The 42,916-nt window shown below is 62.5% G+C and carries 52 protein-coding genes; 30 read left to right on the forward strand and 22 right to left on the reverse strand.

All coding sequences use genetic code 11. The features are described from left to right. Nucleotides 1-141: 141 nt before the first annotated feature. Entirely contained in the window at nucleotides 142-1,764 is a 1,623-nt protein-coding gene (locus CP49_RS17020; RefSeq protein WP_057851362.1) for an ABC-F family ATP-binding cassette domain-containing protein, read from the reverse strand. A gap of 235 nt (nucleotides 1,765-1,999) precedes the next feature. Here CP49_RS17020 and CP49_RS17025 point away from each other — a divergent pair, with 235 nt between their 5' ends. The 5 genes from CP49_RS17025 to CP49_RS17050 all read left to right on the forward strand — a co-directional run bounded on the left by CP49_RS17025 (nucleotide 2,000) and on the right by CP49_RS17050 (nucleotide 3,702). Beyond that, on the forward strand, nucleotides 2,000-2,449 hold the full coding sequence (locus CP49_RS17025) for a DUF2267 domain-containing protein (protein ID WP_057851363.1): 450 nt from the start codon (nucleotides 2,000-2,002) through the stop codon (nucleotides 2,447-2,449). A 97-nt stretch (nucleotides 2,450-2,546) separates the two neighbouring features. After that, complete coding sequence (locus CP49_RS17030; protein ID WP_057851364.1) at nucleotides 2,547-2,729, forward strand: hypothetical protein; 183 nt, start codon at nucleotides 2,547-2,549, stop codon at nucleotides 2,727-2,729. A 15-nt stretch (nucleotides 2,730-2,744) separates the two neighbouring features. Further along, the gene (locus CP49_RS17035) at nucleotides 2,745-2,969 is read left to right on the forward strand and encodes a hypothetical protein (RefSeq protein WP_057851365.1); all 225 of its coding nucleotides are present in this window, start codon (nucleotides 2,745-2,747) and stop codon (nucleotides 2,967-2,969) included. After that, on the forward strand, nucleotides 2,966-3,472 hold the full coding sequence (locus CP49_RS47445) for a hypothetical protein (RefSeq protein ID WP_245310732.1): 507 nt from the start codon (nucleotides 2,966-2,968) through the stop codon (nucleotides 3,470-3,472). Before CP49_RS17035 ends, CP49_RS47445 begins: the two co-directional genes overlap by 4 nt. 5 nt (nucleotides 3,473-3,477) lie before the next feature. Next, entirely contained in the window at nucleotides 3,478-3,702 is a 225-nt protein-coding gene (locus tag CP49_RS17050; RefSeq protein ID WP_057851366.1) for a hypothetical protein, read from the forward strand. 25 nt (nucleotides 3,703-3,727) lie between these two features. On the opposite strand, the gene CP49_RS17055 is transcribed toward CP49_RS17050, so the two are convergent. After that, complete coding sequence (locus CP49_RS17055; RefSeq protein WP_420807620.1) at nucleotides 3,728-4,102, reverse strand: response regulator transcription factor; 375 nt, start codon at nucleotides 4,100-4,102, stop codon at nucleotides 3,728-3,730. Beyond that, a complete protein-coding gene (locus tag CP49_RS17060) occupies nucleotides 4,099-4,971 on the reverse strand; it encodes a S1C family serine protease (RefSeq protein WP_057851368.1) in 873 nt (290 codons plus the stop codon). The genes CP49_RS17055 and CP49_RS17060 overlap by 4 nt, the downstream gene beginning before the upstream one ends. Before the next feature lie 327 nt (nucleotides 4,972-5,298). Between CP49_RS17060 and CP49_RS17065 the strand changes: the two genes are divergently transcribed. The 4 genes from CP49_RS17065 (at nucleotide 5,299) to CP49_RS17080 (ending at nucleotide 9,369) form a co-directional block, all read left to right on the forward strand. Beyond that, entirely contained in the window at nucleotides 5,299-7,542 is a 2,244-nt protein-coding gene (locus tag CP49_RS17065; RefSeq protein WP_057851369.1) for a TonB-dependent siderophore receptor, read from the forward strand. Between the two features lie 61 nt (nucleotides 7,543-7,603). Next, a complete protein-coding gene (locus CP49_RS17070; protein ID WP_245310733.1) occupies nucleotides 7,604-8,707 on the forward strand; it encodes a PepSY-associated TM helix domain-containing protein in 1,104 nt (367 codons plus the stop codon). Continuing rightward, complete coding sequence (locus CP49_RS17075) at nucleotides 8,704-8,904, forward strand: hypothetical protein (protein WP_057851371.1); 201 nt, start codon at nucleotides 8,704-8,706, stop codon at nucleotides 8,902-8,904. Before CP49_RS17070 ends, CP49_RS17075 begins: the two co-directional genes overlap by 4 nt. A gap of 90 nt (nucleotides 8,905-8,994) precedes the next feature. Beyond that, nucleotides 8,995-9,369, forward strand: coding sequence for an avidin/streptavidin family protein (locus CP49_RS17080; RefSeq protein WP_057851372.1), 375 nt, complete (start codon nucleotides 8,995-8,997; stop codon nucleotides 9,367-9,369). A gap of 63 nt (nucleotides 9,370-9,432) precedes the next feature. On the opposite strand, the gene CP49_RS17085 is transcribed toward CP49_RS17080, so the two are convergent. Continuing rightward, nucleotides 9,433-10,137 carry a GrlR family regulatory protein gene (locus CP49_RS17085; protein WP_057851373.1) on the reverse strand — a complete coding sequence of 235 codons (705 nt, stop codon included), beginning with the start codon at nucleotides 10,135-10,137 and terminating at the stop codon, nucleotides 9,433-9,435. Between the two features lie 84 nt (nucleotides 10,138-10,221). Beyond that, nucleotides 10,222-10,371 (reverse strand): hypothetical protein, encoded by a 150-nt coding sequence (locus CP49_RS44725; RefSeq protein WP_141686549.1) that lies wholly within the window; start codon nucleotides 10,369-10,371, stop codon nucleotides 10,222-10,224. 126 nt (nucleotides 10,372-10,497) lie between these two features. On the opposite strand from CP49_RS44725, the gene CP49_RS17090 reads away from it, so the two are divergent. Continuing rightward, complete coding sequence (locus CP49_RS17090) at nucleotides 10,498-10,950, forward strand: DMT family transporter (protein ID WP_057851374.1); 453 nt, start codon at nucleotides 10,498-10,500, stop codon at nucleotides 10,948-10,950. 3 nt (nucleotides 10,951-10,953) lie between these two features. Here the strand turns inward: CP49_RS17090 and CP49_RS17095 are convergent, their stop codons facing one another. From CP49_RS17095 to CP49_RS17105, 3 genes are all read right to left on the reverse strand, one after another. After that, complete coding sequence (locus tag CP49_RS17095) at nucleotides 10,954-11,640, reverse strand: substrate-binding domain-containing protein (protein WP_057851375.1); 687 nt, start codon at nucleotides 11,638-11,640, stop codon at nucleotides 10,954-10,956. A gap of 6 nt (nucleotides 11,641-11,646) precedes the next feature. Then, nucleotides 11,647-12,351: a hypothetical protein gene (locus tag CP49_RS17100; protein ID WP_057851376.1), complete on the reverse strand. Its 705-nt coding sequence runs from the start codon at nucleotides 12,349-12,351 to the stop codon at nucleotides 11,647-11,649. Between the two features lie 178 nt (nucleotides 12,352-12,529). Then, nucleotides 12,530-13,567, reverse strand: coding sequence for a glutamine synthetase beta-grasp domain-containing protein (locus CP49_RS17105; RefSeq protein ID WP_057851377.1), 1,038 nt, complete (start codon nucleotides 13,565-13,567; stop codon nucleotides 12,530-12,532). Between the two features lie 574 nt (nucleotides 13,568-14,141). On the opposite strand from CP49_RS17105, the gene CP49_RS17110 reads away from it, so the two are divergent. Beyond that, a complete protein-coding gene (locus tag CP49_RS17110; protein ID WP_420807621.1) occupies nucleotides 14,142-14,339 on the forward strand; it encodes a DUF2735 domain-containing protein in 198 nt (65 codons plus the stop codon). Nucleotides 14,340-14,433: 94 nt separating this feature from the next. Here CP49_RS17110 and CP49_RS17115 read toward each other — a convergent pair whose 3' ends face one another. Continuing rightward, a complete protein-coding gene (locus CP49_RS17115) occupies nucleotides 14,434-14,751 on the reverse strand; it encodes an MliC family protein (RefSeq protein WP_082646067.1) in 318 nt (105 codons plus the stop codon). Nucleotides 14,752-14,853: 102 nt separating this feature from the next. Then, nucleotides 14,854-16,419: a CYTH and CHAD domain-containing protein gene (locus tag CP49_RS17120; RefSeq protein WP_210180962.1), complete on the reverse strand. Its 1,566-nt coding sequence runs from the start codon at nucleotides 16,417-16,419 to the stop codon at nucleotides 14,854-14,856. Nucleotides 16,420-17,174: 755 nt separating this feature from the next. Between CP49_RS17120 and CP49_RS17130 the strand changes: the two genes are divergently transcribed. Next, nucleotides 17,175-17,930, forward strand: coding sequence for a tyrosine-protein phosphatase (locus CP49_RS17130; RefSeq protein ID WP_057851380.1), 756 nt, complete (start codon nucleotides 17,175-17,177; stop codon nucleotides 17,928-17,930). Between the two features lie 15 nt (nucleotides 17,931-17,945). Here CP49_RS17130 and CP49_RS17135 read toward each other — a convergent pair whose 3' ends face one another. Together CP49_RS17135 and CP49_RS17140 are read right to left on the reverse strand one after the other, a co-directional pair. Further along, nucleotides 17,946-18,632 carry a hypothetical protein gene (locus tag CP49_RS17135; protein ID WP_057851381.1) on the reverse strand — a complete coding sequence of 229 codons (687 nt, stop codon included), beginning with the start codon at nucleotides 18,630-18,632 and terminating at the stop codon, nucleotides 17,946-17,948. Between the two features lie 76 nt (nucleotides 18,633-18,708). Beyond that, nucleotides 18,709-18,909, reverse strand: a complete 201-nt coding sequence (locus CP49_RS17140; RefSeq protein WP_028346392.1) for a hypothetical protein — start codon at nucleotides 18,907-18,909, stop codon at nucleotides 18,709-18,711. 253 nt (nucleotides 18,910-19,162) lie between these two features. On the opposite strand from CP49_RS17140, the gene CP49_RS17145 reads away from it, so the two are divergent. Continuing rightward, nucleotides 19,163-19,843: an SDR family oxidoreductase gene (locus tag CP49_RS17145; protein ID WP_057851382.1), complete on the forward strand. Its 681-nt coding sequence runs from the start codon at nucleotides 19,163-19,165 to the stop codon at nucleotides 19,841-19,843. On the opposite strand, the gene CP49_RS17150 is transcribed toward CP49_RS17145, so the two are convergent. Further along, nucleotides 19,840-20,553 carry a hypothetical protein gene (locus CP49_RS17150; RefSeq protein WP_063791710.1) on the reverse strand — a complete coding sequence of 238 codons (714 nt, stop codon included), beginning with the start codon at nucleotides 20,551-20,553 and terminating at the stop codon, nucleotides 19,840-19,842. The genes CP49_RS17145 and CP49_RS17150 overlap by 4 nt on opposite strands. Nucleotides 20,554-20,745: 192 nt before the next feature. Between CP49_RS17150 and CP49_RS17155 the strand changes: the two genes are divergently transcribed. Both CP49_RS17155 and CP49_RS17160 read left to right on the forward strand, forming a co-directional pair. After that, the gene (locus tag CP49_RS17155) at nucleotides 20,746-21,432 is read left to right on the forward strand and encodes a DUF2161 domain-containing phosphodiesterase (protein ID WP_057851549.1); all 687 of its coding nucleotides are present in this window, start codon (nucleotides 20,746-20,748) and stop codon (nucleotides 21,430-21,432) included. A 142-nt stretch (nucleotides 21,433-21,574) separates the two neighbouring features. Further along, a complete protein-coding gene (locus CP49_RS17160) occupies nucleotides 21,575-21,877 on the forward strand; it encodes a hypothetical protein (protein WP_057851384.1) in 303 nt (100 codons plus the stop codon). Nucleotides 21,878-21,943: 66 nt separating this feature from the next. On the opposite strand, the gene CP49_RS17165 is transcribed toward CP49_RS17160, so the two are convergent. Further along, entirely contained in the window at nucleotides 21,944-22,564 is a 621-nt protein-coding gene (locus CP49_RS17165; RefSeq protein ID WP_057851385.1) for a GNAT family N-acetyltransferase, read from the reverse strand. A gap of 382 nt (nucleotides 22,565-22,946) precedes the next feature. On the opposite strand from CP49_RS17165, the gene CP49_RS17170 reads away from it, so the two are divergent. The 3 genes from CP49_RS17170 (at nucleotide 22,947) to CP49_RS17180 (ending at nucleotide 26,159) form a co-directional block, all read left to right on the forward strand. Continuing rightward, nucleotides 22,947-23,900: an AraC-like ligand-binding domain-containing protein gene (locus CP49_RS17170; RefSeq protein WP_057851386.1), complete on the forward strand. Its 954-nt coding sequence runs from the start codon at nucleotides 22,947-22,949 to the stop codon at nucleotides 23,898-23,900. A 165-nt stretch (nucleotides 23,901-24,065) separates the two neighbouring features. Then, nucleotides 24,066-25,079: a carbon-nitrogen hydrolase family protein gene (locus CP49_RS17175; RefSeq protein WP_057851387.1), complete on the forward strand. Its 1,014-nt coding sequence runs from the start codon at nucleotides 24,066-24,068 to the stop codon at nucleotides 25,077-25,079. Between the two features lie 30 nt (nucleotides 25,080-25,109). Then, nucleotides 25,110-26,159 carry a phenylacetaldoxime dehydratase family protein gene (locus CP49_RS17180; RefSeq protein ID WP_057851388.1) on the forward strand — a complete coding sequence of 350 codons (1,050 nt, stop codon included), beginning with the start codon at nucleotides 25,110-25,112 and terminating at the stop codon, nucleotides 26,157-26,159. Nucleotides 26,160-26,161: 2 nt separating this feature from the next. Here the strand turns inward: CP49_RS17180 and CP49_RS17185 are convergent, their stop codons facing one another. Beyond that, nucleotides 26,162-26,560 (reverse strand): PaaI family thioesterase, encoded by a 399-nt coding sequence (locus CP49_RS17185; protein ID WP_057851389.1) that lies wholly within the window; start codon nucleotides 26,558-26,560, stop codon nucleotides 26,162-26,164. A 165-nt stretch (nucleotides 26,561-26,725) separates the two neighbouring features. On the opposite strand from CP49_RS17185, the gene CP49_RS17190 reads away from it, so the two are divergent. Further along, on the forward strand, nucleotides 26,726-27,517 hold the full coding sequence (locus CP49_RS17190; protein ID WP_057851390.1) for a cobalamin-binding protein: 792 nt from the start codon (nucleotides 26,726-26,728) through the stop codon (nucleotides 27,515-27,517). Between the two features lie 128 nt (nucleotides 27,518-27,645). Here the strand turns inward: CP49_RS17190 and CP49_RS17195 are convergent, their stop codons facing one another. Both CP49_RS17195 and CP49_RS17200 read right to left on the reverse strand, forming a co-directional pair. After that, on the reverse strand, nucleotides 27,646-28,923 hold the full coding sequence (locus CP49_RS17195) for an ArgE/DapE family deacylase (RefSeq protein WP_057851391.1): 1,278 nt from the start codon (nucleotides 28,921-28,923) through the stop codon (nucleotides 27,646-27,648). Nucleotides 28,924-28,977: 54 nt separating this feature from the next. Beyond that, a complete protein-coding gene (locus CP49_RS17200) occupies nucleotides 28,978-29,691 on the reverse strand; it encodes a pyridoxamine 5'-phosphate oxidase family protein (RefSeq protein WP_057851392.1) in 714 nt (237 codons plus the stop codon). Nucleotides 29,692-29,766: 75 nt separating this feature from the next. Here CP49_RS17200 and pdxR point away from each other — a divergent pair, with 75 nt between their 5' ends. The 3 genes from pdxR (at nucleotide 29,767) to CP49_RS17210 (ending at nucleotide 31,776) form a co-directional block, all read left to right on the forward strand. Next, nucleotides 29,767-31,266: a MocR-like pyridoxine biosynthesis transcription factor PdxR gene (pdxR, locus tag CP49_RS17205; RefSeq protein ID WP_057851393.1), complete on the forward strand. Its 1,500-nt coding sequence runs from the start codon at nucleotides 29,767-29,769 to the stop codon at nucleotides 31,264-31,266. 88 nt (nucleotides 31,267-31,354) lie between these two features. Continuing rightward, entirely contained in the window at nucleotides 31,355-31,507 is a 153-nt protein-coding gene (locus tag CP49_RS46100; protein ID WP_197423140.1) for a hypothetical protein, read from the forward strand. 14 nt (nucleotides 31,508-31,521) lie between these two features. Further along, nucleotides 31,522-31,776 carry a DUF6719 family protein gene (locus CP49_RS17210; RefSeq protein ID WP_156438502.1) on the forward strand — a complete coding sequence of 85 codons (255 nt, stop codon included), beginning with the start codon at nucleotides 31,522-31,524 and terminating at the stop codon, nucleotides 31,774-31,776. A 96-nt stretch (nucleotides 31,777-31,872) separates the two neighbouring features. Here the strand turns inward: CP49_RS17210 and CP49_RS17215 are convergent, their stop codons facing one another. Then, complete coding sequence (locus CP49_RS17215) at nucleotides 31,873-32,271, reverse strand: hypothetical protein (RefSeq protein ID WP_057851394.1); 399 nt, start codon at nucleotides 32,269-32,271, stop codon at nucleotides 31,873-31,875. A 42-nt stretch (nucleotides 32,272-32,313) separates the two neighbouring features. Further along, nucleotides 32,314-32,475, reverse strand: a complete 162-nt coding sequence (locus tag CP49_RS46105; RefSeq protein WP_197423141.1) for a hypothetical protein — start codon at nucleotides 32,473-32,475, stop codon at nucleotides 32,314-32,316. A gap of 465 nt (nucleotides 32,476-32,940) precedes the next feature. Between CP49_RS46105 and CP49_RS17220 the strand changes: the two genes are divergently transcribed. Further along, the gene (locus CP49_RS17220; RefSeq protein ID WP_156438489.1) at nucleotides 32,941-33,150 is read left to right on the forward strand and encodes a hypothetical protein; all 210 of its coding nucleotides are present in this window, start codon (nucleotides 32,941-32,943) and stop codon (nucleotides 33,148-33,150) included. Nucleotides 33,151-33,208: 58 nt separating this feature from the next. On the opposite strand, the gene CP49_RS17225 is transcribed toward CP49_RS17220, so the two are convergent. Continuing rightward, on the reverse strand, nucleotides 33,209-33,757 hold the full coding sequence (locus CP49_RS17225) for a CreA family protein (RefSeq protein WP_057851396.1): 549 nt from the start codon (nucleotides 33,755-33,757) through the stop codon (nucleotides 33,209-33,211). Between the two features lie 345 nt (nucleotides 33,758-34,102). On the opposite strand from CP49_RS17225, the gene CP49_RS17230 reads away from it, so the two are divergent. The 7 genes from CP49_RS17230 to CP49_RS17260 all read left to right on the forward strand — a co-directional run bounded on the left by CP49_RS17230 (nucleotide 34,103) and on the right by CP49_RS17260 (nucleotide 41,370). Continuing rightward, a complete protein-coding gene (locus CP49_RS17230) occupies nucleotides 34,103-35,716 on the forward strand; it encodes a L,D-transpeptidase (RefSeq protein WP_057851551.1) in 1,614 nt (537 codons plus the stop codon). An 81-nt stretch (nucleotides 35,717-35,797) separates the two neighbouring features. Continuing rightward, on the forward strand, nucleotides 35,798-36,370 hold the full coding sequence (locus tag CP49_RS17235; RefSeq protein ID WP_057851397.1) for a glutathione peroxidase: 573 nt from the start codon (nucleotides 35,798-35,800) through the stop codon (nucleotides 36,368-36,370). Between the two features lie 154 nt (nucleotides 36,371-36,524). Continuing rightward, the gene (locus tag CP49_RS17240) at nucleotides 36,525-37,466 is read left to right on the forward strand and encodes a polysaccharide deacetylase family protein (RefSeq protein WP_057851398.1); all 942 of its coding nucleotides are present in this window, start codon (nucleotides 36,525-36,527) and stop codon (nucleotides 37,464-37,466) included. Between the two features lie 67 nt (nucleotides 37,467-37,533). Next, nucleotides 37,534-38,043, forward strand: a complete 510-nt coding sequence (locus tag CP49_RS17245) for a dihydrofolate reductase family protein (RefSeq protein ID WP_057851552.1) — start codon at nucleotides 37,534-37,536, stop codon at nucleotides 38,041-38,043. A gap of 162 nt (nucleotides 38,044-38,205) precedes the next feature. Then, nucleotides 38,206-39,294, forward strand: coding sequence for a TRAP transporter substrate-binding protein (locus CP49_RS17250; RefSeq protein ID WP_197423142.1), 1,089 nt, complete (start codon nucleotides 38,206-38,208; stop codon nucleotides 39,292-39,294). A 70-nt stretch (nucleotides 39,295-39,364) separates the two neighbouring features. Then, entirely contained in the window at nucleotides 39,365-39,955 is a 591-nt protein-coding gene (locus CP49_RS17255) for a TRAP transporter small permease subunit (protein WP_057851400.1), read from the forward strand. Continuing rightward, nucleotides 39,955-41,370, forward strand: coding sequence for a TRAP transporter large permease (locus CP49_RS17260; RefSeq protein WP_063791711.1), 1,416 nt, complete (start codon nucleotides 39,955-39,957; stop codon nucleotides 41,368-41,370). Before CP49_RS17255 ends, CP49_RS17260 begins: the two co-directional genes overlap by 1 nt. 27 nt (nucleotides 41,371-41,397) lie before the next feature. Here the strand turns inward: CP49_RS17260 and CP49_RS17265 are convergent, their stop codons facing one another. Then, nucleotides 41,398-41,850: a DoxX family protein gene (locus tag CP49_RS17265; protein WP_057851401.1), complete on the reverse strand. Its 453-nt coding sequence runs from the start codon at nucleotides 41,848-41,850 to the stop codon at nucleotides 41,398-41,400. A gap of 265 nt (nucleotides 41,851-42,115) precedes the next feature. After that, on the reverse strand, nucleotides 42,116-42,916 hold an 801-nt coding region (locus CP49_RS47450), incomplete at its 5' end, for a phosphate acyltransferase (protein WP_249762054.1).

Consider the following 42,916-nt stretch of genomic DNA (forward strand, 5'->3'; position numbering starts at 1 on the left):
ACATGCCCTGATCAATCATTCCCCTTGACAACCATATCCCCATACAAGCCCGGATGCAGCGGAGCGAAATCCGGGTTCTCTCCGTCAGACTGAACTATTCCCGGATTACGCTTACGCTCCATCCGGGCTACGATTTCCGGACTAGCTCCGCAACCCCGGCGCCTCATGCCCGGTGCGCGCGACGTATTCGGTGTACCCGCCGCCAAACTGGTGGATGCCCTCGGGCGTCAACTCCAGCACGCGGTTGGAGAGCGCGGCCAGAAAATGCCGGTCGTGCGAGACGAACAGCATGGTGCCCTCGAACTCGGAGAGCGCATTGATCAGCATCTCCTTGGTCGCGAGGTCAAGATGGTTGGTCGGCTCGTCCAGCACCAGGAAATTCGGCGGGTCGTAAAGCATCTTCGCCATCACGAGCCGCGCCTTCTCGCCGCCCGAGAGCACGCGGCACTTTTTCTCGACATCGTCGCCGGAAAAGCCAAAACAGCCCGCGAGAGCCCGGAGCGAGCCTTGGCCCGCTTGCGGGAAGGAATCTTCCAGCGACTGGAACACCGTGCGCTCGCCGTCGAGCAAATCCATGGCGTGCTGGGCGAAGTAGCCCATCTTGACGCTGCCGCCGATCGCCACCCTGCCGTCGTCAGGCTCGGCAGAGCCTGCCACCAGCTTCAACAGCGTCGACTTGCCGGCGCCATTGACGCCCATCACGCACCACCGCTCCTTGCGGCGGATCATGAAATCGAGCCCCTGATAGATGGTGCGGCTGCCGTAGCCCTTGTGGACGTTCTTCAGGCTGACGACGTCCTCGCCCGAGCGAGGCGCCGGCATGAATTCGAACGCCACGGTCTGGCGGCGCTTCGGCGGCTCAACGCGCTCGATCTTGTCGAGCTTTTTTACCCGGCTCTGCACCTGCGCGGCATGCGAGGCGCGCGCCTTGAAGCGTTCGATAAACTTGATCTCCTTGGCCAGCATCGCCTGCTGCCGTTCGAACTGGGCCTGCTGCTGCTTTTCGTTCAGCGCGCGCTGCTGCTCGTAGAACTCATAATTGCCGGAATAGGTCGAAAGCGTGCCGCCATCGATTTCGACGACCTTGTTGATGATGCGATTGATGAACTCGCGATCATGCGAGGTCATCAGCAGCGCGCCCTCGTATCCCTTCAAGAACTGCTCCAGCCAGATCAGGCTTTCCAGATCGAGATGGTTGCTCGGTTCGTCCAGCAGCATCACGTCGGGACGCATCAGGAGGATGCGCGCCAAGGCGACCCGCATCTTCCAGCCGCCCGAGAGCTCGCCGACATCGCCTTCCATCATCTCCTGGTTGAAGCCGAGCCCCGCCAGCGCCTCGCGCGCCCGGCCGTCGAGGGCATAACCGTCGAGCTCCTCGAAGCGGTGTTGAACCTCACCGTAGCGCGCGATGATATCTTCCATCTCGTCGGCGCGATCAGGATCGGCCATCGCGGCCTCGAGTTCCTTCAATTCGCCCGCCACGAGGCTGACGGGCCCGGCGCCATCCATCACCTCCGCCACGGCGCTGCGGCCCGACATCTCGCCGACGTCCTGGCTGAAATAGCCGATGGTGATCCCCCGATCGAGCGAGACCTGGCCCTCATCGGGCGGCTCCTGACCGGCAATCATCCGGAAAAGCGTGGTCTTGCCGGCCCCGTTCGGGCCGACGAGACCGATCTTCTCGCCCTTCTGGAGGGCCGCGGAGGCTTCGATAAAAAGAATCTGGTGGCCGACTTGCTTGCTGACGTTATCGAGACGGATCATTGGGGCCTGAAAAGGAGGAAATCGTTGCGGCCCGCTGCTTAGGACATCCGGCGGGCTTGTGGAAGAGGTTCCGAATACCCGAAGCGGTTAACTCCGCCTGTAAGGGTGTCCGCAACCGTAGTGTCTCTCTGCATGCAGAAGGAAGAAAGTCATCGCTGCAAAACCTTCCAGCGTTGAACCGATCGGTGGAAACCTCGTTACTCCGCTATCTCCAGTTAAAGGACGGAGTAGTTCCATGAGCGCAACAGGCCTCGAAGTATTCGACAGAACGCTCCAGATTACCAATACGTGGCTCGATGAAATGATGACAACACTGCCGCGCGATCGGAAGCTGGCATGGCATATATTGGGTGCCGTGCTGCGAACCATCCGCGACCGGGTTCCGGCCAATCTCGCAGTACACCTCGGCGCGCAGCTCCCACTGCTAGTGCGCGGCACCTACTATGACCAGTGGCGACCAAGTGATTCGCCCAAGGCATGGCGATCGTCAGACGAGTTTCTATCGATCGTGGCGGCAGAATTGAGTTCCGTGAAACCGGTCGGCGCTGATGACGCGGTGCGAGCGGTGTTTCGGGTTCTGAACCATCATGTCGACCCGCATCAGGTCGAGAAGGTCCGGCACGCACTTCCCGAAGAAGTTCAGAAGCTGTGGCCCGCCAACAATCAGGTTTCGTCGGCCGCCTGATGCGGCATGTGACCGCGGTTCCGCGTATTGAAGAGAACACTCGTGTTCACCGCGCGTTGTCTTGGTGCGGCAAATCCAAGCAACAACGGAGCCAGCAATGACCAAGCCTCCGCCCGTGCCGCCGGACAATCAAAGCCACAGGGGCACCGGTGATCCCAAGTCCGGCAATGCCCATGAGGTCCGGAAAGGCCGCGACCATGTCGAGAATCCCCGCGAGCAGGGACAGCCCGGCAACACCGCGCAGAACACCACGCATCAGGGCTATCAGCAGGATCGCTAGTCAGGAGCGAGCACCATGTCGACTTCAACAAAGACGCCGGCCAGCATTCGCCAGGGCGGCCCGGGCGCTTCGCATGAGAATGCCAGGGAGCCGCTCCACGTCAACAAGCCGCCGGCCGACGATCCGCAACGCCGGCACAGCAAAGTATCCGGCGGTGGCGGCGAGCACGATACCCACCATACGCATCATCCGGAACGCAAGGGCGGTGGCACCCATCCAGCTTCGAAGGTGACATCATGAGCACCAAGCACGTGAAACTAAAGAAACCTACCAACGCCGATATCCATCGCAATCCGCTGATCGGCGGTTCGAAGGGGGTAACAATGGCGCAGGTGACATCAGACGAATTGGAGGAATTCGTGGGCGTCAACACCATGGAAGGCGATATCGAGAATGACACCAATCCGCAGGGCGGCATCGACAAGGCAGAGGTTCGCGACAGACGCCGCGGGCCACCGCTGGCCGATCGGGATAGCGGCCCACGGAGACCGCAGCTTCAGGGAAAGAAGACGCATGAGCAGCAGCTACGCATCCTGGAACGGAAGCCTGACGTCCCCGATGCGAGACAGGTTGAGGAGGACATCGCGCGCACACAACGGGATGGCGGCGCAAAAACCGTGAAGCGCGGCGGCCGTCAGTCGGAGTTCGCGGTGAGCCGCGGCGGTCTCAACCAGGAGAGCCAGCACAACAAGCACAACAATCCGGGCCAGTCGGGCCACAAGCCCCAAAAACAACAGGGATAGAAATCATGACACGTGGAGCACACGGAGACGGCAAGCATCTCGGGCCGGGAGCGAAGGGAAAAGGCGCCGGGACCGGCGCCATGACCGACGTGCAGGACGACCTGATCGGCGAAAACATGGTGCTCTCAAACCGTGACAAGACCGAGCATTCGCGTGATCGCGGTCAGGACAGCAAATGGGCCCAAACCGAGCAGATGAAAGACCACGCTGCAAACAAGGGCCGTGGATAGAGTGAGGGCCCTCCGAGCGTAACGGTTACAGGTTGATCACACCAAGCCGCGCCGCATGCGCCACTGCATCGGTGCGGCCGGTAGCGTCGAGCTTGTCGAGCAGCGAGCCGACGTGAAATTTGGCGGTGTGAACGGATATCCCGAGCCGTTTCGCAATGGCCTTGTTCGATGCGCCTTCCGCTATCAGCAGGAGGACATCGCGTTCGCGCGGCGTAAGGATATCAGCCGGTTCGGCAACGGCTCGCGGCTCACGAGACACAAGCGCAACCGCCGCTTCTTCTCCCGGTGTCGCCAGACGAATGCCGGCTATGCCGCCGAGCAGCGATGCAAGCCGGTCCACCATCGCGATATCTTCAATCTCGATAGCGACCACAATGACCGGCGGCATCTCGGGGCTCACTGTTCCGCCCTTTCGCCGATCGTGAGCGTGATCCGAACCGGCTCGCCGGCCCGCCTGATCGTTACATCGACGACCGAGCCGACGCTGTCGGGCCCGAGCGCGCGCATCAGTGGTCGCACGCCTGAGAGCCTCTCGTTGTTCCAGCCGACGATGATGTCGCCTTGCCGAATCCCGGCGGCGGCCGAGGGCCCTGCTCTGTCGACAGTCATCACCATCGCGCCGACGCCGTCGTCGAGTTCGACGGGCTGCAATCCCACGCCGAGATAGCCCCGCGCTATCCGGCCATGCGTCTCAAGCCTCCCGGCAACCCGGTCAATGGTGGCGCTGGGAATCATCAGAATCCGTCGCACGCCCTGAACGGCCATACCGATGGCTTGGCCGGAAGCGTTGAGCACAAGGCCGCCCTCGTGGCTACGCCGCAGCCGCACGTCCAGCTCGATCCTCGCGTCGATCTCGCCACCCCTCATGCTGCGCCAGCGCTCGCCGACCAGTGATACCATCCCGAGCGCCGCAGTTGTAACGCCGTGCTCGGCGGCAACGACGACCGATAGCGAGCCGAGATCCGGCATGACGGACGACAGCGCGATAGGCGTGCTATTCCCATCGAAGCGCAGCAGCGCAATGTCTGTCGTATGATCGCGTCCCGCGATGCGGGCCGGGCGATCGGTACCGTCGGAAAACCTGATTGAGACTTCGCCTTCGTCAGCCAAGGCCTCATCGGCCGTCACGATCAAGCCGGACTTCCAGACAAAGCCGGACGCCCGCGAGCGGTGTGAATGCACCGAGACAACAGTGGATTTTGTTCGGGCGACGATATCGGCAAGGGCTGAAGATAGCGACGGAAGGACGGATGCGGCCGGGTCGGTCATGGCGAAAACTCCTGGAATTGTCTGAGTCCAATCTGGGAGTTCGGATGGCGTTCGGGAACTAGCCTGATGGGGAGGCAACGGGACGCATTTTCGATCCGAAAGCGCCTGTTGCCCCGTCACCGCCGCGCCGGCATCACAGCTTTCGAGTGTCAACGTCAAGTCGACAACCCATGCGGACATTCCTGGAAGTCTTCTAAGAGTAACTCTAAGAACCTTTCCATTAGAGGAATCGCCTCCCTGTCGCGTATGCGTCGCTGCATTGCGCTGCCTTCCAAGGCGCAATGAAGTGCGCTCGCAGGTTGGGGTGGAACCTTGAAGTCTCGTGATTTGTTGCAGGTCGCCGCGTTGGCGACCGTATCCGTATTGGCGTTGTGGCCACAGGCCTCGTTCGCACAGTCAAGCTCGTCGCAATCCGGGGCACAGTCGTTGCCTGCCGTGGTCGTCGGCGCGCCGGAGGCCCGTCGCCGTGCCACATCCTCGGAGCGGCGGCAGACAAGGCGCGCAACGCAGACGGCGCAATCAACCAGGCCGCCGCCGCAACGGGGTGTGGGCTTCGCCGAAAATCCGCGCGGCGCGATTCAAGGGTATGTCGCCGGCCGTTCGATGGCGGGCACCAAGACCAACACGCCGATCATGGAGACGCCGCAGTCGCTGTCGGTCATTGGCAGCGAACAGATCCGCGACCAGAAGCCCGGCAAGTTCGATGAGATCATGCGTTACACGCCGGGCGTTCTCGCGGGAACATTCGGCGCCGATAACCGCAACGACTGGTTTCTGATTCGTGGCTTCAAGTCGGAGGACGTCGGCCTGTTCCTCGACGGGCTACAGCTCTTCTATACGTCCTACGCGAGCTGGAAGCTGCAGCCATTCAACCTCGCCCGCGTCGAGGTGCTGCGTGGCCCCTCTGCCGTGCTGTATGGCGGCTCCAGCCCGAGCGGCATCGTCAACGCGGTCAGCAAGACACCCCCGGTGGAGCCGATCCGCTACCTTGAGACCGGCGTCAATAATTTCGGAAATGCCTATCTGGGGTTTGATTTTGGCGGCCCGGTCGCAACCGCGCCCGAAAACGGCAAGCTGTTCTACCGTGTGGTCGGCCAGATCCAGAACGGCGGCACCCAGGTCGATTTCACGCCCAACAATAACTACTTCATCGCACCGTCGCTGACATGGAAGCCTGACGCCGATACCACCTTCACGCTGCTGGCCTCAGCCTCGAAGAACGAGACCCGCAGCCTCAACTTCCTGCCCTATGTCGGCACCGCGGTTGATGCGCCGTTCGGGCGGATTCCGACCCGCCTGTTTGCCAGCGATCCCAGCGTCGACACATTCAAGCGCGAGCAGGAGATGCTCGGTTACCAGTTCGAGAAGAACCTCTCCGACGACGTGACCTTCCGGCAGAACGCCCGCTTCGCCCATGTCGACGTTACGCTCTCGACGCTGTTTGGTCTCGGTTACGTCAACGGAGACCCCGCCACGGCTTTGCTGGCGCGCGGCAACTTCCTCACGCACGGCATTGCCAACCAGGGCAATCTCGACAGCCAACTCGAATACCGCTTCAACACCGGCATCCTCAGACATACCGCGCTGTTCGGCCTCGATCTCAAGCATTACCAGATCGATGATTGGCAAGGTTTCGGCGGCGCTGCGCCACTCAACCTTTTGAACCCGGTCTATACGCCGACCGCGCGCTTTAATGGCGCCCCCTATCAGGATGCCACGCTGACGCAGAAACAGCTCGGCTTCTATGCGCAGGATCAGATCAAGCTCGACCGCTTTACGCTCGTGCTGAGCGGTCGCAATGACTGGGTTGAGACCAACAACGCCAGCCACATTGGGCCCGGACAGAACCGCGAAGACAGCAAGTTCAGCGGACGCGCCGGCCTGATCTACAATTTCGATTTTGGCTTTGCCCCTTACGTCTCCTATGCCACCAGCTACAACCCGGTCATCGGCGTCAATTCCGGCCAGCTGCTGTTGCCGGAGACCGGCCAGCAAAGTGAAGTCGGCTTCAAATTCCAGCCAAACGGATTCAACGGTCACTTTGGCTTTGCATGGTTCGATTTGAAGCGACAGAATGCGCTGACGACCGATCCGAACAACGTGTTGCTGCCAACCCAGAACGGCGAAGTCACGTCGCGCGGCTTCGAACTCGAGGCCGTCGCCAATCCGCTCCCCGGGCTCAAATTGGTTGGCGCGTTCACCACCTACGATCTTTTCGTCAGCAAGGACCTGAATCCGGCTCTGATCGGGAAGACCCCGACCAACACGCCCGAGACATTGGTCTCGGGCTGGATCGACTACACGTTCCAGAGCGGCCCTTTGACCGGGTTCGGCCTTGGCGGCGGCGTGCGCTATATCGGCGGCTCCTTCGCCGACAATCTGAACACGATGCCGGTGCCGTCGGTGGTGCTCGGCGACGCTACCATCCACTACGAATGGAAGAACTGGCGCGCGGCGCTCAACGTCATCAACGTCGCGGACACGATTTATGTGGCGAACTGTTCGTCGAAAGACGCCTGCTTCTATGGTGATCGCCGCCGGGCGACGGCGAGCCTGTCGTACAAGTGGTAGCGCGCTTAAGGTCGGGTGAAAGGAGGCCGCACTGAAAGCCAGAACCGTTCGCATCTGGTCGGTGGTTCACACCTGGAGCAGCCTGATATCGACGCTGTTCCTGCTGCTGCTGTGCATCACCGGCCTGCCGCTGATCTTCCATCATGAGATCGACGAACTGCTCGGTTACGATCCGAAGCCCGAGATCGCCCAGCCGGGCGCGGTGAAGCGGAGCATCGACGAGATCGCCGGCACGGCGCTCGCGAACGATCCCGGTCGTGTCCTGCAGTACATCCTGTGGGACAAGGACGAACCGAACAACGTGATCGCCTTCACAAACAACAAGGTCGATGGCGATCCGGATGCCGCGACGCTCCGGGCGTACGATGCCCACAGCGCCAAGCCGCTCGGCTCGGTCGGTGGGGGCCCGATGCTGATCTTCCTCAAGCTCCACGTCGATATGTTTGCCGGCCAGCCCGGCAAGCTGTTCCTCGGCGCCATGGGCTTTTTGTTTCTGGTCGCCATCATCTCCGGCGTCGTGCTGTACTGGCCGTTCACGCGCCGCCTGAACTTTGGCACGCTGAGGGACAAGTCGCGCCGTATCGCCTGGTTCGACTGGCATAATCTTCTGGGCGCGGTGACCATCGCATGGGCGCTGGTGGTGGGTGCCACCGGTGTCATCAACACGCTCGCCGAGGTGATGCTGAGCCAATGGAAGGCCACCGAACTGGCTGACATGGTCAAGCCCTATGCCGGCAAGCCACCGCCGGTGCATCTCGCTTCCCTCGACAGGACACTGGAGAATGCACGCAAAACCGCGCCGGACATGAATGTCTCGTTCGTGGCCTTCCCAGGCACGCCGTTCACGAGCTCGCATCATTTCGCGGTATTCATGCGCGGCGACACCCCACTGACGTCGCGGCTGCTCAAGCCGGTGCTGCTGGATGGCGAAACCGGAGAAGTGTCCGATGCGCGCGACCTTCCGGTCTATCTGAAGGCGCTGCTGGTCTCGCAGCCGCTGCACTTCGGCGACTATGGCGGCATGCCGCTGAAGATCATCTGGGCGCTGCTCGATATCATGACCATCGTCGTGATCGGCAGCGGGCTCTATCTATGGATCGTCAAGCGCCGCAAACACCGCAGCCACGCCATCGCGGGGCAGCCTGCGTTCCAGCCATCCGAATGACCGCGGCACGCAAAGCAAGACAAAGCGGCAATTGGTGGACCGTGTATGGCGGCCCGCTCCTGCTCAGCGTACTCTCGATTGCGGGGCTATTGACGGCGCTGCTCTCCGAAGGCGCCGGCCGCTATTTTTCCTGGATCGCCGTTGGCGCGCCCGTCGCCATCACCGCGTGGTTTTTCGCGCGTCGCAAGCGCGCCTGAAATTCGCGCGCCGCGTCAGCTTTGCACCCCTTGATCGGGAACATCTCCGGGCGTGCAACCGTTAGCCGACAAGCTCTGAGGGAGTTCCCAATGAACTGGAAAGGCAAATGGCGCAATCAATACGGTTCAACCGTCGATATCTCCGACGATGCCAACCACCGGATTGCCGGGACGTTCAAGACGGCGCTCAGGGACAGCGGCTTCTACGGGCAGGAAATCCCGGTCGTCGGCATTCACCAGGGCGATTGCATCAGCTTCGTCGCGGGCGGCAAGACGCCTGCGGGTGATGCTGCGGTCTCCTATACCGGGCTCGTGCGTGACGGAAAAATGGAGACGATGTGGTTCGTCGTCGCGGATGCCGCGATCAAGGCGGCGGAGGAAGGCGCGCCCGGCAGAATCGAAAAGCTGAGCTGGTGGCGCTCGATCATCACCAGTGCCGATACGTTTGAGCGCGTGGTACGATGACTTGTTTTCGTATCGTCGATCGGCGCCACTTCTTTCGCAGGTATCCCGGGCCTGGATGATGCGCTAAGCCGGCCGCATCAGTTTCAGCGTGGCAGCCAGGCGCAGGCTGCGCTTGCCCGCCAGCGCAATGGCTTCGAGTTCAGCACCCGCTTCGTTGCAGGTGCCGGTAAAGCCGATGCCGACCTCATGGCCGCCGAACACCGGGTTTTCGCCTTTCGCCGGCGTGTGCTCCTGGTTAAGGATCTCGCCCTTCCAGCGACCGTCGGCCGATGAGTAGGAGCCGAGATAATAAAAAAACGCGTCGCCGCCGAGGATGCGGCCGTCCAATAGCAGCATGACGCCCGACAGGCCCGCGTCGATACCGTCAAGCGCGCGAAGCTGGAGGGAATAGAGCCCGTTCACGATACCGCCCTGCCCGACGGTGCCGACCGGAGGCAATCCTTCGTCGTCGAGCCGTGTCAGCTCAGCCCAGAACAGGGCGCCGGGCCGCGGCGCGGCGCTGCCCTCAAAACGAATCTTGTTGTCTCTCAGCTTGCCTCGCACGCTGATGGCCGCGACGTCGGTATCCATCAGCGGCTTGTAGTGTGGATCGTCATTGTGGCGCTGGGTAATGACCTCGCCGATGATTTCCCCGCCGCTCTCATGGTATGTGCCGAGATGGGCAAAGGCCGAATTGCCGCCCAGCAGCTTGCCATTGTGCATGCACATGATGCTGCGGCCGAACGCGTCGTTCACGCCGTACTCGACCTTGTAGAGCCCGTTCAGCAACGAAGGTGTCCCGCCTTTGTCAAAATCATCTCGCGGGGGCTTAGCACCGCCGGAAGCCCGGAACCAGCCGCGTTTTAACGCAGGTCAATGCCGCTTGAAGTACTGCACCGCGCGCTCGTGCTTTTCCGCCGCGGCACGCGATTTGAAGGTTCCAAGGTTACGGCGCTTGCCCGTTTTCGGATTGATTTTGCGGGAATAGAGCCGGTATTCGCCCGATTGCAGTTTTCGGATCATGGAAAGCACCGCTTTTTGCGAGCCCCCTGTCCGCAATAATTGCGCCGCGGGCCCTCTTGTTCCGGTCCGGCTATTCGCGTTGTCTCTGGCCCTGCGATGCCGGATCGCTCTGCCGGCACGGAATGAATGGGGGCCCCCGTGCAACATTTCTTCCTCTACCTCCTCGCACTCGGCGCCGGCGTCAGCGTCGCGACCCAGCAGGTACTCAACGGTAGCCTGCGCACAGCGCTAGGTTCGCCGGCATGGGCGGGGCTGGTCTATGCCGTCGGCCTTATCACCATGATCGTCGCGGTGATCGCGCTCGGCGAACGCGTGCCCTCCTGGAAAATAATGACCGATGTGCCCTGGCATGCGTGGTCCGGCGGCACGTTCGGCGCCGCCTTCATCCTGCTGGCAATCCTGTTGCTGCCCTCGCTCGGTGCGGCGACACTGTTTGCACTGGTCATTGCCGGCCAAGTGCTCGCCGCGGTTACGCTCGATCATTTCGGCGCATTCGGGTTGACGCCGCATCCCCTCGGCGCCGCGCGGCTGGCAGGCGCCGTCCTCCTGATTGCCGGCGTCGTTTTGATCAGAGAGTGAGATTCAAGGCTCCAGCCCGCTCTCGCGCAACGCCGGCGCGACCTCGGGCGATGCGAGAAAGCGCAGCAACCGCTCTGCTTCGGCTGGCGTGCTCGTCGCCGCCATGCGCCCTGCGGAAAACACCGCAGGCGTTTGCAATTCGCGCGGTATGGGCCCAACCACCTCGATCCCACCGACCTGTTTCAACTCGCTGATCTGCTGAACCGCGAGATCGGCCTCGCCGGTGACGAGCCGCTCGGCGGTGAATCCTTGCTGGATGATCTGCGCCTTCGCATTGATGTCGGAGGCAATGCCAAGCCGCTCGATCAGCTTTGCGAACAGAATGCCGCTGGCGCCAAACCGCGAATAGGCCACCGAACGCGCGCCGAGCAGCGCCGCGCGCAGCGCAGCCTCGGTCGCGATATCGGGATGGCCCGCCCCGGCCTTCACGGCGATGCCGACGAAGGAGCGGGCCAGATCCACGCAACTTTCGGCGACCACCCGCCCCTCGCGCGCGACCTCGTCCAGCCCCTCGCGGGTCAGGATGACGATATCGGCGACTTCGCCTGACCGCAGCCGGTCCAACAGAGCCAATGTAGGGGCGAAATCGGCGTCGATGCGCGCGCCGCCGGTCGCCTCATACTGGCCGGCCAGGCCATGGACAGCGCCCTTTAGCGCCAGCGTCGAGAGCACGCGGATGGCATTACTCATCGGCCGCTATACCCGCCGCATCAGTTTCAGCACCGCGGTCATGCGAAGGCTGCGCTTGCCGGCGAGCGCGGTCGCCTCCAGCAGCGCGCCTTCTCCGTCGCAGGTGCCGGAAAAGCCGATGCCGACTTCATGGCCGCCGAAAATGGGATTCTCGCCCATGGCAGGCGTGTGCTCCTGATTGAGGATCTGGCCTTTCCAGCGGCCGTTCTCCGAAGAGTACGTGCCGACGTAATAGAAGGATGCGTCACCGCCGAGGATGCGCCCTTCATTGAGCAGCATCACGCCGGTCAGGCCGCCTTCGACGCCGTCGAGCAGGCGAACGTGAATGGAATAGAGCCCGTTGACGACGCCCCCCTCGCCGACGCCGCCGGCGATTGGTAGCGCCTCCTGCTCGATCGGCGTCATCACCGAGTGGAACGCCACGCCAGGCAATTCCTTCAAGCCCCCTTCAAAACGATAGAGCTTTCCATCCGCCCTGCCCTTCGCCAGCAAGGTGGCATCGTCGGTGCCGGCCATCGCGCGGTAATTCGGGTCCGGGTTATGGCGGACGGTCTGGATCACGATATCGACGCCGTCGTCCCGCATTTCGTAAGTGCCGATATGGGCGAAGGCCGAATTGCCGCCCAGCATCTTGCCGTCGCGCGCATACATCACGCTGCGGCCGACCGCGGCGCCAAGCTGAAACCTGACCTTGTAAAATCCCTCAAACAATGCCGTGTCTCCGGCAAGCCCACGCCGTTGTCTAGCGCGCTTCGTAACGCAGGGGAACGGCCTCGAACCGGGCGTATTTGAAGACGCCGTGTCATCAAAACGCAATGATCCGCCAAGGCGGTCTCGCCTTGGCGGATCAGCTTTGCAATCCGGGCCCCCGGGCCGAAATCGTAGGCCCTTAGGCCGCGGCCGCCTTGGCGCCGGTCGGGACTTCCGCGATGGTCTTCAGGATCTGGGAAGCGATCTGGTATGGGTCGCCCTGCGAGTTCGGGCGACGGTCTTCCAGATAGCCCTTGTATCCGTTGTTGGCGAAGGAGTGCGGAACGCGGATCGAGGCGCCGCGGTCGGCGATGCCGTAGCTGAAGGTGTCGATCGACGCCGTCTCGTGCTTGCCGGTCAGGCGCATGTGGTTGTCCGGACCGTAGACCGCGATGTGGTCGGCGCGGTTCTTCTTGAAGGCTTCCATCAGCTTCTCGAAGTACTCCTTGCCACCGACTTCGCGCATGTACTTGGTCGAGAAGTTGGCGTGCATGCCGGAGCCGTTCCAGTCGGTATCGCCGAGCGGCTTGCAGTGGAATTCGATGTCGATGCCGTAAGCTTCGGTGAGACGCAGCAAGAGGTAGCGGGCGATCCACATTTCGTCAGCGGCCTTGCGGGAGCCCTTGCCGAAAATCTGGAATTCCCACTGGCCCTTCGCCACTTCGGCGTTGATGCCTTCGTGGTTGATGCCGGCGGCGAGGCAGAGGTTCAGATGCTCTTCCACGATCTTGCGGGCGACGTCGCCGACGTTACTGTAGCCGACGCCGGTGTAGTACGGGCCCTGCGGCGCCGGATAACCACTCGACGGGAAGCCGAGCGGGCGGCCGTCCTTGTAGAAGAAATATTCCTGCTCGAAACCGAACCAGGCGCCTTCGTCATCAAGAATGGTTGCGCGCTTGTTCGACGGGTGCGGGGTCTTGCCATCGGGCATCATGACTTCGCACATCACCAGCGCGCCATTGACCCGCGCAGCGTCCGGATAGACGGCAACCGGCTTCAGCACGCAATCGGAGCTGTGGCCTTCGGCCTGCATGGTCGACGAGCCGTCGAAGCCCCACAGCGGAAGCTGTTCCAGCGTCGGAAACGAGTCGAATTCCTTGATCTGCGTTTTGCCGCGCAGATTCGGTGTCGGCGTATACCCGTCGAGCCAGATATACTCGAGCTTGTACTTGGTCATTGAGCCTCTCTTGAGTTGATGCTGCTTAATGCGGGAGACCGAAGCCTCGAATTCTGGATTTTGACGCCCAGCCCCTGGAGGTCTCCGCATACGTGTACCCGGCCACGTCAGGCCACTTCCTACTAAGCATTTAACGTGCCAGTCGCTGCGGTGCGGCAGCCGCCATCCACAGGCCGCCTCTGCCGCCCGGGCGAAAAAATGCTGCGACATAGGAGCGCGGCGGGGCGCGCAAACGGACAACAGGGCTCGTCGTTTGGAGTCCGAATCCAGCCCATTTCTCCGGCATTTTCGCTTGCGGGCTGTTCCGCGATTAAAGCAGCGGCACCTCTTGGAGGCGTCCGCCGCGCAGTCGCGCCTCGCCCGGCAACCATCCCGCCGGCCCACGCGTTGGCCTTCCATCGACTGCCCCACAGAAAGCAACACCAAAACTGCCTACTAAATAGACATTTCGTGCCGCTCTCTTAGTCACCTTGCGTCCGCGGAGGGCACCGACGATATCCGAAAATTGTAACGACTAGAGAACGAGTCGGGCGCAGCATGGAGGCTGGTGCCAGGGCAGAAGGAGACTGGGATGATGAATACGGGTGTAAATCAGGGGTCCGCAAGGATCTACCAATTCCCCACCGGGGGCCGGGCGGCTCTCGGCGGACGTCGCTATGGCGACGAGGCCAAAACCGAATTCACCGCCCCGCCGGTCAACCTCGCGGACTGCAGCGATAGCTGGTACCACGCCGCCGCCATCGAGGACGAAAAGAGCGGGCGAGACCACTGATGTCCGGGAGGTGTTTGGCAGGGACGTGCCCAGATCATTGCGGCGCGGACGGGAAACTCAAAAAGGGTCGAAACGAAAGCGTTTCGGCCCTTTTTCATGTCTGCTCGCAGGTCGTAGCCCGCCGTTTGGCGTGCTTGAGCGTAGTGACCCCGGCCTTGGTGATCCGCAAGGTCACGCCCTTCCCCTGGTAACGCGATCCCGACAGCGCCACGCGCTTGGGCAGTGTCAGCGCCTTGCCGTCGAGCTGCAGATGGGCGCGGGAATCGTATTGGAAAAATCCGACGATGAATTGCGCCCCGTCCGCGCAACGATAGTTCCGGAAGGTCGACTGCGCGAACGCGGCCGACGGTGCGGTTGCAATCGCCGCCGCGCACAGCGCAGCGCCAAAAATCGTATTCCCAAGACAATTCATGTTTCGCCCCGTGGAGGGTTCAGTATAGACGAGACGGAAGCGGACGACATGCCCTTCCGTCGGCTGTCCGCAACATGAGATCGCCCGGGGCAGTGACGGACTTTACCGGCCCCAGAATGCGGGCGTCGCTTTGAACCGCCGCCATCTCTTGCGCAACGTTCTCGCCGCCGCAATCTGATCGCGGGCTTGCCAACCAGCCACTGCGCCGATGGCGAGATGAAGCGCAGGCTGATCTTCCTGCCTCATGGCATCGAGCAGAATGCGGGAGCTTGCGATGTCGCGCGCGCGTCCGAGACTGGTCTGGAGCCTGGCGAGCCGCCTCGCGTAACGCCTGGCAGACGCATGCGTGGCATAAAGGGGCAGAAAGAACTCCGCCGCATAGCGCAGCTTCTTGAGGTCGATTCTGAGATCGTGCTGCGCATCGATGTTGAGCCGCCGGAAATGCGCGCCACGTCTGAGCGCCTTGCGATGCAAGCGCGCCAAAATCTTGTTCGCGAGCGTCGGCATCGGTAGCGACAAGACGGCCAGCGCTTCGCAGTCGATCTCGTTGCGCCAGCTACGGCGTTCCACCAAATGCCCCAGCGAGAGCAGGAAACGGCTGCAGCGGGGATCGGCGAGAACGGTCTGCAAGGCGGCGTAGCTCGACTTGCGCTGCCGTTCGACCGCCTCGCGCAGGCTGCCGAAATCGACATCCGGAGCCGCCGCGGCCAGGCGAGCGACGGTCGTTTCGGCGAAAACATCCCATTCCCGCGCCGGGCCGAGCTGCTGCATCAGCCACCGCGCTTCGCTGTTGACCGTCTGGAATGCAGGCGACGGAATATCGCGCCGGAACAACGCACATATTGTCCGTAAGCGGCGCAACGCGACACGCATCTGGTGTACGCCTTCGGGGTCCGACCCCTCCTCCGCCACGGCGTGATTTTTCAGAAGATGATGCCAGCAGGTCCCCATCAGGACTGCGATGACGTCATCGACCACATGCTCTGCAGTAATGCTGAATGGCTCGGCTTTCGCCGCCGGCCGCACAACGTCGAACGCAAGCGCATAGCCGCGTTCCGCCTTGCTGCGCGTGCCGACCTGTAGCGGCGCAGCGTCGAGCAACTGCGTTCCAAGATCGAACAGGATGCCGGCATTGCCGCTCTTCAATTCGAGTTCGATTTCGGAAAGGACTTGCTGGCGCCCACCGGCCTCGATCATCCCCTCGTCGAATGCGATTTCAACGGAAGCATCGGGCAGATCGAGTTGCCGTGCGTGCCGGCGAATTCTCGTCGCGAAAACCGGCACCAGCGCCTCGTTGGTAAGCGTCGTCACGGGATCGCCGACCTCGTCGGCGGGAAGCCGCGCCAGATCAGGGCTGAAGTCGTCAAGCGGCGTTTCCCACTGCCGTCGGGTCAGAGGTTGTCCGCTATTGGGGAGCTTGAGTGTCTGAATGAAGTGCTTGCCGCTGCGTCGCACGCGCAGCGACACGCCATGTTGGAACAGCAGGCGCTCCGGCGTATCGTAATACACCGTTTCCAGCCGGCGAAACGCGCCGCGGTTGCGCGCATGCTGCACGATGACAGGCATCTCGCGCAGCTGTTCGAGGGCTCCTTGCGGCGCGAGCAGCTTAAGTTCGATTTCCGCCTGTTCGCCCGGTCGCACGGCAAGCGCCGCGCCGGAATCGCTCACGACTGGCTGCCGCGCGTTCAACGATATCTCCATCGGGATGGCGTATGAATATTTTATGACAACGACAAGGCATATCCAAGTTGTCCAAGGCAATGAGTCCGCGAATTGAAGTGAAGGTCACATGGTAGGGTTACGAGAGGGCAGGTTTGCGCATCTCGCGAGGCGCCGCAAGCAGAGCAACGCCTCTCATCCGGTAATGGTAGACAAAGAGAAGAACCAGCTGATCGTCGTGCTGAGCGAAGGCCGGGATCGCGGGGCCCGGGGGCTGGTTGCAGTCCGCCTGGTCGGCGGCCTCAGCCTTTCGTAAGCTGTATGGTCCTCGCCCTGCAAGGGTGATAATGTCTACCTCAAATCAACTAGCCGGAGGAGGTCCCGCCATGCTTGCGGAGAAATTCTTCCTGGTGCTCGAAACGCTCAGGAGTTTTGCTTCGGATGGAAGCGTCAAGGTGGTCAGCACCACGCCGCATATCCCGGTCAAGGTGCCGCCACGGAAGTAGCCCAGAGGCCGCCTCAGTAGGCGGCCTCTTCCGCTTTTCGAAATACTGACCGGAACGGCCGTCCGCAGACAACTCTGAATCTATGGGCTCACGGCCACGGAACGGCCGCAGCCGCTGCGCGGCGCATAACGAGCGCCAAAATCGTAATCGTCCGACAATTGACGTTTCGTCCCCTGGCAAGTTCAGTGTAGACGAGACGGGGGCGAACGGCATGCCCTTCCGTCGTTTGTCTGCAGCACGAGATCGTTCAAACCGCCGATGTCAGATTCCCCTGCCTCCCCCACCCGCCATTTCAATCTCTCCGGCGCCAGCAATTTTCGCGATCTTGGCGGCTATCCGACAAGCGACGGCCGGACTGTGCGCTGGCGGCAGATCTTCCGCTCCAACCATCTCGGCCATCTCAGCGATGACGACGTCTCCGTCCTGCGGGAGCTGGGCCTTCGCAGCGCGTTCGACTTTCGCGGTACCGAGGAGCGCGCCGCCGCCCTGTGCGGCATGCCTGAAATATCAGTTCATTCGCTGCCGGTCGAACCCACGGTGGTCGCGGCACTGCGCGCGATCGCAGCCGCCGGCACGCCGCTGTCGACGGAGCACGCTATCGAGGTGATGCGCGACTCCTACCGCAGCTACGTGCAGAACAACACGCAACGTTTCCGCGCGCTGTTTGCGCATCTGTTGGAAGATCGCGCGCCGCTGGTGATCCATTGCACTGCCGGCAAGGACCGTACCGGTTTTGCCTGCGCACTGATCCTGCACACCCTCGGCGTTTCCGACGACATCATCTCGGAAGACTATCTCCTCACCAATCGCTTCTACCGCAGGGATCCCAATTCCGGCAGCGACCTGCCCGACGAGGTCAAACAGGTGCTGGGTTCAGTGCAGGAATCGTTCCTTGCTGCAGCATTCGAGGTCATCGACGCCGAATATGGCGATCTCGAAAGCTATCTCCGTGACGGCCTCGGTATCGGAAAAGCCGAACGCGCCCATCTCGAAGCGCGCTACCTGCAAGGCTGATCTTCTAATCCGCCTTCACCTCACCCGCTGCATCGACACGACCTGCGCGGACAGCTTGCCGCCTCTCGCCCTGACGTTGACCTGCACCTTGTAGTCGTTGCTGGTTTCGCCCTTTGGCGCATAGAGCATCGCAGTAAAGCGCACGCGGCCGCGCGCATCGAGTGTCACCGGCAGATCCTCGTGCACTCGGAAGGAATTACCCTGGCGATTTCGCGGCGGCAGCCTGGCCGTCATGACAGGCTCGACCAGCGCACGCAGATCGAGCTTGGTCGCCGTTGCACCATCAATCCGGTAATAGGCAAAGGAATCGCTGTCCCAGCGGCTGTTCGCGACCTCGATGACGGCCTGGCTGTCCGGTGACCAGGCCGCAATCAATTCGTAGCGGTTCGCCCGTATCTCGCCTGTCTCCCAATAGGTGCCGCCAAGTGTGGCAAGCACCGCGCCATCGGTGACGCGGACCAGGACGTTTTCGACGTTGTTGGGAATCTCGTCGCCGGACGGCAGGCCCTGCGAGGTCCGCCAGGCGAACGCATAATTTTTGGATGGCGAGGTGGCGTTGGCGAACACCCGCAACGCATCCTTGCCTTCACCGCAGACGAGGCCGCCACGCTGATCGGCGATGCAGGCCTGGGCTCGCACCGGCGCCGTTTGCGACGCGTACAATGCGAGGAGGACGACCGGAAATGTCAAAGCGCTGCGCACGGTTCGATCCTAAGCTCCGGCCGCCTGCTCCGTAAAGCGGTGGACGGATTTGGCGGCCGTGCGGCTCGCTATCGGCTCAGGCCGCCGCTTCCATTTCCAGTTCGGCATCGAGATCGGCGATGACGTCCTCGAACGCCGAGATCGCCTGCTGGATCGCAGCGATCTGCATCAATTCCCAGCTCGAGACCGGACCGCTGCGATTCTGCAGCGCTACGACCAGGTCGCGCCGCTGCTCCTTAAGCTGAACAAGCGGTAAACCATGATCCGGCAAACCCATGACAAATCCCCCTGCCTTTTGTTGGTATCCGCTTGTACCCGAACGGAGTCTGCAAACGGCTTACAGAACTCCGGCAAATTTTATCGATTCCGACCCATTTCCGTGGTCGTACGCAACTCGCTCCCTGCGGACGGGCGCGGCCCGCGGCAATTTTGGCGCGTGAAACAGATCGTTCCATGCAGAAATTCGCCGCATTGCCGGTGAAAAACTCCTGATAGGGTGCGCTCCCTTTCCCCGGCAGGCGGAGGCCCTCATGCACGGAAAAGTCATTGTCGTGACGGGCGCGCTGGGAGCGCTCGGCCGGGTGGTCGTGGACGAAGCGCTGGCGCAGGGCGCCCGGATTGCAAGCGTCGATCATGCGCCGACGCAAGCGCCGGCAACAGTGGATCTGTTCGAACTCGGCGGCATCGACCTCACCGATGCGGCCCAGGCCGGCAAGGCGATCAATGCGGCCGCATCGCATTTCGGCAAGCTCGATGCGCTGATCAACATCGCCGGCGGTTTCGCTTTTGAGACGGTGGCTGATGGCGATCCCAAAACCTGGCAACGAATGTACGCGCTCAATGTCATGACCGCGCTCAACGCCTCGCGCGCGGCGATCCCGCATCTCGCCGCATCGGGCGCCGGCCGCATCGTCAATATCGGCGCGATGGGCGCTCTGCAGGCAGGCCCCGGCATGGGCGCCTACGCCGCCTCCAAGGCCGGCGTGCATCGCCTCACCGAGGCGCTCGCCACCGAACTGAAGGGCAAGATCACGGTCAATGCCGTGCTGCCGTCGATCATCGACACTGCGGCCAACCGCGCCAGCATGCCGAAAGCCGATTTCGCAAAATGGGTGACGCCGAAGGAACTGGCTGACGTCATCCTGTTCCTCGCCAGCGACGCGGCGAGCGCCGTCACGGGTGCCTTGCTGCCGGTGAACGGGCGGGTTTAACCCTCAACCTCCACCAGCTTTCGCAGCACCGCCTTGAAGCGGATGCTGCGCTTGCCGGCGAGCGCGGTGGCTTCGCCTTCCGCGCCATAGCTGTCGTAGGTGCCGGAAAAGCCGATGCCAACTTCATGGCCGGCGAACAACGGCCGATCGCTTCCAGCCGGTGTATGCTCGCGGTTGATGAGTTCGCCTTTCCATTTGCCGTTCGCCGCTGAGTACGCACCGATATAGTCGAAGAACGCGTCGCCGCCCCTGATGCGGCCGTCCTGTAGCAGCATGACGCCGGTGTTGCCGGCGTCTATACCGTCGAGCATGCGGATGTGGATGGAATAGAGCCCGTTGCTGATCCCGTCAGGGCCGACCGCGCCGGGCGGCGGCGCGTCGGCATCGTTGATCGGGGTCAGGACGGTGGTGAACCGGGCCTCCGGCAAGGCCGTGCTGCCGCCCTCGAAATGAATTTCCTCCCCGCGGCACACGCCTGTGAAATTCATCGCGATGTTGTCGAGGTCGAACATCGGGACATATCCGGGATCGTGGAAGTGACGCGACATCGTGCATTCGGCGGAGATGACGCCATTGGCCTCGGTGAAGTGGCCGACGAAAGAAGAGCCGGAATCGCCGCCATAGAGCCTGCCGCCCGCGGTCGCGAACATCACGCCGGAACCCGTTCCACGCTCCGTGGTGAAACGGAATTTGTACAATCCTTGCAGCACGCCCTGCTTACTCCGGAATCGGCAAACGCCAGTGACCCGCGAATGATCGATCGCAGGTTCCGTCAGTTGCCGTTGGCCTTGTCCCCGCTCGGATAATAGCCGCTGCCGTGCTATCCGATCAAACGCTTTGCCGGAATTCAGCTAGAGTCCGCGGGATTGAGTCGCGGCTGCCTGCGCCGCCGGAGCGAAATTTTGGAAACCGCGCTTTATCTTCCCGTCAAACGCTTCCTCGAAAAGCTCGGCTTCACCGTCAAGGGCGAAATCGGGGGCTGCGATCTGGTGGCTCTGAGTGCCGGCGATCCGCCGATCGTGGTGATCGGCGAACTGAAGCTTTCCTTCAACCTTGAATTGATCCTGCAGGCGGTCGATCGCGCCGGCGCGGCCGACGAGGTCTGGCTCGCGGCCAAACTGTCTGCCCGCGGCAAGGGCCGCGAAAGCGACGCGCGATATCGCAATCTTTGCCGCCGGCTTGGTTTCGGCATGCTCGCCATCACCAATACCGGCGACGTCGAGGTGATCGTCCAGCCGGCGACGGCAGCCCCTCGCCGCAATCCGAAAAAACGCTCGCGGCTGGTCGCGGAGCATCAGAAGCGCAAGGGCGATCCCGCCATGGGCGGATCGACGCGCGCGCCGATCATGACGGCCTATCGGCAGCAGGCGCTGGCCTGCGCGTCCGCGCTGTCAGGCGGGCCGCGGCGCGTCAGAGACCTGCGGGCCGAGATTCCCGATGCCGGAAAGATCCTTCTGCACAACGTCTATGGCTGGTTCGACCGCGCCGAGCGCGGCATCTACGTGCTGACCGATGCCGGGCACGCGGCGTTGAAACGCTGGCCGCAGCAGCCGCCGGATCTGGCGGTCGCCGGCAATCCCGCCCCATGATGGCGACAACGGTGAAATCATCGAACCGTACGCCGCTACCGGACTTGATTGTAGGTGCATGGCTGCGTTGCCATACGAAGTTCTTATTGCAATGCAGCATAAGGGCACCTAGGTATCTTCGCAATCAGATGCGAGGCCCCCTATGAGCGAAGACTGGAACACCAAATACGGCACACGGCGCGTCCGTCGGGATCCGCCGACGCTGGAGGAGGCAATCTTCGCCGCAGTGGGGATCACCGACGACCAGCAGCAGCAGGCGGAAATCGCCGCCGCGCTGATGGGGCTGCCTTACGAGGAAGTGCTGGCCGAAGTGAAGAAGACCGGCCGCGCATTGGCGCGATCGGCTACCCGCGTCATCGCCGGCGAACAGGGCGCGCAACGCTCCGTCGTGGTCGAGCGCCGCGTCATCAGGCGATTCGGCAACGACAAGCGCACCGGCACCTGAACAATCGAAGTTTTGGGCAATTCGCTGGATCAAAGCTCAGCGAATTGCCCTGATTGAACGCGCCGCTCAGGCGGCGCGGCCCCAGCCATACATCCGAAGCAGCATCTGCCAATAGGCGCGGTTGAATTTCGCAACCGTACGCGCGGCATTCAGCGAGCTTTCCACCCAGGTGGTCGCGAGCTCTGTGTCATCTTGTTTGGTCAGATCGATGGTGCCGGTGGATTCGCCGTGGCGGAACACCAGCTGCGCGCCGAACTTGCTGGCGAGCGCGCGCATCGCCTCGTTCTGCGCGCCGGTGGTGATCCGCAGGCTCTTGTAGCCCTTGGCGCGCGCTTCCGTAATCAGCTTGCGGAACAGGATGCTGCCGACACCCCGCCGCCGCACTGATGCTTCGACGCTGAACGCGATCTCAGGGAGCGAATCCGGCGACTGGTCCGGCGGGTGCAGTTCCGCTGCGCCCCTGACCACGCCATTTTCAAAGAAGGCAATGATGACCGTGCCGTCATCGGCGCATTTCTCGGCGTAGCGCTCGATGAAGCTGTCGTCCATGAAGCCATGGAAACGGTCGCGGCGGCTGTTGCGGTCGAGCCGCAGCAGGTGATCGCGCAATAACGGCAATTCTTCCTGCTGGCTCAGCGTGCGCACGCTAGAGTTGGCGAGCGCGGCCGCAATCATAGTGAGATACATATTCTAAACTCCTCTGAGAAAGCCCTCGAGGAGGCGTCGAATCCCTAGACAATCTATATTGTGCATCGCAGCATGGAATTCAAGCCCGGATTGTCCGTATACTGCCTTAAATAACGGCAATAATTCCAGCGACTTAGGTCAATCTTTATCAACCAATTGTTAACGCCCGCCACCCGGCGCAGACTGGGCATGGGGCTTGCTTATTTTGAATGGGCTGGGGCTCCATAGCGTTTTCGGGCGAAGCATGCCCTCGGACTTGATCCGTGGGTGGATACCGGTTCGTGTGAAGAAAACGCGTCAAAACAAGAATCTAGAGCTTCGGTTCTGACAATCAGAACCGAAGCTCTAGGCAACACACCCGGATGGTTTGTGGAGATCCGTCGTGGCTGTCGTGCTCGACACGAGTTCTTGCCTTCCGGAACGCCGGCTTGCGGCGTGGCAGGACATCGTTTGCGACACCTTCGTCGGCCTCGACTGCAAATCGGACATGCGCGGCGCGTTCTGGGGAGCGGTTTCGCAATCCAGAATCGGACAGGTCGCACTCACCCAGGTCGATTCCACCGCCCAGCGGGTATTCCGCACGCCGTCGCGCATCGCCCGCGCCAGCGAAGATTTCGTGCTGATGGCGCTCGGCAACAACGGCGTGAACGGCGTCTTCCAGGACGGCCGCGAGGCGATCGTCTCCACCGGACAGTTCGTCATTTACGACACCACCCGCCCCTACGAGTTGCGCTTCGACGACAGCTTTTCACAGACGATTTTCCAGATGCCGCGCAAGCTCCTGCAACAGCGCGTCGGCTCATTCGATGGTTTAACGGCGACGACGTTTGCAGGCGATCGTCCGCTCGAGCGGCTGACCTATGATTTCGCGCGCAACGTGAGCAAGACGATCGAGCTGGTCGATGCCGCCGCCGCGAGCCGCCTGCTCGACCAGACGCTCGATTTGCTCGCGATGACGCTTGCCGACAGGCTGCACGGGCGCCTGCAGGACCAGTCGGTCCATCGCTCGGCGCTGCTCTATCGGCTCAAGAATCATATCCTGACGCATCTCGCCGATCCCGAATTATCGCTGCCGCGCGCAGCGGCGGCGACAGGAATTTCGCCGCGCTACGCCAGCGACTTGATGGCCGCCGAACAGACCTCGTTCCGCAGCTACGTCCAGACGCAGCGGCTGGAGCGCTGCAAGCGCGATCTCGCCGACCCCGCCTACCAGGCCCGGCACATCGGCGAGATTGCCTTCGCGTGGGGCTTCAACGATCTCGCCCATTTCAGCCGGATCTTCAAGCAGCGGTTCGGCGTCTCGCCGCGCGAATGGCGCGAACAGCCGGGCAAATAACGCCTTCCGCTCGGCACCCTCCTTCCTGCCACGCCACAATCATCCGGCGTCTATCTGCACGTTAAGACAAGTTTTCGTTCCGCTGCGGACAAGCGGCGCGCGTTGCCATGGCTGTAGGCTTGCGACCCAGCGATTGTCGGTCGCCAACGCGGAAGGAATGATGCGATGGGTCTGGTTCATCAGAAATACAAAGTGGCGGTGGTTCAGGCGGCGCCGGTCTTTCTCGATCTCGATGCAACCGTGGACAAGACCATCGCGCTGATCGAGGAAGCTGCCGCGAAAGGCGCCAAGCTGATCGCGTTTCCCGAAACTTTCATTCCCGGATACCCGTGGCAGATCTGGCTCGGCGCGCCCGCCTGGGCGATCGGCCGCGGTTTTGTGCAGCGCTACTTCGACAACTCGCTCGCCTTCGACAGCCCGCTGGCGGAAAGGATCCGCCAAGCCGTCAAGCGCGCCAAGCTGACCGCTGTGCTCGGACTATCCGAACGCGACGGCGGAAGCCTCTATATCGCGCAATGGCTGATCGGCCCCGACGGCGAGACCATCGCCAAACGGCGAAAGCTGCGGCCGACCCATGCCGAGCGAACCGTATTCGGCGAAGGCGACGGCAGCGACCTCGCGGTCCACGATCGCGCCGACGTCGGACGGCTCGGCGCGCTGTGCTGCTGGGAGCACCTGCAGCCATTATCGAAATACGCGATGTACGCCCAGAACGAACAGGTGCATGTCGGCGCCTGGCCGAGTTTTTCGCTGTACGATCCGTTCGCGCATGCGCTCGGCCATGAGGTCAACAACGCCGCCAGCAAGGTCTATGCGGTCGAAGGCTCGTGCTTCTTCCTCGGCCCCTGCGCGGTCGTTTCGCAGGCGATGATCGACGAGCTCTGCGACTCCCCCGAAAAGCATGCCTTCCTGCATGCCGGCGGCGGCCACGCGGTGATCTACGGGCCGGACGGCAGTTCGCTTGCCGAGAAACTTCCGCCCGATCAGGAAGGGATTCTGTATGCCGATATCGATCTCGGCATGATCGGCGTGGCAAAGAACGCCGCCGATCCGGCCGGGCATTATTCGCGGCCCGACGTCACGCGGCTGTTGCTCAACACCACGCGCGCCAACCGCGTCGAGCATTTCTCGCTTCCGCTCGATGCCGAGGTCATGAGCGAAATCCGGCTGCAGGCGTGAGGCGTTTCAATTCGGACAAGGAGCAGGCCGATGGAATCCGCGATCCCCGAGCATCTGCAAACCGCACGAACGCGTCACCGCCGGGTCGGTGACGATTATGCGCCGCCCTATCCGTCCTTCGTGGCGCGGCACAGACCAAGCGTCACGCGGGTGGTGATGGCCTATTTCGGCGTCCAGACCCGCGGCGCGCCATTGGTCGCTGCGGAGCACGCCTTGACCCGGCTCGCGTCGGATTTCGCAAGCGCAGATGGCCCAACGCATTGGGACCGCGCGAGCTATCTTGACGAGGCCGGTTTCACCAATGTCGTCACAGTCGCCTACTGGGACGACCGGCAAAAATTCGACCGCTGGTTTCCGGCCGCGCGCGAGCGCTGGACCGGTGACCAGCGGACCAATAACGGGTTCGGGACTTTCATCGAGGCGCTTTACCCCTCCGTGGAGGGCTATGAGACGCTGTTCTCGTCACTTGGAAGGCCCGAGGGAGTCGCCGTTCTCGCCGATGGCATGAGCGGCGAGGTTTTGGAGCACGCCTATTGGGGCGGCATGCGCGACCGCATCCCGTTATCCCAAACCAGCGAGATGACGCCTTCAGGCTCCGCCCGCGCCATCCGCGACGGTGCGCGCATCCGGATCATTCCGCATGACAACCTCTGCCTGATCCGGTCGGGCCAGGATTGGGGCGATACCGAAGCTGCCGAACGCAAGATGTACCTCGGCGATGTCGAGCCGGTGCTGCGCGAAGGCATGGATTTCCTGCGCGATCAGGGACGCTCGATCGGCTGCTACGCCAACCGCTACATGACGGTCGTGGGTCCAGATGGCGCGACGACGGAGAAATCCTACGGCATGAGCTGGTGGAAAAGCCTGTCGGCGCTGGAACGCTGGGCTGAATCGCACCCGACCCATGTCAGGATTTTCGGCGCCGCAATGAAATATCTGTCGACCCTCGGGCCAGCCGCAAAACTGCGGCTCTACCACGAGGTCACCGTCGCCCGCACCGACGAGCAGCTTTTCGAATATGTGGATTGTCATCCGCAAACTGGGATGCTGAACGCCGTGCAGACGGTGGATGCGGCCTGAAGCTACAGCACCATCTGCGTTTGCGTAACGACCGCGACGAGTTTGCCGTCCTCGGTCTCCAGTCGGGTCTGCCAGACCTGGGTGCGGCGTCCCCGGTGCACCGGCGTGGCGGTAGCGACCACCGTCGCCCCTTCCTTGGCGCCACCGATGAAATTGGTCTTGCTCTCGATCGTCGTGGTGCCCTTGGCGTCCTCAGGCAGGTTGATAACGGTCGCCGCGGCGCCAACCGAATCCGCGAGCGCCATCACCGCGCCGCCATGAATCGTGTGATGGAGCGTGCACAGATCGGGCCGCACCAGCATACGCGCGACCACGCGATCCTTTTCGACTTCGGTGAATTTCACGCCCTTCAGCTCCGCGAACGGCATCTTCATCGCATTGACTTTGTCGAGCAGCGACATGGTCCGGCAGTCCTCCCGTTTCTTGCAAGGCACGTCTGATACGCGGGATCGAGCGGCCGATCCATTGATCCCGATCGAAGCATGGACGGCGCATGTAAGGCAGGCAATGACTTCCGAGGTAATGGCTGCCGTGACAATGCCCCGTTAATTCGGCATATCGTCCCCATGCGCCAGTTCCCGCCCCGTCGGATCGTCTGCCTGACCGAAGAGACTGTCGAGACGCTGTATCTGCTCGGCGAGCAGGACCGCATCGTCGGCGTCTCCGGCTATGCGGTGCGGCCGCCGCAGGTCCGCCGCGAGAAGCCGCGGGTTTCCGCCTTCATCTCCGCGGACATCCCGAAAATCCTCGCGCTCGAGCCCGATCTCGTGCTGGCCTTCTCCGACCTGCAGGCCGGCATCGTCGCCGATCTGGTGCGCGCGGGCATCGCCATCCACGTCTTCAACCAGCGCGACATTGCGGGCATCCTCGCGATGATCCGTACGCTCGGTGCAATGATCGGTGTGGCGGAGCGCGCCGATCAACTCGCCAGTGGCTTCGAAGAGCGCCTCGCGCGCGTCGCGGCAACACCCCGCGCCTCGCCCAAGCCAAAAGTCTATTTCGAGGAATGGGACGATCCGCTGATCTCCGGCATCGGCTGGGTGTCCGAACTGATCGAGATCGCCGGCGGCGAGGACGCGCTGCCAAAACTGCGGTTTCAGCAGGCCGCCAAGGACCGGATCATCTCGCCCGATGTCGTGCGCGACACCGCCCCCGACGTGATCCTCGCGTCCTGGTGCGGCAAGAAAGTGGTGCCGGATCGCATCCGGCAGCGGCCGGGCTGGAGCGATATCCCGGCGGTGCGCAACAACCGCATTGTCGAGATCAAGTCGGCGATCATCCTGCAGCCGGGACCGGCAGCGCTGACGGATGGGCTGGATGCGATCGTGAAGGCGCTGTGGCCGGAGTCCACGATTTAACCGTCGTCCCTGCGAACGCAGGGACCCATAACCACCGGCGCCAATTGGAGCAGAAGGTCACGACCATCTCGCGCCATTGATAGGCCGCGGCGTATGGGTCCCTGCGTTCGCAGGGACGACGTAGCTTTCTACACCCTCTCCACCCCGCACCATTCCGCAATGAACAGCGCGGTCGCCTTGGTCGACTTCCGCAGCGACTCCAGTTCGACATACTCGTTGAAGCCGTGCATCGCAGCGCCCTTCGCGCCGAAGCAGAGGCTTGGGATGTTGTAGTTCAGGCCGTAGAACCGCGTGTCCGTGAGCGCCGTGAACGCCCGGTCCGGCACTGCGCCGCCATAGACGGCTTCGAACGCCTTGGCGAACGCAGCCTCCGGCTCGGCGGAATTCGTCAGCTCATAGCCCTCCGACAGGAAGCCCGACCACTCGACCTGCGGCGGGTTGTTGGAAAGGAATCTGTGGTCGCGTGCGGCGGCGGAGACGCAGGCCAAGATCTCCTTCTGGCATTCAGCGATCGACCAGCCCGGCAGCACCGCGATGCGGCAATCGACGTCGCACCAGGCCGGCACGCTGGAGGCCCAATCGCCGCCCTTGATAATGCCGGGATTGAAGTTGAGCGGATGGGCGACCGCCTTGAAATGGCGGTCCGCCCTGGCGCGCTCGTTCCACTCTTCTTCGAGCTTCTGCAAAGAACGGATCAGATGATACGCCGCCATGATCGCGTTGGCGCCGGCGCCGGCCTCGAACACATGCACCGGGAAGCCACGCACCTTCAGGCGAAACCAGATCACGCCGACTTGCGAGCGGACCATCGTCTCGCCGGTCGGCTCCGGAATGAAGCAGGCGTCTGCACGGTAGCCACGCTGCAAGGTCGAGAGCGCGCCGACGCCGGTGCTCTCTTCTTCGATCACGGACTGGAAGTGAATGCGCGCCGTGGGCTTCAGTTCTGCGGCCTTGATCGCGTCCAGCGCATAGAGCGCGCCGATGGTGCCGGACTTCATGTCGCAGGCGCCGCGGCCGTACATCCTGCCGTCCTTGATGGTCGGCGAGAACGGTGGCGTCTCCCACATATCGAGCGGGCCTGCCGGAACGACGTCGCAGTGGCCCTGCAGGATCAGAGATTTGCCGGAAATGTTCGAAGGCCGGTAAGTGCCGACCACGGTCCGCGCTTTCGAGAAATCATGCTCGATCGGGCCGAAGCCGCGCAGATCCTTCAAATCGCCAACGTCGATATGCCAGTCGTCGACCTCATACCCGCGCTGGCGCAGAAGATCGCCGATCATGTCCTGGCATGGCCCTTCGGCGCCGCGGGTCGAAGGAATCGCAACGAAATCCCTTGTCGTCGCCAGTTGCGCGTCAAAGCTGGCATCGACGGCGTCGAGGATTTTCTGTTGCGTATCGGTCGTCATGCGGCGGCTCCAGTCGAGAATTCAAAGGGGTTAGGAACGCACCCTACCCCGATCTCAGCCGCCGGCGTAATGCGCAAAATGCGCATCCCGCAATGCATCTTCGAGCAGGCGGCCTTCCGAATAGCCGCGCAGCGACGCCGGGCGCCCGACGCCGTCAAGCAGCCGCGGACAGGGTTCCGGCCGGCCCAGCACGGTGCGCACCGGAATGCGCTCGGCATAGATGGGCAGTTCGTAGTCCTCATCGTCGTCGGCGACGCCCTTCGATCTGATCTTGGCGGATGCCTGCTCGATTTCCATCGCAATCACCGACGTCGCCTTGATCTCTTGCACCGTGCTTTGTCTTAAGGTCGCGGTCCGATCGGGAAAGAACCGGTCGACCATGGCGACCAGCGCCCGTTTCTTCTCGCCTTCATCGGTGACGAGATAGGCGGTGCCGAACGCCATCACCGCGCGGTAGTCCGCCGAATGATTGAAGCCGCAGCGCGCCAGCACCAGGCTATCGAGATGCGCGACCGTCAAACAGACCTTCTCGCCGACAGACTGATTTCGCAGCATGCGGCTGGCGCTGCTGCCGTGCCAGTACAACCTGCTCCCCTCCCGCCAGAAGAAAGTCGGCGTGCAATAGGGCTGGCCGTCGATCACATAGGAAACATGGCACAGCATCGACGCGTCCAGCAGGCCATGGACCGTGGCGTGATCGTAGAAGCCGCGATCATGCCGTCGCTTCACCTGGTTTCGCGACGAAAGCGGATACGCATCAGTGGTCACGGCAACTCCTGTCGGGATTGTGTGCGGTCGCTGAGAGTTGTATCGGCTAATTTGGTCTGCGATAGTGCCAATCCTATGCGAAAAATTCCGACCAATTCTCTGGCGTCGCGACGCAAGCCGGAGCTTGCGCTCGATCTTTCCGGTCCGCATGTGACGCCGGGCGCCTCCTCGCAGCACCGGCTCTATCAGGCGCTGTGCCACGCCATCACGGGCGGGATCGCAAAACCCGGCGAGCCGCTGCCGCCGTCGCGCACGCTGGCAAAGCAGACCGGCTTCCGTCGCAACGCCGTCACCTCGGCCTATGAGCGGCTGATCGCGGATGGTTTTGCGGTGGCCAACGTCGGCTCCGGCACCTTCGTCGCCGCCCGCATTCCCGCCCGCGTCAACGATATCAGCAAGACCAAGATCGCGATCGAGCCGCCGCAGCATGGCGCGCTGGCGCTCGGCTGCACGCATATCGATAAAAGGGCGCTGCAGCGCTTCAGATCGTTTGCCGGCCGGCGCATGCGCGCTTTCGGCACTGAGCACCTTCAGTACGGCGACCCGCGGGGCAGCCGCGAGCTCCGCGCCGCAATTGCCGATCACCTGTTGTCGGCGCGCGGGCTGCGCTGCGACCCGGATCAGATCATGCTGACGTCGGGAACGCAGCACGCATTGCGGATCGTGCTGGGCACGATTCTCAAGTCGGGCGATCAGATCTGGTGCGAGGATCCCGGCTATCCCGCCGCACGAAAGGCGATCGAACATTGCGGCCTGCGCCCCGTCTCCGTGCCGGTCGACGCCTCAGGCATGATCGTCGCCAAAGGCCGGGCGGTTGCTCCTTCGGCGGGCGCGGCCTACGTCACACCCTCGCACCAGTTTCCGCTCGGTGTGCAGATGTCGATGGCGCGGCGGCTCGAACTGCTCGACTGGGCGAAGGATGCTGACGCTTTCGTGTTCGAGGACGATTACGACAGCGAGTTCAGATATGACGGTGCGCCCTTACTATCGCTCGCCGGCATCGATCACCTTTCGCGCGTCATCTACATGGGCACGTTTGCAAAGACGCTGTTTCCGGGATTGCGCATCGGTTACTGCGCGCTGCCCGAGCGGCTGGTCGGGCCGGTGACAGCGGCCCGCGCCGCGCTCGACCGCTTCCCCGGCACGCTGCTGGAAGGCGCGGTCGCAGACATGCTGAATTCCGGCGCGTTCGCGGCAAACCTGCGCCGGGTGCGCGGGCTTTACCGCGAAGCGCGCGACGCATTGGCCTCGACGCTACTGGCCGCATCGAATGGCGAGCTGTCCGTGCCGGTACCGTCGCAGGGGCTGCATCTGGTCGCGCGGTTCGATCCGTCGACCGATCCGCTGGTGGCCGCAAAGGCAAAGGCCGAAGCGGGTGTCGCAGGCTGGCTGCTGGCGGAAACCTATCATCGCGTGCGCCCGCTGCCGGGTTTCGTGCTCGGCTTTGCCGGCCATCCGATCCCGCAACTGGTTGCATCCGCCGAAAGACTGGCGGAGGCATCGCTCGCTGCCTTGCGGACAAACCGTAAAGCAAACAGCGGAACCCGCGTCAGAAGGCTGAAGTCCGCGACATAGCTGTCGCGGCCGGCGCAGCACGGCTCGCGCTCTATGAGAATCGCCGCCGCGTCACTAAGCTCGCCCATCAACATCACGGAACCACCGGATGCCCGGCAATCGCAACGTTCTCTATCTTATCATCGGCGCATTGATCGTCGCGGTCGGTGTGCTCGGCTACAACCTCTATCAAACCAAGAAAGAGCCCGAGGGCCTGCAGATCAATGTCGGGCCCGATGGGCTGAAGATCAAGACCAAGTGAGCGAGACCGGAATGATGACGACAAAGGCTGCCCGATCGCTTGCCCTGCCCGCCGGCATCGCGCTGTGGCTCCTTACGAGTCCCGCTCTGGCCCAGGTGGTTTCGCGAGAACAGGACATTATCGACCTGCGGCTCGGCCAGCGCGTGCTGGTAGACGATGGCTCATGCCCGGCCGGTCAGATCAAGGAAGTCCAGGGCTCGCAGATGACGACGTCAGGCGTGCTGCGCACGCGAAAATGCATTCCGCGGCTCGGGACCAAGCGGAGATAACCACGCGCGCTCGCACTGACCGGCGACCTCACCGCTGCGACGAAGAATGACAGCGTCGGCAAAGAGAGCTTCGTGCGTGAGCGCGACGCGCTCACTTTATTCGTTCGTCGCCGGCTCGAACATGCACTGCAATGTCGGCTTGGCGATCTTGGTGAAGGTCGGGCCGATTTCGGATTGCTTTGATGGCGGGACCCATGCGGTCTCGATCGTCGGCACCCCGGTCTCGCTGATGCCGCGCAGCAGCGCTTCTCGCAGGTCGGCATCTTCCACGGTCGCGGCGGCGTAGTCGTGCAGGCAGCCGCAAACGCGTTCGGGATGCGCCCAGCGCCCGACCATGTGGGGCGCACAAAGGCGCACAAACTCGCCGCGCGGATCGGGCATCTTGAAAAGGGAACGGAACGTGGTCTGCGGCGGCTGAAACTGGACTTGAGCCTGCGCCGCGCCACTGAGAAGAAGAGAAGCCAGGATCGCTGCAGAACAGATACGTACGAACATACAGGGCCTTTGTCGGCGATCTTTTTGCGGAGGATCCGTTCGCTAATTGGCGGCCACGACCATCGGCTGCGACGCCGGGGTCGCAACCGGCGAACCATTATAGGCGAAGGTGCCGACACCCGGCAGAGCCTGGTCCGACGAACCAGCCATCGAGGGACCAGCCAGAATGAACGCGAAGGCGAGGATGAAGCTGATGGTCCGCATCTGACTGTCTCCGGTGATCCCTGTCCGGCGGTGTCCGCCGTCTCGTTGGCTCCTGGATAGCCATCGGCTGTTTCCGGACATCTGCGCCAAAAACGGAAAATGGTTTCATTGCGCAGGAGAATTGTTTCGTCGACGCTGCCAGACGAAACATTAGCGGGAAAAGTTCAATGAATTCAGCCGGCACCCATTCACTTCAGATGATCCGGCCGAGCATCGCAGGCCGCCAATCAGGGCCGCTTTGGCGCTCGTCCGGTCGACGAGGACAGCCTCGTTCGCTGGCTGATCGGATGAACCGAAGCTTCGGTCGGGCCGACTCACTCGAATGCCGTGCAACCTTGCGCGCGCTTGTGCGTTGTGACCCCTCCTCAACAAAGGATGGCAGTCGTGCGTAGTGGCAACAACGATGTTGGCAGTGCAACAACCGCGACCCGCAAACCCGACAAGCCGGTCGCTGAGGGCTCCGAAATGCGGATCGATCCTTCCCTGAAGACAGGCCGCCAAAGAAAGACTTCAGAGCATCCGACAAGCGTTTGTGGTGCGATGTCTCAGCAAGGCAGCGAATTTCGCGGCAATGTATCGGCGCCGCAGAAATTCGTGCAGCTAGTCGGTTGCCGCGACCGCAAGGTCGGAACCGGCCTTGAGGCCCGCCAATATTCCAATCCGGTCAAACGGTAAGCCCGAAGCCCTCATCTCGGATCCCGGATCCGATCTCAGATTCTTGCCGGCATCGCACTTACTGGATGAATTCACCGCATTTCTGAACCGCGATGTCGCCGGCTCCCCAGGGCATGATCGGCACCGAGGACGTTGAGTTTTTGGGTGAACCTTCGATCAGCTTGTCTGAATAGACCATGTAGACCAACACGTTGCGTTTGGCGTCGCAGCCGCGAACGATCTGCATCTTCTTGAAGAACAGCGAGCGGCGCTGGCGGAACATGTCATCGCCCTGCTCCAGTCTGTGCTTGAACTTGACGGGGCCGATCTGGCGGCACGCCAGCGAGATGTCCGACACCTCCGCGGCGAGGCCGAGCCAGCCCTTGAAGCCGCCCTTTTCCGGCACCGTGAAGTGACAGGCCACCCCGTCGACCTCGGGGTCATCGACAGCGTAGGTCGCGAGCTTGTCGTTGGGGCTCAGCCACTTGAACACGGTCGAGCGGCGAAAGATCAGGTCGGGCTCATCAGCGGCCGACGCCGGGCTCGCGTGCCACAATGTCAACGCCAACACCACCAAGGCCGCACTTCTCCACTTCCTGTCACACTTAACGATGGCCTTGGATGTCATTGAAATCTCCGCTGAAGGGCTCGCCGCCTATGTAGTGCCGGAAAGTGGAACAGGAAGGCCGCAGCGGACTTGAAGGCCGCAGTACCGCCTTATGGATGGCGTCAGATTGACCCAAGCGCCGTTTAACGGAATGTGAGGCTTTTTTGCTACGATCGGGGCGAAAAGCGCTGAAATAATAAGGCCTATGCTGGTGAACGCTTTTCGCCTCTGCGACAACAAATGAACAAGCAGGACAGTAGATTCGAGTAACTGGATTTGAGGATCACGCGCGTGAGCGGGCATCGGTTTTTCAGTGCGAGTATCGCGAGCGCGACTATTTCGAAGCAGCGATTTTGGCAGATTGCGATGTTGACCGCGGCAGGCTCCATTGCCGCCGCTTCCCAGGCGGATGCCGCCGCCATGTTCTACTGGCAGGATTCCGATCCCGGCTATTACCGGCCCGCGCCGATGGTGCAGCCGCGCAAGCCGAAGCTGCGCCGGCCGCCAGCCAAGACCGAGACGACCATCAAGGAAACCAACGCCAAGCCGCAGGGGCCGCTGATCATCGCGGTCTCGGTCGAACAGCAGAAGGTTCGCGTCTACGACGCCAAAGGATTGTTCGCAGAAAGCCCGGTGTCGACGGGCATGAAGGGTCATTCGACCCCGATGGGCGTGTTCAGCGTCATCCAGAAGCACAAGATGCACCGCTCCAACATCTACAGCGGCGCACCGATGCCTTACATGCAGCGCATCACCTGGTCGGGCATTGCGATGCATGCCGGTGTATTGCCGGGCTATCCGGCGTCGCATGGCTGCATCCGCATGCCGACGGCGTTTGCGATAAAAATGTGGAACTGGACCAGGATGGGCGCGCGCGTCATCATCACGCCCGGCCCGATTACGCCTGCCAGTTTCTCCCACCCGTTGCTCGCGGCGCAGAAGGTCGTGCCGCAGCCTCTCCTCGCCGACGATCCGGCAAATGACGCGCCCGCGGTAAAGAGCGACAAGGGCGCAGATGCGGGCCGCGAGATCGAGGCCGCGAATTCGCAGGCCAGCCTCGAACTTCGACCGACCGTCGGGCACGCAGCGCCGTTGCGCGAGCAGACTCACACCGCGGATGCCAGCAGCGCGCGGCCGGCGACCAACACGGTCGTATCAGATGCAACGCCGTCTGTGGCCCGCGTCCAGCCTGGCAGCGATACGTCAGACGCGGAAGCCGATGCAGACGCACCGAAGTCCGAGCCGGCAGCCGACGCGACTGGCACCCGCGAGCTCACTAGGACGGAAGTCTCCGCAAGCGAGAACGCGAAAACCGACGAGGCCCCCACGGCGGCGATTGCCAATGCCCCGCCTGCCAGGACGGAAACGCCGAAAGCCGACGAAGCCAAGACGGCTGAATCCAAGCCTACCGCCGAAAAGCCCGCCGAACCGGTCACCGGTGCACCGGCTGCTGCTCCCGACGTGAAGAAAGATCCGGCGCGTCTGCCCGGGGCGGAAAAGGCTGCCAAGGCGGAGCCGCCGCGGCGTCCCGGCCAGATTGCGGTGTTTGTGAGCCTCAAGGATTCCAAGCTCTACGTTCGCGAGAACTTCAAGCCGCAGTTCGAGGTGCCGGTGACCATAGCGCCAAGCGACCGTCCGCTGGGCACGCACGTCTTCACCGTCGCAGTCGACAAGAACGATCCCAACCTGTTGCGCTGGTCGGTGGTCTCGCTACCGGTCACGGCGCGCAATGCAGCCCGGGGCGACGAGGACAACCGCACAGCCGGCCGCCGCAAGATGGCCGCGCCCGCCGAGGCCAAGCCGCGGCTGGTGCCGAACAGCCCGGCCGAGGCGCTGGATCGCATCACCGTCGCACCTGAGGCAATGACGCGGATCGCCGAGGCGTTGACCACCGGTGGCTCGATCATCGTGTCCGATCTCGGCGTCAATCAGGGCGGCGAAACCGGCGAAGGCACTGACTTCATCGTCCCGCTGCGGTAGACCGCATAACGCCTTGTTGAGCGGCAGCGGCCTGCGCGTTGCGCTATGCTTTGCGCTGTTGAACCACGGCCGAGGCTTCCCATGATGGACCGCAGAAGCGTGATGACCGCGGCGCTGGCCGCGATCGCAGCCGCCACCTCGAACAGGCGATCCCTGGCGCAGGCTGCGATGAGCCGGATCACGGCTTATGCGTTTTCATTTCCGGGATTGGGCGGCGGCGATATCCGGCTGTCCGAATTTGCCGGCCGGCCGATCCTGATCGTCAACACCGCTTCGCTTTGTGGCTACACGCCGCAATATGGCGGGCTGCAGGAATTGTGGACCGAGTTTCACGGCCGCGGCCTGATGATCGTCGGCGTCCCCTCCAACGATTTCGGCGGCCAGGAGCCGGGCGGCGCAACCGAAATCACCGCGACCACGCAGAACCATCACGTCACCTTTCCGATCGCCGCGAAGGCCGTCGTCAAGGGACCGAACGCGCATCCGTTTTACAAATGGGCGGCGGAAGCGCGGCCGAAGGATGTTCCACGATGGAACTTCCACAAATACCTGATCGGACGTGACGGCTATATCGCCGACGTGTTCCCGCAATCCATCGACCCCGTGGATTCACGGGTAAAGACCGCCATCGCACGGGCACTCGCCGACTCCTGAATTAACCCGATCGAGGACAAATCGGCTAGGGGTCGCGACAGCCGTTGCGTTGGCGCGCCCCCTCCATCTAAGGTACGGTCCGTCAACGGATGGAGGCAGACCGGATCACGGCAAAGCCGCGACCCGGGAGCGGGATTCGAACAAGGAAAGCAAGATGCGCATTCGGGCAGGGATGATTTTTGCTGGCGCGATTTCGCTGCTGGCATCGAGCGCGGCGTGGTCACAGACACCAGCCGCCAAAGGCATGGCTGCTCCGCAGGCGGCTCCAGCACCGATCCCTGCAGCGGCGCCCGCCCCGACCCGACCGCCCTGCAACAATCCCAGCGCGCTCGGTATCGGCCGCACCGTCGAGATCGATACCACGGGCGGTCCCGGCTTCGGCTTCGAGCATTTCAAGGAACTCGATTTCCTTCGCGACAAGGAAGTGGTTCTGACGTTTGACGACGGTCCGTGGCCGGTGAACACGCCTGCGGTCTTGAAGGCGCTGGCGGAGGAATGCACCACCGGCATCTTCTTCCCGATCGGAAAGCACGCCACCTATTATCCCGAAATCCTCAAGCAGGTGATGGCGGCCGGCCATTCCATCGGATCGCACACCTGGTCACATGCAGCCCTCGTCAACAAGAAGCTGAACGAGCAGCAGCGCAAGGATGAAATCGAAAAAGGCTTCAGCGCCGTGAAATGGGCGCTCGGCGGCAAGGCGCCGGCGCCGTTCTTCCGCTTCCCCGCGCTGCAACACCCGCCGGAGATGGTGACCTATCTCGGCGACCGCAACATCGGGATCTTCTCCTGCGACCTCGATTCCTTCGACTTCAAGGCCAGCAAGGCGCAGACGATCATCGACAACGTGATGCGCAAGGTCGAGAAGAACGGCAAGGGCATCATCCTGATGCACGACTTCCAGAAGCACACGGCGGAAGCCCTGCCCGAAATTCTGAAGAAGCTGAAGGCCGGCGGCTACAAGGTGGTTGCGATGCGCGCCAAGACGCCGGTGCTGACCATCGCCCAGTATGACGAAGACATCGTCAAGGATCTGAAGCTGCCGACCGTGAGCTCGCGCCCGGTTTCCAGCGTCGTGCAGACGATCTCGGAATAACGCGGCGCGACACGGACCCGTGCCGGCGCTGCGTATCGAAGGCTATGTCATCGTCTCCGCGGACGGCATGTTGGCGGATGCGCGTAACGTTATGCCTGACGAGTTGAAGTTCGAGGGCGACAAGGCGTTCTTCACCGCCGCCCTCGACCACGCCGATCTGATCCTGCACGGCCGCAATTCCTACGAAGACCAGCCGAACTCGCCGCGGCGCAGGCGGATCATCCTGACGCGGAAAGTAGACGCGATCGCGCCCGACCCGGCCAATCCGAAATCAACCCTATGGAATCCTGCGAGCGCTTCGTTTGAAGTCGCCTGCCATCATGCCGGCGTTGACGCCGGCACCGTCGCCGTGATCGGCGGCCCCGGCGTGTTCGGCATGTTCATGGACCGCTACGACGAGTTCTGGCTCTCAGTGGCGCCGCATGTCCGCCTTCCCGGCGGCGAACCTTGCTTCCCCGGCGTGCCCGCGCGTTCGCCGCAGGACATCCTGGCCGCGCATGGGCTGCGCGCCGGCAAGCCGCAGATGCTCGACGCCGCCCACCAAGTCACCGTCACACCGTGGCGGCGCATCGCCTAGGGCGTCATCCTTTCGTACAATCAGCCTCGCCGTAAGCCAGCTCGGCCAGAGATCGCTTGACAGTACGCGGCCGCGGTTCCAACCTGAAAAGAAAAAATAAGCAAACACCACCATCGGGAGGACCACAACATGTTGAGGCGCGCTTCAACTATGATTGCAGCGGTGACCCTTGGACTTGTCACCGCCTTCGCTGCACCGGTTCACGCTCAGACTACGGAAAAGCCGTTAGTACTGAAGGGTCAGTCGACCCACCCCGCATCCTCGAACTTCCATCTCATCTTCAAATTGTGGGCGGAGACCGTCGAAAAGATGACGGCCGGACGTCTCAAGATCGAGACGCTTCCGGCGGGCGCGATCGTGCCCCCGTTTGAAGTGTTCGACGCCACCTCCAAGAACGTGCTCGACGTCGGCATGGGCCCATTCGGCTACATTCTCGGCCGCAACACCGCGACGATACCGATGTCGCACGGTCCGCTATACGGCATGGACGGCTCGGACTACTGGGCCTGGTACTATGACGGCGGCGGCATGAAGCTGCTCGACGAGTTCTACCGCGATGTCCTCAAGCTGAACGTCGTCGGCTTCCCGATCCCGACCGACTACCCGCAGGGAATGGGCTGGTTCAAGAAAGAGATCAACAGCCTCAGTGATCTCAAGGGCTTGAAGTACCGGATCTACGGCATCGGCGCGGAGACCTACGGCAGGCTCGGCGTGTCGGTCGTCACCATTCCCGGCGGCGAGATCGTGCCGGCGATGGAGCGCGGCGTGATCGAGGGCGCCGAATGGATTAACTGCGAGGAAGACAAGAAACTCGGTCTGCACCAGGTCGCCAAGCACTACTACACGCCGGGCATGCACGAGCCGGTCACCGGCGGCCAGTTGATGATCAATGGTGACGTCTGGAAGAAACTTACGCCGGACTTGCAGGAGATCATCAAGGTGGCGAGCGTTTACGCCACGACACAGCGCAACTTCGCCTTCAACCGCGAGACGGCGCACGCTTGCCAGGAACTGATCAAGATGGGCGTGCAGATGCATCGTACGCCCGATGAGATCCTGAAGAACTTCCTCGACGAGTGGGAGAAGATTCAGGCCGAGCATGCGGCGAAGAATCCGTTCTATCGGAAGGTCATCGACAGTCAGAAGGCCTATGCTGAACAGATCGTGCCGTTCAAGCTCTCCTGGTTCCCGCCATACAACTTTGCCGGCGAGTATTACTGGAAGAACAAGATCTACCTGACCAAGAAATGATCTCTCCGTAGTAGCGGAGCTGCTGGCGTCCGAACCGCCGGACGCCAGCATTGCCTGAAGAGGAGCGATCATGTCCGCGGACCCCAGTGCGTCGGTCGCCAGCAATCCGGGCGGCGAATTCCCGCACGCTTTTTACTCGATCATCCGGGCGATTGACCGCTTCACCGACGTGACCGGCAAACTCATTGCCATGTCGATGTTGTTTCTGGTGGTGACGATCTCCTACGAGGTCGTCATGCGCTACGGGTTCGGCGCGCCAACCGTTTGGGTCTACGAATCCAGCTTCATGGTCAACGGCGCGGCCTTCATGCTCGGATCGGGATACGCGCTGTTGAAGGGCGCGCATGTTCGCACCGACATCTATTGGGAGAATTACTCGGAGCGGAAGAAGGGCATCGTCGACCTGATCTCCTATCTGTTGTTTTTCTATCCGGCCATGATCACGTTCATGCTGATCAGCTATGATGATGCCTTGCACTCCTATGACACCGGCGAACGGTCGCAGGAAAGCGTTTGGCGCGCGATCATGTGGCCCTTCCGGGCAACGGTCCCGCTGGCTGCCCTTCTTCTCATGATCCAGGGCGTGTCCGAGGTCCTGAAGTGCTGGTACCAGGTCCAGTTCGGGCGCGAGTTCGAGCACAAGGAAAAGATCGAGATATGATGGGACTCGAAGTCCTCGGACTTGTCATGCTCCTCGTGATGCTGGGGGCGATCTTCATCGGCCTGCCGATCAGCTTCACGCTGCTGTTCCTGGCGCTGTCGTTCGGCTATGTCGGCATGGGCGAGCGCGTCTTCAACCTCGCCTATCTGCAGACCATCGGCCTGATGAAGCAGGACGAACTCGTCGCGGTGCCGATGTTCATCCTGATGGGGTTCGTCTGCGATCAGGCCGGATTGATGGAACGGCTGTTCAAAGCGTTCCGCGACCTTTTTGCGCCGCTCAATGGCGCGCTCTATGTGGTCGTCATTCTCACGGCGACGCTGTTCGGGATCGCCGCGGGGACTGTCGGCGCAACCGTCGCGCTGCTCGGCATCATGGCCGGGCCGATGATGATCCGCGCGGGCTATGATGTGCGGATGTCGGCCGGCTCCATTGCCGCCGGCGGCACGCTCGGCATCCTGATCCCGCCGTCAGTGATGCTGGTTGTGATGGCGCCGGTGCTCGATATCTCGATCATCGATCTCTACGCCGCAGCGTTCGGTCCGGGCTTCCTGCTGTCCGCGATGTTCATCGCCTATACTTTGATCCGTTGTTACTTCAATCCGAAGCTCGGTCCGCCGGTGCCGGTCGAGGAACGGCCCGATTCGGTGCGGATCGTGCTGTGGGAGTGCCTGGTCGGTCTGGTGCCGGTGACCATCCTGACGATCCTGACCCTCGGCGCCATCCTCGCCGGTATCACGACCGCCGCGGAAGCAGCGGCATTCGGCGCGCTGGGGGCGATCCTCCTCGTCATTGCCTATGGCCGGTTCACATGGCGCGGGCTGCTTGATGCCTGCTATGCCACACTGGCAACGACCAGCATGGTGCTGTTGCTTGCCGTCGCCTCCAACGTATTCGGCTCCGTCTTCTCATGGCTCGGCACGGCAACCTGGATGACCAACGCCCTGCTCGCTTCGCCGCTGCCTCCCTGGGGCACGATGTCCCTGCTCCTGACCCTGATATTCCTGCTCGGCTGGCCATTCGAATGGCCGGCCATCGTCTTCATCTTCCTGCCGATGCTCGCGCCGGTAGCCAAGGGCCTCGGCTACGACATGGTCTGGTTCGGCTGCATCGTCGCGGTCGTCTTGCAAACCGCCTTCCTGTCTCCACCTGTCGCCATGTCGGCCTACTATCTCAAGCAGGTCGTCAAGGAATGGAATCTGCGGCTGATCTATCGCGGTATGGCCGACTTCATGGTCCTGCAGGTCGCTTGCGTGGCGCTGGTGCTGATCTTCCCCGCCATCGCGATGTGGTTCCCGCAATGGCTGCAGGCCCGCAGGATAGCGGCGCGGACCGCGCAGATCGAGCAGGTCGCGCCGCCGCAGAGCGCGGCCGCGGCACTCGACGGTCCGCGTGTGGCGATCCGGAATTTCTGAATTGGTCTGAAGCCGCCGCTGCCGGCTTCAGATATCCCCGTAGGCCGGTTCATTCGGTCGCGGACCCTTGCCGTAGCCTGCGATCATAAACAGGGCGCCGATGAGCGACAGGTTCTTCAAGGCTTCGATCAGCGTCTTGGCATTTTCGGGCGCCGGCTGGTTCCAGAAGTCGTGGAAGTAGAAGGTCGTCGCTATGACGAAGAAGATCAGCATGATCGCGAAGAAGCGCGCGCCGAAATTGACCGCGATCATCAGGCCGGCGAGGATCTCGAAGCCGCCGACGCCAAACGCCAGCAATTGCGGCATCGGCATGCCCGCCATGGTTTCGAGCTGCGCCGTATAGGGCGCAAGCAGCGCCGGAATGGTCACCTTGGATGCAATGAAGTCCGCCGTCTGCTGAATTGCGAAGAGCTTGGTCGCTCCCGTGTACATGAAGAGCACGGCGAACAGGACTCGCCCGAAGGTGACTAACGCTGGCATGGGATCGGCCTCACTGAATTGCAAGCAAAGGTAGCAGGCGGCGCGAAACGATTATGGGCGTTTCGTCTCCGCTTTTCAAACGCTCAAATCGAAACCATCCGCGCAGGAGCCTGCGCGCGCCCCAACCTGACCTCCCGATAGAAGCAGAACCAAGGCGCTTTTTTGATCATAGCGTTTTCGAGCGAAGCGGGTAACGGCTCGCGTGAAGAAAACGCGTCAGAACAAAAGGCTAGCTCCCTGGTCTTGATTCAATCTGAACCAGAATCTATCCGAACAAGGTCGGCTGCTGACGGCCGGCGCGCTCCTGGGCTTCGACGGCGGCCACCGCCGTCATGTTGAGCACGCCGCGCGCCGTCACCCCCGGGGTCAGGATATGCGCGGGGCGCGCCGGGCCGATCAGGATCGGTCCCACCGGCAGCGCGTCCGCCAGCGTCTTGATCATCTGGTAGGCGACGTTCGCGGTGTCGAGGTTCGGCATGATCAGGATGTTGGCGTCGCCTTCCAGCTTCGAATGCGGCAGCACGAGCTTGCGCGCCGCGGCGGAGAGCGCGGTATCGCCCTGCATCTCGCCGTCGGCCTCGATCTCCGGATGCTTCTCCTTCAGAAGCGCGGTGGCGCGGCGCATCTTGCGCGAGGAGTCGCTATCATAACTGCCGAAGTCGGAATGTGACACGAACGCGACGCGCGGCTTCATGTTGAAGCGCTGCACGTGGATCGCCGCGAGCGAGGCCATCTCCGCGAGTTCCTCGGCGCTCGGACTGGGCCGCACCTGGGTATCGGCGATGAAATAGGAACCCTTGGTGGTGATCATCATCGCCAGCGCCGCGAAATCGCTGACGCCGGGCAGGAAGCCGATGATCTCGCGGACATGGCGCAGATGGCTCATGTAACGGCCTTCGACGCCGCAGATCATGGCGTCGGCTTCGCCGCGCACCACCGCAAGGGCTGCGATCACGGTGTTGTTGGTGCGAACCACCGTGCGCGCGGCCTCGGGCGTGACGCCGCGCCGGCCGGCGACGTCGATATAGGTCTGCACATAGGAGCGATAGCGCGGATCGTCCTCGGG

Source organism: Bradyrhizobium valentinum (assembly GCF_001440405.1).
Classification (GTDB): Bacteria; Pseudomonadota; Alphaproteobacteria; order Rhizobiales; family Xanthobacteraceae; genus Bradyrhizobium; species Bradyrhizobium valentinum.

Excerpts from the sequence above, each read along its gene's own strand:
- CP49_RS17020 (WP_057851362.1), bottom strand. The coding sequence starts at position 1,764 with ATGATCCGTCTCGATAACGTCAGCAAGCAAGTCGGCCACCAGATTCTT.
- CP49_RS17025 (WP_057851363.1), top strand. The coding sequence starts at position 2,000 with ATGAGCGCAACAGGCCTCGAAGTATTCGACAGAACGCTCCAGATTACC.
- CP49_RS17030 (WP_057851364.1), top strand. The coding sequence starts at position 2,547 with ATGACCAAGCCTCCGCCCGTGCCGCCGGACAATCAAAGCCACAGGGGC.
- CP49_RS17035 (WP_057851365.1), top strand. The coding sequence starts at position 2,745 with ATGTCGACTTCAACAAAGACGCCGGCCAGCATTCGCCAGGGCGGCCCG.
- CP49_RS47445 (WP_245310732.1), top strand. The coding sequence starts at position 2,966 with ATGAGCACCAAGCACGTGAAACTAAAGAAACCTACCAACGCCGATATC.
- CP49_RS17050 (WP_057851366.1), top strand. The coding sequence starts at position 3,478 with ATGACACGTGGAGCACACGGAGACGGCAAGCATCTCGGGCCGGGAGCG.
- CP49_RS17060 (WP_057851368.1), bottom strand. The coding sequence starts at position 4,971 with ATGACCGACCCGGCCGCATCCGTCCTTCCGTCGCTATCTTCAGCCCTT.
- CP49_RS17075 (WP_057851371.1), top strand. The coding sequence starts at position 8,704 with ATGACCGCGGCACGCAAAGCAAGACAAAGCGGCAATTGGTGGACCGTG.
- CP49_RS17080 (WP_057851372.1), top strand. The coding sequence starts at position 8,995 with ATGAACTGGAAAGGCAAATGGCGCAATCAATACGGTTCAACCGTCGAT.
- CP49_RS44725 (WP_141686549.1), bottom strand. The coding sequence starts at position 10,371 with ATGATCCGAAAACTGCAATCGGGCGAATACCGGCTCTATTCCCGCAAA.
- CP49_RS17090 (WP_057851374.1), top strand. The coding sequence starts at position 10,498 with ATGGGGGCCCCCGTGCAACATTTCTTCCTCTACCTCCTCGCACTCGGC.
- CP49_RS17095 (WP_057851375.1), bottom strand. The coding sequence starts at position 11,640 with ATGAGTAATGCCATCCGCGTGCTCTCGACGCTGGCGCTAAAGGGCGCT.
- CP49_RS17105 (WP_057851377.1), bottom strand. The coding sequence starts at position 13,567 with ATGACCAAGTACAAGCTCGAGTATATCTGGCTCGACGGGTATACGCCG.
- CP49_RS17110 (WP_420807621.1), top strand. The coding sequence starts at position 14,142 with ATGAATACGGGTGTAAATCAGGGGTCCGCAAGGATCTACCAATTCCCC.
- CP49_RS17115 (WP_082646067.1), bottom strand. The coding sequence starts at position 14,751 with ATGAATTGTCTTGGGAATACGATTTTTGGCGCTGCGCTGTGCGCGGCG.
- CP49_RS17130 (WP_057851380.1), top strand. The coding sequence starts at position 17,175 with ATGTCAGATTCCCCTGCCTCCCCCACCCGCCATTTCAATCTCTCCGGC.
- CP49_RS17140 (WP_028346392.1), bottom strand. The coding sequence starts at position 18,909 with ATGGGTTTGCCGGATCATGGTTTACCGCTTGTTCAGCTTAAGGAGCAG.
- CP49_RS17145 (WP_057851382.1), top strand. The coding sequence starts at position 19,163 with ATGCACGGAAAAGTCATTGTCGTGACGGGCGCGCTGGGAGCGCTCGGC.
- CP49_RS17160 (WP_057851384.1), top strand. The coding sequence starts at position 21,575 with ATGAGCGAAGACTGGAACACCAAATACGGCACACGGCGCGTCCGTCGG.
- CP49_RS17165 (WP_057851385.1), bottom strand. The coding sequence starts at position 22,564 with ATGTATCTCACTATGATTGCGGCCGCGCTCGCCAACTCTAGCGTGCGC.
- CP49_RS17175 (WP_057851387.1), top strand. The coding sequence starts at position 24,066 with ATGGGTCTGGTTCATCAGAAATACAAAGTGGCGGTGGTTCAGGCGGCG.
- CP49_RS17180 (WP_057851388.1), top strand. The coding sequence starts at position 25,110 with ATGGAATCCGCGATCCCCGAGCATCTGCAAACCGCACGAACGCGTCAC.
- CP49_RS17185 (WP_057851389.1), bottom strand. The coding sequence starts at position 26,560 with ATGTCGCTGCTCGACAAAGTCAATGCGATGAAGATGCCGTTCGCGGAG.
- CP49_RS17190 (WP_057851390.1), top strand. The coding sequence starts at position 26,726 with ATGCGCCAGTTCCCGCCCCGTCGGATCGTCTGCCTGACCGAAGAGACT.
- CP49_RS17195 (WP_057851391.1), bottom strand. The coding sequence starts at position 28,923 with ATGACGACCGATACGCAACAGAAAATCCTCGACGCCGTCGATGCCAGC.
- pdxR (WP_057851393.1), top strand. The coding sequence starts at position 29,767 with ATGCGAAAAATTCCGACCAATTCTCTGGCGTCGCGACGCAAGCCGGAG.
- CP49_RS46100 (WP_197423140.1), top strand. The coding sequence starts at position 31,355 with ATGCCCGGCAATCGCAACGTTCTCTATCTTATCATCGGCGCATTGATC.
- CP49_RS17210 (WP_156438502.1), top strand. The coding sequence starts at position 31,522 with ATGACGACAAAGGCTGCCCGATCGCTTGCCCTGCCCGCCGGCATCGCG.
- CP49_RS17215 (WP_057851394.1), bottom strand. The coding sequence starts at position 32,271 with ATGTTCGTACGTATCTGTTCTGCAGCGATCCTGGCTTCTCTTCTTCTC.
- CP49_RS46105 (WP_197423141.1), bottom strand. The coding sequence starts at position 32,475 with ATGCGGACCATCAGCTTCATCCTCGCCTTCGCGTTCATTCTGGCTGGT.
- CP49_RS17220 (WP_156438489.1), top strand. The coding sequence starts at position 32,941 with ATGCGGATCGATCCTTCCCTGAAGACAGGCCGCCAAAGAAAGACTTCA.
- CP49_RS17225 (WP_057851396.1), bottom strand. The coding sequence starts at position 33,757 with ATGACATCCAAGGCCATCGTTAAGTGTGACAGGAAGTGGAGAAGTGCG.
- CP49_RS17230 (WP_057851551.1), top strand. The coding sequence starts at position 34,103 with ATGTTGACCGCGGCAGGCTCCATTGCCGCCGCTTCCCAGGCGGATGCC.
- CP49_RS17235 (WP_057851397.1), top strand. The coding sequence starts at position 35,798 with ATGATGGACCGCAGAAGCGTGATGACCGCGGCGCTGGCCGCGATCGCA.
- CP49_RS17240 (WP_057851398.1), top strand. The coding sequence starts at position 36,525 with ATGCGCATTCGGGCAGGGATGATTTTTGCTGGCGCGATTTCGCTGCTG.
- CP49_RS17245 (WP_057851552.1), top strand. The coding sequence starts at position 37,534 with ATGTTGGCGGATGCGCGTAACGTTATGCCTGACGAGTTGAAGTTCGAG.
- CP49_RS17255 (WP_057851400.1), top strand. The coding sequence starts at position 39,365 with ATGTCCGCGGACCCCAGTGCGTCGGTCGCCAGCAATCCGGGCGGCGAA.
- CP49_RS17260 (WP_063791711.1), top strand. The coding sequence starts at position 39,955 with ATGGGACTCGAAGTCCTCGGACTTGTCATGCTCCTCGTGATGCTGGGG.
- CP49_RS17265 (WP_057851401.1), bottom strand. The coding sequence starts at position 41,850 with ATGCCAGCGTTAGTCACCTTCGGGCGAGTCCTGTTCGCCGTGCTCTTC.